Source organism: Lysobacter sp. N42, from assembly GCF_004344885.1.
In genome coordinates this window covers 1-55,968 of the sequence record NZ_SKFB01000020.1, presented here as the reverse complement: position 1 = coordinate 55,968, position 55,968 = coordinate 1, and the positions used below count along the sequence as shown (strand labels likewise).

Here is a 55,968-nt window from a genome sequence, read left to right as displayed (position 1 = left end):
CGATGCGGGTAGCCACGTCGCGCAGCGCCTGGGTCTTGAGCCGCAGCTCGTCGATGTTCGCGAGCAGCCGCTGGCGCCGGCGGTGGCAGCGGGATGCGCATGGCCTTCGGTGCCCTGACCTGCACCGTCAGCGGCCTGCGCTCGCGCAGCACCTCGATCGCGACGCTGGCCCCCTCGGGCTTGCCGCGCAGCTGGTCCATGACCTCGCGTGGGCTGGCCACCGCCTTGCCGTCGACGCGTCGGATCACGTCGCCCGACTGCAGGCCTGCGAGTTCCGCCCCGGCGCTGACGACCAGCACGCCTTCGCTGGTGCCGAAGTAGCGGCCCAGCTGCGCATCCAGCGATGCCAGGTTCAGGCCGTTCCAGCGGAACGCCTCGGCCAGCGCGAAGCTGCGGCAGTCCTGTCCGTCGCCGCAGGCGCCGTCGCGCGCCAGGCGCATCACCTCGCGATGCACTTCCGGCGCAACGCCCGGACCGGCCGCGACTGGTGCGATCACGCGACGGATCACGCGACGACCGCCGCGGCCGTCGTCCTCGCTGCGTTCGATCACGGTCGGCGCATCCGGCGCGGTGCGGATGTCGACGGCCTCGGCTTCGATCTCGACCGCACCGTCCTCGCCGCGCACCAGCCGCACGTCGCCGCGCGGGCGCAGCTCGCTGCCATCGCCGCCGAAGAAGGCGACGGGCGACGCGGCTTCCGGCGTGATCGAAACTTCCGCCCGGCGGCCGTCGCGCTCGTAGCCCACGCGGACCGGCTTGCCTGCCTGCAGGTCGGCCAGCCGCTCCCTCAGGCTGTCGAGCCGGGCCGCGCCGTCGGCACCCGTGAGCGCCCGGCCGTCGATGCTGAGGATCCGGTCGCCCGTGCGCAGGCCTGCCCGCGCCGCGCCGCTGGCGGGCGTCACGCCGGAAACGCGCACGCCGCGGCCGTCGTCCTCCTCCAGAAGGACACCGAGCACCGGCTTGCGCAGCATGCGCTGCTGGAGGACGAAGACGCCGTCCTCGCCGGTACCGAGCTCGCGCGAGAGCGCCGCGACGCGCCTGGCCGCGCGCTCGAGTTCGGCGCGTGCCGTCTCCAGCTCCTTTTCCTTCGCGTCGCGGTTGTCGGACTGTGCCGACGCGCCGAAGGCGAGTGCGCCGGCCAGCGCGGTCGCCAGCAGCATGCGGGTGGGAAGCCTGGCTTGCATGGTCACCTCGTGCTTGATCGGGAAATGGGGTTCAGTCGACGCGTGCCACGGCGTCCATCGACACGCCGTGCGCCGCCATCCAGCGCTGCGTGCCCTCGAGCGAGGCCAGCTCGCGCAGGGCCAGCACGCGCTCGGTCCAGAGCGTCGCGCGCGTGGGCTCGTCGAGCCCCGGCTGCATCAGCGCGGCATCGATCAGGCCGATGCGCTCGTCGAGCGTTGCCGACACCACGGCCGCCGGCGCGCTGGCCATGCGCTCGTCGCGCGCATAGGCGACGAGTGCCTCAAGGCGCGCGGATTCGCGATGCAGCGCGGCGAGATCGGTGGCCGGCTCGTCCTGGGACGACCCCGGCGTGACGGTCGAACGCGCCGCCGGCGAGGGCATCGAGGTGTGCAGCGATGCGGGCCGGGCCGGAACATCGGCGGCCGCGACCGCGGGCATGGCGCGTGGGCGCGATGGACGGGCGGCATCGTGCCGACGTGGCGTGGCCTGCAGCGGAAGTGCCGGTGTCCGCGACGTAGCGGCATCGGCGACGTCGGCGACCGGGCGTTCATCGCCGGGCTCGCTGCCGGTATCGACGCCGCGTGGCACGTGAAGCGCGGCGGTTCCGATGCCCCGGTCGTTCGCCCGCGCCGGAACGCCGCCGGGTGCCGCCACGCGCGCGGGCCGATCGCGGGCAGGCTCCGGCATGGCGAGCCACCAGACGGCCGGCAGCGCCGCGATGACCGATGCGGCGGCCGCCAGCGTCAGGCGTCTGCGCCTGCGCGGTGCCGCGCGCGGCACCGCGTCGCGGGCTGCGATGTTTCCGGGCAGCGCAGCCGACAGGCGTGCCCAGCCGTCCGCCGGCGCGGGTTCCAGTGCAATCGCGGCAAAGGCCTCGTCCCAGTCGCGGGGCGTGGGGCGTGGGGGCAGGTTCGCGTCAGCCACGGCGGGCCTCCTCGGGTGTTTCCAGTAGCGCGCGCAGGCGGCGGCCGCCGCGTGCGAGCTGCGACTTGGAGAAGCTGGTGCTGCGCTGCATGAGGTCGGCGATCTCCTCATGCGTGAAGCCTTCGGCGTGATGGAGCCAGAGCACGGTGCGCGTGGCCGGTGGCAGCTTGAGCAGTGCGCGCGTAAGCGCGGCCGCGTCCGCGGCAGCCGACGGCGGCGGCGCGAGGTCCTCGAAATCCTGCGCGCCGAACGCGCCGTCGATGGGCAGTTCGGCATCCAGCTGGCGCCGCCTGCGCAGCCGCATCAACGCCTCGTTGACTGCCACCTGGCGCAGCCAGCCCCAGAACGGACTGCCGCCGCGGAAGCCCCGCAGGCCGGCGAAGACCTTGAGCATGGTGTCCTGCAACACGTCGGCCGCATCGTCGGGTTGTCCGCACAGCCGCAGGGCCAGGGTGTAGACCGGCCGCTCGAAGCAGCGGTAGATCTGCTCGAAGGCGGCGTGCTCGCCGCTCCGGGCGCGGGCGAGCACCGCCTCCGGCACGTCCACCGCGAAGCTGCTGCGCACCGCGGGGGCGGGGCGGGCGGCGGGCGGGGCGAGGGCGGTGTCGGGCGGCATCAGGCTCATGGATGCGGCGGGGCGGCAAAGCGTCGCAGGCCGCGTCGGCGCCTATACTCGACCCATCCACCCGGGGAGGGGAAAGGACATGTTCGGATTCGGATCGATCCTGGGCGCCGTGCTCGTCTTCGCGGCCGTCGTGCTGGTGTTCAAGGCCGTGCGCATGGTGCCGCAGGGCTACGAGTGGACGGTCGAGCGCTTCGGCAAGTACACGCACACCCTAGACCCCGGCCTGCACTTCCTGGTGCCGGTGGTCTACGGCGTCGGCCGCAAGATCAACATGATGGAGCAGGTGATGGACGTCCCCAGTCAGGACGTCATCACCAAGGACAACGCCGTCGTCAAGGTCGACGGCGTCGTCTACTTCCAGGTGCTCGACGCCGCCAAGGCCGCCTACGAGGTCGCGCAGCTGGAGATCGCGATCCTCAACCTGGTCATGACCAACATCCGCACCGCGATCGGCTCGATGGACCTGGACGAGTCGCTGTCCAAGCGCGACGAGATCAACACGAAGGTGCTGGTGGCGGTGGACCAGGCCACGCATCCCTGGGGCATCAAGGTCAACCGCATCGAGCTCAAGGACATCCAGCCCCCGCGCGACCTCGTCGATTCCATGGCGCGGCAGATGAAGGCCGAGCGCGAGAAGCGCGCGAACATCCTCGAGGCCGAGGGCCACCGGCAGTCGGAGATCCTGCGCGCCGAGGGCGAGAAGCAGGCGGCGATCCTGGAGGCCGAGGGCAAGCGCGAGGCCGCGTTCCGCGAGGCCGAGGCCCGCGAGCGCCTGGCCGAGGCCGAGGCGCAGGCCACGCGCATGGTCTCGCAGGCCATCGCCGAGGGCGACGTGCAGGCCATCAACTACTTCGTCGCGCAGAAGTACATCGAGGCCTTCCGCGCGCTGGCCGAGGCGCCCAACCAGAAGTTCGTGATGATGCCGATGGAGTCGGCCGGCATCATCGGCTCGATCGCGGGCATCGCCGAGCTGGCCAAGGAAGCGCTCGACCGCTCGCCGGCCAAGGCCGTGCCGCCGCTGCCGCCCCGCGAGCGCGCCTGACATGGGCTGGGGCTTGGACACCACCGTCTGGGCCGTGCTGGCCATCGTGCTGGTGGCGGGCGAGGCGCTGCTACCCGGCGCGGCGCTGCTCTGGCTGGGCGTGGCGGCCGGCGCGGTCTGCGTGCTGGTGCTGCTGCTGCCGGACACGCCCTTCGTCGTGCAGGCGCTCGCCTTCGCGGTGCTCAGCTTCCTCGCCATCCGCTACCTGCGCCTGCGAGGCGGTCCGGCCGCCGCGAGCGACCAGCCCGCGCTCAACCGCCGTGCCGAGCAGCTGGTGGGCCGCGTCGTGCCGCTGCTGGACGCCATCCAGGACGGCCACGGCCGCGTGCAGATCGCCGACGCCTTCTGGGACGTGGAAGGCCCCGACCTGCCCGCCGGCACCCGCGTGCGCATCGTTGGCGCGCGCGGCATGACGCTGCTGGTGCGCGAGCAGGCCTGAGCGACCGTGCACCGGGCGCGGCCCGGCGCGTGCGTGGCCGGCGCGTCGATGCGTCCTCCGTTCGTGCCGCCGTCGCGCCGTCGGCTTCGGCGATAATCACGGCCCCTCACGCCGCGACGCCGCCATGACGAACAAGACCGTCCTCAACGATGCCCACCGCGCCCTGGGCGCCAAGATGGTCGACTTCGGCGGCTGGGACATGCCCATCAGCTACGGCTCGCAGATCGAGGAGCACCACCAGGTGCGCCGCGACGCGGGCATGTTCGACGTCTCCCACATGACGGTGGTCGACCTGCGGGGCGAGCGGGTGCGCGACTTCCTGCGCCGGCTGCTCGCCAACTCCGTCGACAAGCTGAAGAAGCCCGGCAAGGCCCTCTACACCTGCATGCTCAATGAGCGCGGCGGGGTGATCGACGACCTCATCGTCTATTTCATGGACGAGGCCTTCTTCCGGCTGGTGGTCAACGCCGCCACCCGCGAGAAGGACCTGGCCTGGATCCGCCAGCACGCGCTGGACTTCGGCGTCGAGGTCACCGAGCGCGACGACTACGGGATGATCGCCGTGCAGGGCCCGAACGCGCGCGAGCGCATGGCCGGCCTGCTTCGGGAGGAGGACCGCGCCGCCGTGCTCAAGCTCGCGCGCTTCGCCGCCGGGACGGCCCGGACCGATGAGGGCATCGAGCTGTTCATCGCCCGCACCGGCTATACCGGCGAGGACGGCTTCGAAGTGCTGGTGCCGGAAGACCGCACCGCCGCGCTGTGGCAGCGCCTGCTCGACGCAGGCGTCAGGCCCGCGGGGCTGGGCGCGCGCGACACGCTGCGCCTGGAGGCCGGCATGAACCTCTACGGCCAGGACATGGACGAGGAGGTCACGCCCTACGAGGCCGGCCTGGCCTGGACGGTATCGATGGATGAAGGCCGCGACTTCATCGGCCGCGCCGCGCTCGAGCAGCAGCTGGCAGCTGGCACCGCGCGGCAGATGGTCGGCCTGGTGATGGACGAGAAGGGCGTGCTGCGCCACGGGCAGAAGGTGCTGACCGCCGCGGGCGAGGGCGAGATCCTGTCCGGCACGTTCTCGCCGACCATCGGCAAGGCCATCGCGCTGGCGCGCGTGCCGGCCGGCGAGCCCGGCGACGTGCGCGTGGACATCCGCGGCCGCGAGGTGCCGGTGCGCGTGGTCAAGTATCCATTCGTGCGCGAGGGCGTCGTCCTCGTGCCCGAGGCCTGAGTGCCTGCGATGCGGACGGACGGCTGTCGCGTCCGCAGCGCTTGGCTACACTAGCGCCGCGTCGAAACCCCACTGCACACCACCGCGCACCGGAGCCCCCATGAGCGAGATCCCTGGCGACCTGAAGTTCCTCAAGACCCACGAATGGGCCCGCGTCGAAGGCGACGGCAAGGTGACCGTCGGCATTTCCGACCACGCACAGGGACTGCTGGGCGACCTCGTCTACGTCGAGCTGCCGAACGTAGGCGACCGTGTCGAGGCGGGCAATGCCTGTGCGGTAGTCGAGTCGGTCAAGGCCGCCTCGGACGTCTATGCGCCGGTGAGCGGCACGGTAGTGGCGGTCAACTCGGCGCTGGCCGACAAGCCCGAGACCATCAACGAGGACGCCTATGGCGAGGGCTGGCTGTTCCAGCTCGAAGTCGAGGACGCCGAGCAGCTCAACGAACTGCTCGAGCCCGACGACTACGCCTCGCAGATCGACGACGCCCACTGAGCGAAAGCTCAGGTCGTACATGTGGAAGGCCGCGGAACTCCGCGGCCTTCTTCGTTTTTCGACATCGGCGAACGGCCGCTGCATCGCATGCGATCGCGGCGGCGCAGACGGGCATCGTCGCTGCGCGCACCCGCGCAGGTACGGCCGCCGGCAACGCGTGCCACGTCCACCGCCACCGCCACCGCCATCGTGACGACCGGGACGGCCTTTCGCGCGGCGCATCCGGCCGCGCGAGCGTTCGCGCAAATCCGCGCAATCGAGCTTGTGCGACGCGCAAGCGGGCTGTTTTCTTCGCATGGCGCACACATGCCCGAGTGCCTGCGTTCGGCTTCCGTTCGGGCTCGCGGGTGCCGTGCCGCGTGCGTCCGCATCGGGAGGTCGTGTAGTCGGCGCATGATCGAAAATGCCTTGAAACAGGCAGTTTTCTCGCGCGACAAAAACTTGTCGACGGCGCGAGGTGGCATGCATGCGACCCGGTGCGGGCATCGCGTGGGCGGCGCCGGGCAGCGAGGTCGGGGCGAGGACGCGAAAAAAAACCGTCCAAGTTGTTGACACACAAAAAAACGCTGATTAGGTTTCGCCGCAGCAGCGAAACCTGCGAAAGCGAGTGACGAAAACAGACGCGACAACGCGCAACACAAAACGGACCTCCGCCCGGCGACTCATGACGGTGGACGCAGGAGCCGTTTCCCTCGCGAAAACGCACGACGCGTTCCGACACGACCCGATCCGCCGCCGGTGGGCCGGGTTTTTTCATGCCGGATGCGTCGCGCGATACCAGACAGGTGCTGTCGATTTCGGCCGTCGCAGACGCAGCGTGCCGTCGCTTCCGTCCAGCCGCGCGAGCGGAGGGGCGGTCAGTCGCCGGGCTGTTCCCGCGACGTTGTCTTGAACTGGGCCACACCCGATAGACCACTAAACGAGGAGCCACCCCATGGCCACGAAGAAAGCCACCAAGAAGTCCGCCTCCAAGGCGACGAAGAAGACCGGCGCTCGCAAGGCGTCCGCCAAGAAGGCCTCGGCCAAGAAGGCGACCGCCAAGAAGGGCGCGGCGAAGAAGGCGACTGCCAAGAAGACCGGCGCCCGCAAGGCCACCGCCAAGAAGGCAACGGCGAAGAAGACCGGCGCCCGCAAGGCGGCTGCGAAGAAGGGCGGCGCCCGCAAGGCCACCGCCAAGAAGGCGACCGCCAAGAAGACCGGCGCCCGCAAGGCGGCTGCGAAGAAGGGCGGCGCGCGCAAGTCGACGGCCAAGAAGGCCGGCGGCGCCCGCAAGGCCACCGCCAAGAAGGCGACCGGCGCGCGCAAGTCGACGGCCAAGAAGGCCGGCGGCGCCCGCAAGTCGACGGCCAAGAAGGCCGGCGGCGCCCGCAAGTCCACGGCACGCCGTTCGCGTCGCTCGGAGATGGCCCCGACGGCCATGCCGGCGACCCCGGCACCGATGATCTAAGAAAACAACACCCCCGATTACCGTAAGACCCGACTCCCTCCCGCGGCCCAGGCGGGGGGAGTTTTTTTTTGCGCCGCACGCGCGCACGGACGGCCGGACTCCTGCAGCTGCACGCGGGCACCGGATGCGGCGGCCGTACCCGAAGGCCATGTCGGATGGGAACGACATCCGCGCGCCCTGGCAACCCGCTGGCGCCGCAGCCGCGCGCTTGGCGCGGGCACGGTGGATCCGCCTTGGCCTGCACATGCCGGCAACCGACGGCGGCGAATGCTCTGTGGTGGGCATGACGGTCGCGCAGCGAACGCCGGCTCGGCCCGGGATCGAGGCCCGGTGCGGGGATCTCCGGCGAAGGCGTCGAGCCGCCCCTGCCGTGGCAGTCGAGCCTGGCGGCGACCCCCGGTGACGCCAACGGCGGCGCACGCCGGCGTGCCCGGGTGCCGCCGCGGCTGCCCGTCTCCTGCCTGTGCCCGTCGCAGCAGGTGTGCGTCCGCGGGTGCACGACGCGCGCGGGCCTGGCCGCACCGGCGCCGGAAGCAGAAGGCCGGCATCACGCCGGCCTTCCGTTCTTACCCCGTTTCCCGCCTCAGAACGGCGCGGCGGTCGACTTGCTCGCGGTGCTGCCGGGCGCGCCGTCGGCGGGCGTCGGGCCCTGCACGTAGAGGGTCGGCTCCTCGAACTCCTCGCGCAGCCAGCGCTGGCCGGTGATGCCCAGCGCGCGGTCGAGGATGGTGGGCACCAGTGCGGAAGGCAGCGAGCTCTCGCTGTTCCACATCAGGGCGATGCCGAAGTCGCGGTCCGGCAGCATGGCCACCGCGCCGCGGTAGCCCTGCACCGCGCCACCGTGGAAGACCAGCTCGTTGCCGGCGTAGTTGTACACGCGCCAGCCCAGGCCATAACCGGCCGAGCCCAGGCGCTCCCGGCGCCAGGCGGAGGCACGCGTCTCGCTGGGCGTGTCCACGCGCGGCTGGTGCAGGGTGGCGAGCAGCGACTCCGGCAGCACGTCGGGGCGATAGCCCGTCTGCGCGATCAGCCACTGCGCCATGTCGGCGGCGGAGGCATTGACTCCCGCGGCCGGCAGCACCTGGTAGTAGGTGGTCTTGGGCGTCACCGACACCCAGCCGCCGCGGCCGTGCACGTGCGGGCGCGCCCAGCGCGGGCTGGACTGGATGCCTTCCAGGCCCACGCTCGCATCGTTCATGCCCAGCGGCTTGAAGATGCGGCGCTGCACTTCCTGGCCGTAGAAATTGCCGGTGGCCGCGAAGACCACGTCGCCCACCAGGCTGAAGGCCACGTTCTGGTAGGCGTAGCAGGTGCCCGGCGCGCACTTGAGCGGCGCGTTCGCCAGGCGGCGGGTCAGCGTCGGGTAGTCAACGTAGGCCTCGAGGTCACGATCGAAGGCGTTGCTCGACAGGCCCACGCGATGGCTGAGCACGTCGGCGACGGTGACCGTCTGGCCACCGGCCGCATCGGCGAGGCGGAAGTCGGGCTTGAAGTCGGCGACGCGGCTGTCCCAGCGGATCACGCCGTCGTTGACCAGCATGCCCGCCAGCGTGCCCGCGAAGCCCTTGGACAGCGAGGCGAGGCGGAACACGGTATGCGCGTCCACCGGCTCGGCCGCGGCAACGTCGGTGATGCCGTAGCCGCGCGCGCTCACCACGCGCCCCTTGTGCACGATCGCCATCGCAAGGCCCGGCACCTTCTGGCCGGCCACCAGCGCCTGCGCCATCGACTCGATGGCACGCACGTCGAAATCGGGCGCGATCGGCAGCGGGTTGCGCGTGACGGTGGGCGCGCGCGACAGCGTCGAGGTGTTGACCGGCTGCTGCGTCTGCGCGCCGGCACCGGAACCCAGCGCCACGGGCAGCAGGAACGCCAGCGCGCCGATGGACCAGGCGCGGCGGAGGGGGCGGCTCGCAGAGGTGATCATCATCGGCGGCGTCCACAGGCTCTTCACGTTTTCCGATCATAGCGCCGTGATGACGGCGTGGAAGAGGAAACGCTTTCAGCTTTCTGATTTCGTTGGAAAAGGTGATGCCATCCCGGCCGCTTTCACGCGCTCACGGCCCAAAAAGGCCCGCCGCCGTGACATCCCTGAAGCCGCATTCAGCGACGACGCGCATTCAATTCCGGTGAAGGCGGCGTCTACACGGCGTGCGTGACCAGGGCGGGCGGCTCGGCTGCACCCTGCAGGACGAAGGCCGCCGCGCGCTCGGCGATCATGATCGTGGGCGCGTTCGTATTGCCGCCGGGCAAGCGCGGCATCACCGAGGCGTCGACCACGCGCAGGCCGTCCACGCCGTGCACGCACAACTGCGGGTCGACGACGCTGGCATCGTCGCTGCCCATGCGGCAGGTGCCGACGGGGTGGTAGACCGATTCGGCCTTGGCGCGGATGAAGGCCTCGAGGCCGGCATCGTCGAGATCGTCGCGCGCAGGTATCACCGGCCCGGCTCGGAACGGGGCGAACGCCGGCTGCAGGAGGATCCCGCGCGCGATCCGCGCGCATTCGAGCATGCCGCGCAGGTCGGCGCCGTCGGGGTCGGAGAGGTAGTTGGCGCGGATGCGCGGCGCATCGCCCGCGCTCGCGCTGGCCAGCTCGATGTGCCCGCGGCTGGCCGGGCGCAGCCAGCAGGCATGGATGGTGTAGCCGTCGCCGGGCAGGCGGTTGCGGCCGTGGTCGTCCAGCTGCGCGGGCACGAAGTGCAGCTGGACGTCCGGCCGCTCGTCGATCGCAAGGGCCGACCGCACGAACGCGCCGGCTTCGGCGACGTTGCTCGTGCCGGCGCCGCGCCGGCCGCGCAGGTAGTAGTCGAAGGCGATGCGGGCGTCGCTGGCGCGGTCGTAGGTGATGCGCTGGCGGCAGGCGTGCAGGGTGCAGATGTCGAGATGGTCCTGCAGGTTCGCGCCGACGCCCGGCGCATCGTGCAGCACCCGGATGCCGTGGCGGCGCAGCATCGCCGCGGGGCCGATGCCCGAGAGCATGAGCAGGTGCGGCGAATTGATCGCGCCGCCGCAGAGCAGGACCTCGCGCGCGGCGAGCTCGTGGAAGGCGCGGCCGCCCTGCACGTAGGCCACGCCCGTGGCGCGGCCGCGTTCGAAGGTGATGCGGCTGGCCTGCGCGCCGGTGCGCACGACGAGGTTGCGGCGGTCGCGTACCGGGTGCAGGTAGGCGACCGCGCTGGAGCAGCGGGCGCCGTTTTTCTGCGTGACCTGGTAGAGCCCGGCGCCTTCCTGCAGCCTGCCGTTGAAATCGTCGTTGCGCGGGATGCCCGCCTGCGCCGCGGCCTCGATGAAGACGTGCGAAAGCGGGTTGGCATGCCGCAGGTCGGACACGTGCAGCGGGCCATCGGCGCCGTGCAGGGCGTCGGCACCTCGTGTATTGCACTCGCTGTGGCGGAACCAGGGCAGCACGTCGTCCCAGGCCCATCCATGGGCGCCGGCGGCGGCCCAGTCGTCGTAGTCGCGTGGATGACCGCGCACGTAGCACATGGCGTTGATCGAGCTGGAGCCGCCCAGCACGCGGCCTCGCGGCCACCACAGGCGGCGTCCCTGCAGCGCGGGCTCGGGGTCGGTGCTGTAGTCCCAGTTGATGTCGCGGCGGGTGACCAGCTTCGCCAGGCCCGCGGGCATGTGGATGAAGGGGTGGCGATCGGCCGGGCCGGCTTCGAGCAGCAGCACGCGCACCGACGGATCGGCGGACAGGCGGTTGGCGAGCACGCAGCCGGCCGAGCCGGCACCCACGATGATGTAGTCGAACATGGCGACCTCCCCCGGCATCGAGCATAGCGCCGCGCTGGCGGGCCGCGCGCGGGCGGAGTACGGTGCGCGTCCATAAAGCGGGTCGATGCGATGGAAGCAGCTTCCGGAGGCGGGCGCGTGCAGCGGGGCGAATGGCCGGCGCTGCTGGTGTCGTTCGCCTATTTCTTCTGCGTGCTCACCGCCTACTACGTGATCCGGCCCGTGCGCGAGCAGCTGGCCGCGGCCGTGGGCTCGACGCAGCTGCCCTGGTTCTACGGCGCCACGTTCCTTGCCACGCTCGCGCTGACGCCGCTGTTCGCCGCGCTGGTCTCGCGCTACCGGCGTCGCGTGATGGTGCCGGTGGTGTACGGCTTCTTCGTGCTGTGCCTGCTGGGCTTCATCCCGTTCTTCGTCGACACCTCCCTGCTGGGCCCGCGCCTGCTGGGCGTGGTGTTCTTCGTCTGGGTGAGCGTCTTCAACCTGTTCGTGGTCTCGGTGTTCTGGATCTTCATGTCCGATGTCTGGACACCGCTGCAGGCCAGGCGGCTGTTCCCGCTGATCGCCATCGCCGGCACGCTGGGTTCGCTCGCCGGCCCGATGCTCACCCGCTCGCTGGTCGATGCGATCGGCGTGGCGCCGCTGCTGATGGTCTCGGCGTCGCTGCTGGGCCTGGCGACGCTGCTGTCGGTCCTGGTGGGCCGCTGGGCGCGCGACCACCGCCTCGCGGCCGCGGCCGACGATGCGCCGCTGGGGGGCGGCATGCTCGATGGCCTTCGCCAGATCGTCGCCGACCCCTTCATGCGCAACATGGCGATCCTGCTGGTGCTGGCCGACGGCATCGGTGGCGTCAACTACGCCCTGCTGGCCGACTACTCCGGCGCGACCTTCGCCAGCGACGAGGCGCGCACGGCGTTCGCCGCCACGGTCGACCTCGCCACCAACAGCCTCATCATCCTGCTGCAGGCCGGCATCACCTGGTGGCTGATGCCCGCGCTCGGGCCGGGGCGGGTGCTGGTGGTCTGGGCGGTGATCGCGATGGCCGCGCTGGGGCTCGTGATCGTCGCCGACGACCCCTACGCGCCGCTGCTCGCCGGCATGCCGGCCGTCGCCCTCGCGACCATCATCAGCCGCGGGCTGGCCTTCGGCATGGCCGAGCCCGCTCGCCACGCGCTGTTCACCCAGGTCCCGCGCAACGAGCGCTACAAGGGGCAGAACGCGGTCGACACCGCGGTATGGCGATTCGGAGACCTGCTGGTGGCGCTATCCATGAATGCGGGACGCGCGCTGGGCGTGGGCATCGCCGGCTTCGCGGCCTTCGGCGCGGGGGCGGCGGCGCTGGCCGCGGCGATCGGCTGGCGCCTGTCCAGGCGCGGGACGCGAACCGACGCATGAGGCCGCTGGTCGCGCTGCTGCGGCGTTGGCCCTGGCTGCGCCGGCTGCTGATCGCGTGGATCGTCGCGGGCCTCGCCGTGGGCGTCTACGGGCTGGCCTGGGAGCCGGGGCGGCTGGTGGAGCGTCCGCACGCGCTGTCGATGGACGCCTGGCCCGCGGCCTGCGACGGCCTGCGCATTGACCACGTCAGCGACATCCACACCGGTTCGCCGCACAACGGCCTGGACAACCTCGACCGCATCGTCGACCGCCTGGTCGCCAGCGACGCGCAGGCCGTGGTCATGACCGGCGACTACGTCATCCTGAGCGTGTTCCTCGGGACCTACGTCGGACCCGAGCCGATCGCCCGGCGCCTGCGGCGCCTGACCGCCCGCAAGCCGGTGTACGCCGTGCTGGGCAACCACGACTGGTGGAAGAACGGCCAGCAGATCCGCGAGACCTTCGCCTCCGCGGGGGTCGTCATGCTGGAGGACGAGGCGCGCCACGTCACGCTCGGCGGCTGCCCGGTGTGGATCGTCGGCATCGGCGACCTGTGGGAGGCGCGCCACGACGTCGCCAAGGCGTTCTCGATGGTGGCCGGCCCCGACCCGGCCATCGCCATCACCCACAACCCCGCGCTGTTTCCGCAGATGCCCTCGCGCGGGCTGCTGATGCTGGCCGGCCACACGCACGGCGGGCAGATCTCGCTGCCCGGCGTGGGCCAGCCCGCGATGTGGGGCAAGGAGGAGGGCCGCTACGTCGTGGGGCACTACGAGGACGACGGCCAGCACCTGTTCGTATCGCCCGGTATCGGGACCAGCATCGTGCCCGTGCGCATCGGCATGCCGCCGGAGATCTCCCGCCTGACGCTGCGCGCGCGCCGCTGAGCCTTCAGCGCTGCGGGCGCGGCGATACCCACATCGCCACGCGGGCGCGGAAGACCACGGTGCCGCGCGGGTCGGCGATCTTCACGTCGACGGGCACCTCGCGCGCCTGCCCATCGCCGGGCGGCGCCGCGACACGGGCGGTCGCCGTCATGCGGCCGCTGGCCTTGTGCAGGTAGTCGACGCGCATGCCCCTGGGGATCCAGCGCATCGACGGCGGCACGGCAGCCTCCGTCGCCAGGCCCGCGGCCAGCTCGGCCGCGTTGCACAGCGCGATGGCGTGCACGGTGCCGAGGTGATTGGTGACGCGTCGCCGGTGCGCGAACGAGACCACGCAGCGGCCGGCCTGCAATGCGTCGACGCGCGGGGCGATGCTGGCGAAGTAGGGCGCCTTGAGGCAGACGGCGCGCGAGAACAGCCAGCGGCCCGCGGGAAGACGGCTCAGGCGTGCGTACAGAGCCAAGAGGTGCACGTGCGATCTCCGCATGCGAAGACGGCGGGCCGGAGCCCGCCGTCGTATGTCGACCGGTGCCGGCCGGCTCAGGCCGCTGCGCGTGGCGCCCGGCCTTCCACGAGCCTGGCGTAGCCGGCCGAGCGAAGCTCCTCCGGGTCGAAGTCGTCCACCGCGATGGTGTCGACCGTCATCGTCCGGAGCTCTTCCAGCTGCTGGCGTTCCTCGGCGGTGATGATGCCGCGCTCCACCGCCAGCGCCAGCTGGCCGGCGTAGTCCAGCGTGCCGAACTCCGCGCCCTTGATGCCCTTCTGGAACTTGCGCTCCACCGGCTCGGCGGCGACCACCGCGGCCAGGTAGCTGTTGATGCGGCCGGCCGGATGGTTCGGGCCCGGCGTCAGGAACGCGCCGCGGCCGAGGCGGTCGCGTGCCTCGTTGGGCGACATGAGGATGTGCGCGACCTTCCGGCTGAGTCGGTCGCTCGGCGCCACCGCGCGGCGCCCCAGCGGGAACACCAGCGCCCACAGCAGCCAGCTGATGCCACGCACCGGGAAGTTGCGCAGCGCGGCCGACAGCGCGAGCTCAAGCTTGTGCATCGCGTTGTGGAACGACCAGGCCAGCAGCGGCTGGTCCGCGGCCGGGCGGCCCTGGTCCTCGTAGCGCTTGAGCATCGCGCTGGCGATGTAGAGCTGGCTCAGCACGTCGCCCAGACGGCCCGAGAGCGACTCCTTGAACTTGAGCTTGCCGCCCAGCAGCAGCATCGAGGTGTCCGCCAGCAGCGAGAGCACCGCCGAGTAGCGGTTGAGCTTGCGGTAGTAGCGCCTGGTGTAGGCATCGCCCGGGGCCGAGCCGATGGTCGCGCCGGTGATGCCGTACCAGAACGAGCGCACGGCGTTGGAGATCGCGAAACCGATGTGGCCGAACAGCGCCGCGTCGAAATCGCGCAGACCCTGCGCGCGGTCGGGGTTGTTCGCGGCCTTCATCTCCTTCAGCACCCAGGGATGGCAGAGGATCGCCCCCTGGCCGAAGATCATCAGCGAGCGCGTCATGATGTTCGCGCCCTCCACGGTGATGCCGATGGGCGAGGCCTGCCACGCGCGGCCGAGGTAGTTGCGCGGGCCGAGGATGATGCCCTTGCCGCCGTGGATGTCCATCGCATCGCGCACGAGCTCGCGGCCCATCTCGGTGCAGTGGTACTTGGCGATCGTCGACGGCACCGCCGGCAGCTCCCCGCGCGCCACCGCGGCGGCCGAGGCCTCGGCGAGCGCGGTGATCGTGTAGGCATTGCCGCCGATGCGCGCGAGTGCTTCCTCGACGCCCTCGAAGCGGCCGACCGAGAGGCCGAACTGCTTGCGGATGCGCGCATAGGCGCCGGTCACCAGCGCGCCGAGGCGCGAGCCGCCCGAGGCGGTGGAGGGCAGGGTGATGGAGCGGCCGATCGACAGGCACTCCACCAGCATCTGCCAGCCCTTGCCCGCGTACGCCTCGCCGCCGATCAGCTGGCTCAGCGGGATGAATACGTCCTTGCCGCGCACCGGGCCGTTCTGGAACGGCGAGTTCAGCGGCATGGCGCGGCGTCCGACCTCGACGCCCGGGGTGTCGCGCGGCAGCAGCGCCAGCGTGATGCCGATGTCCTCCTTCTCGCCGAGCAGGTGGTCCGGGTCGTACATGCGGAAGGCCAGGCCGATCAGCGTGGCCACCGGCGCCAGCGTGATGTAGCGCTTGTCGAAGGTCAGCTTCACGCCGACCACGCGCGCGCCGTTCCACTCGCCCATGCAGACGATGCCGTAGTCGGGAATGGACGTGGCGTCCGACCCCGCCCACGGGCCGGTCAGGCCGAAGCAGGGCACCTCGCGGCCGTCGGCCAGGCGCGGCAGGTAGTAGTCCTTCTGCTCCTGCGTGCCGTAGTGCATCAGCAGCTCGGCCGGGCCCAGCGAGTTGGGCACGCCCACCGTCGAGCTCACCACCGACGAGATCGACGCCAGCTTCTCGATCACCTTGTGGTTGCCCAGCGCGGTGAAGCCCAGGCCGCCGTACTCCTTCGGCACGATCATGCCGAAGAACTTGTTGCGCTTGATGTAGTCCCAGAGCTCGGGCTGCAGGTCGGCGTGGACGTGGGTGATTTCCCAGTCGTTGACCATCCGGCAGAGTTCCTCGACCGGACCGTCGAGGAAGGCCTGCTCGTCCGGGCGCAGCTCGGGCCTGGGCTGCGAGAGCAGCACGTTCCAGTCCGGCTTGCCGGAGAACAGCTGGCCTTCCCAGCCCACCGTGCCGGCTTCCAGCGCGACGCGCTCGGTTTCCGACAGCGGCGGCAGGATCTTCTTGTACACGCCGAACAGCGGCGCGGTGACCAGCGCGCGTCGGATCGCCGGCACCAGCAGCGGCACCGCCACCAGGGCCAGCAGCACCGCCGCCACGAGCGTGGCGGTGGCGTTCGCGCCGAGCAGTGCGCAGGCCACCAGGCCCGCCGCCGAGAGCGCGACCCAGGCGGCCAGTCGCATGCGGTGGTAGGCGGCCACGCCGCCGAGGATCAGCAGGACGAGGAACGGTGCGGCGATGCTCATGGAGCGCTCCAGCGGACGTCGCGTCCGCGCGGGTGATCACGGATGGTGTCGCCGGGCGGATTCAAACGCCAGCATGAAACGCCCGACATACGGGCGAGTATGGTGACGCCCGGGAACCGCTGTCAACGGCTGCGGAAGCGGCCGCGGATCGGATTCCCTGAACGCATACTGTCCCGGTCGGACCCGTACGGTTAAACTTCCCCGATGACGACCGACATGCCGGCCAAGTCCGATCGCACCGGGCGCCTCAGCGCCGACGACTGGGCGCAGGCCGCGCTCGACCTGATCGCCGAGCAGGGCGTGGCCGCGGTGGCGGTGGAACCGCTGGCCCGCCGCCTGGGCGTCACCAAGGGCAGCTTCTACTGGCACTTCCCCTCGCGCGAGTCGCTGCTGGTGGCCGCGCTGGTGCGCTGGGAGAAGACCGAGCAGGAAGCCATCTTCGGCCAGCTCGAGCAGATCGCCGACCCCCGCGAGCGCCTGCGCCGCCTGTTCGACCTGGTCGCGCACGAGTACACCTCGCACATCATCTATTCGGCGCTGCTCAAGGCGCTCGACCATCCCATCGTCGCGCCGGTCATCGGCCGCGTCTCGCAGCGCCGCCTGGAATGGCTGGCCGCTTCCTTCCGCCAGGCGGGCCTCGATCCTACCGCCGCGCTGCACCGCGCGCGCCTGGCCTATGCCGCCTACGTCGGTTTCCTCCAGCTCAACCTGCAGATGGGGCAGCAGCGCCTGCCGCGCGAGGAGTTCGAGGCCTTCGTCGAACACATGATGGCCACGCTGATCCCCTGACGCGGCCGCTCCACCTTTTCCTTTTTCGCAGCAACCGGAGGTCCGCATGAACGCCCAGGTACAGGATGTCGCCAAACCCGCCGTCACGGGCAGCGGAACGTCCCTCCGGAGCCTCGCCGACTGGGTGGAGTCCGTCGCCGCGCTGACGCGCCCGGCCGCCATCCACTGGTGCGACGGCTCGGACGCCGAGAACGCCGCGCTGATTGCGAAGATGGAGGCCGACGGCACGCTGATCCGCCTCAACGAGGAAACCAACCCGGGCAGCTGGCTGCACCGCTCGCATCCGGACGACGTCGCGCGCGTCGAGCACCTCACCTTCGTCTGCACGTCCGAGCAGGACGACGCCGGCCCGAACAACCACTGGATGTCGCCGGCCGATGGCCACGCCCAGATGGACGCGCTGTTCGAGGGCTGCATGGAAGGGCGGACGATGTACGTCATCCCCTACTGCATGGGCCCGATCGAATCAAAGATCGCGCGCTGCGGCGTCGAGATCACCGACAGCCCGTACGTTGTCGCCAACATGCGCATCATGACCCGCATGGGCGCCGCGGCGCTGTCGCGCATCGAGCGCGAGGGCGGCTTCGTCAGGGGCCTGCACTCCACCGGCGAGCTCGATCCGAACCGCCGCTTCATCATGCATTTCCCCGAGGAGCTGACGATCAAGTCGTACGGCTCGGGCTACGGCGGCAACGCGCTGCTGGGCAAGAAGTGCCATGCGCTGCGCATCGCCTCGCACCAGGCCCGCCAGGAAGGCTGGCTGGCCGAGCACATGCTGATCCTGGGCATCGAGAACCCGCAGGGCGAGACGCACTACATCGCCGCCGCGTTCCCGTCTGCCTGCGGCAAGACCAACCTGGCCATGCTGATCCCGCCGGAAGGCTATCGCGAGAAGGGCTGGAAGGTCTGGACCATCGGCGACGACATCTGCTGGATGCGCCCCGGCCCGGACGGCCGCCTGTACGCCATCAACCCGGAAGCCGGCTTCTTCGGCGTTGCCCCCGGCACGTCGGCGAAGTCCAACCCCAACGCGCTCGCCACGATCCGGAAGAACACGATCTTCACCAATGTCGGCCTGACCGCCGACAACCAGCCCTGGTGGGAGGGCCTGGACGAGGGCCAGCCCGTCATTGACTGGCGCGGAAATGACTACGATTGCAGCCGTGGCCCGGCCGCGCATCCGAACGCGCGCTTCACCGTCTCCGCGAAGCAGTGCCCCAGCTACAGCGAGCATGCCGAGGATCCCACCGGCGTGCCGATCTCCGCGATCGTCTTCGGCGGCCGCCGCGCCTCGCTGGTGCCGCTGGTGTTCGAGGCCCGCGACTGGACGCACGGCGTGCTGGTCGGCGCCGCGATGGGTTCGGAGACCACCGCTGCCGCCACCGGCCAGGTCGGCGTGATGCGCCGCGATCCGATGGCGATGAAGCCGTTCTGCGGCTACAACTTCGCCGACTATTTCGCGCACTGGCTCTCGTTCGACCGTCCCGGCATGAAGCTGCCGCCGATCTTCCACGTCAACTGGTTCCGCAAAGGCGCCGACGGCAGGTTCCTGTGGCCCGGCTTCGGCGAGAACCTGCGCGTGCTGGAGTGGATCCTCGACCGCGCCGAAGGCCGCGCCGGGGCGGTCGAAACGCCGATCGGCCACCTGCCGCGCGCGGACGACCTCAACCTCGACGGCCTCGACCTCGACGGTGCGGCACTGCAGACGCTGCTGACGTTCGACCGCGACGGTTGGCGCGCCGAGTTCGACAGCCTCGGCGCCTACCTCGACGAGTTCGGCGCGCGCATGCCGCAGGCGCTGAAGGACGAGCACGGGCGGGTGGTTTCGGCCCTGGGCAGATGAACGAGCCGGGCGCCGCCCTGACGCCTGCCAGGCGCTACGGGGTCGATGGACGTACCGTGGCGGTGTTCGACGGGCTGCTCCCGGAGGTGGGGCAGCACGTCGAAGCCCTCGCGCGCGCACCGTTCACGCGCACCGAGGTCGCGCGCCCGGAAACCGCCCAGTACAAGCATTGGGTCAACGAGATCCGGCTGGAGGTGCTCACCCGCCAGCCGATCCTGCAGACGACGCTGCATGCCGTGGCAAGCCTGGGCGTCGGCGAGTACCGGCCCTACCGCGCGTACACCAATGTCGCCAGCTACGGCGACATGCTGTTCACGCATACCGACTGCCTGCCCGGCCAGCGCGAGCTCACCGCGCTGTGGTACATCTGCACGGACTGGGATCAGGAGTGGGGCGGTGAGACGGTGTTCTACGATCACGCCGGCGAACTCGCCTGCGCAGTGAGGCCGCGTCCCGGCCGGCTGGTGATCTTCGACGGCACCATTGTGCATGCCGGGCGTCCGCCGCACCGCATCTGCTACGCGCCGCGCTACACGCTGGCCATCAAGCTGGAACCGGTGCAGCGGTGAGCGCATGCGACGAGCGCTGGGACGACCCGGGCTGGTTCCCGGTCGACCTCCATGTGCCGCAGCGGACGTTCGGCTTTCTGCAGATCGGTGCCGACGTGCTGGAGCGCTCGGCCTTCCTCGATACGCGCATCGAGGCGCCGCTCGCGGAAGCCCGTCCGGTGGCGGCGGCCGCGGTCGCGACGGGTCGATCGCCCGCTCGTCTCGGCTGGCTGTTCCACACGTTGTTCTGCGGTTCGACGCTGCTGGCGCGCGCGCTGCACGTCGCGCCCGTCCAGATGACGCTGAAGGAGCCGCTGATCCTGCGCCGGCTGGCCGACGCACGCGCGGCCGGCTGGGAGATCGACGGGCTGGTGGACGTCTCGGTGCGCCTGCTGGCGCGGCCGTGGTCGGCGGACGGCTCGGTGATCGTCAAGCCGACCCATGCCGCCCTCAACATCGCGGTCGATCTGATGGAAGCCGCGCCGCAGAGCAGGGGTGTGCTGCTCAGCTCGGACCTCGAGGACTTCGTCGTCTCCAACATCAAGAAGACCCCTGACACGCAGGCGAAAATCCCGCAGTTGGCCGAACGCGCGTTGCGCGCCTGCAGTCTGGGCCCGCGCCTGCCCGCAGCGGCGCTCGCACCGCCGGACCTGCTCGCGGCGGCCACTCTGCAATGGGCGGCGCAACGGGAGTTGGCCATCGACCTGATCGAGCGCGTCGGCGCGGCGCGTCTGCGCCTCGTCGACATGTCGGAGCTGCTGGATGACTTGCCCGCGGCCACCGTCGCGTGTGCAGCGTGGCTGCAGGGCACCGCCGCACCGGCGGCTCTCGCCGAACGCGCCGCACGGGTTGCCTCGATCAACGCCAAGGCGGTGGGCGTGCCGTACGACAGCCACCAACGCGCGCGCGACGCGGCCTTCATCCGGCAACGGTTTGCGCGCGAGGTCGACACCGCGCTCGACTGGTACAGTCGCCACGTGCGCCCATACATGCGCGAACAGGCCGTACAGCCTCCCGCCGGGTGGCGCGTGCCGCGCCTCATCGCCGAAGCGCCCCTGGGCAACGCCGCAACATCGGAGTGACCGGAATGACTGCACACGCTGCATGGCTGGCCGGCGAGCAGGCCTGCGAGCGCAAGGATTTCGCCGCCGCCGAGGCGCACTATCGGCGAGCTCTCGTGCTTGCGCCTGGCCACGCCCCGGCGCTGGTAGGCCTGTCGACCGCCCTGACACAGCGGGGCCGCCACCGCGAGGCGCGCGAAGCAGCAGTCGCCGCGTTCGAGCACCGGCCGCAGCAGATTCCCCCCGTCCTGTATGCCATCGCCCAGCGGCTGCGCTACTTCCACGAATTCGAGCGGCTGGTCGAATGCCTGCGCGCGCCCGCCTTCGTGCAGGGCGCGCCGGTGGACGTGCTGGCGCGCGCTGCGGTCATGCTTAGCTCGATCGGCGCGCACGAGGAGGCGCTGGCGATGGCGCATGCAGGAGTGGCTCGGGAACCTGCGAATGCCGCCACCCTGCACGTGCTCGGCAACTTCCTGCTGTTCCGCGGCGAGATCGATGCTGCCGAAGCGCACTACGAGGCGTCGCTGCGGTCCGATCCGCTGCTGTTCCAGAACTCGCTGACGCTCGCGGGTGTGCGTACGCAGACCACCGAACGCAACCATGTTCCACGTCTGCACGAACAGCTCGCGAAGGCGCGGCGTGGCGGACAGGGCGAGATTTACCTCTACTTCGCGCTGCATCGCGAACTGCACGACCTTCAGCGTTACGACGAGGCCTGGTATGCCCTCGAACGCGGCTGCCAAGCGAAGCGGCGGCTGATCGACTACCGGCTCGAGGATGACGCCGCTCTGGTCGACGCGCTCGGGCGGGTATGCACGCCGGCCTTCGTAGCAGAGTGCAGCGAAGTCCAGCAGCCGAGCGTGCCCATCTTCATCGTCGGCATGCACCGTTCCGGCACCACGCTGCTGGAGCGGATGCTCGCCGGGCACTCGCTGATCGGCGACGCGGGCGAAACTTCGGCGTTCCATGCGGAGATGGAGTTGGCGGTGGATCTCGCGGCGCCGCAGGGGCCCAATGCCGAAACCGTGCGCCGTGCGGGCGAAGCCGATTTCGACGCGGTCGCGCGCGGCTATGCGCGCCGTGCGCGGTGGCTTTCGCGCGGAAAGCCATTCTTCACCGAGAAGCTGCCGCAGAACTTCCTCAATGTGGGGTTCATTGCCAAGGCGCTGCCGCAGGCGCGCTTCCTGCATCTGGTGCGCGACCCGATGGACACGTGCTTCTCGAACCTGCGCCAATTGTTCTCCGGAGCGGCACTGTACTCGTATGACCAGCGGGAGCTCGCCGGGTTCTATCTTCTGTATCGCCGCGCCATGGCGCATTGGCGGTCCGTGCTGCCGGGGCGCGTGCTCGACATCTCGTACGAGCGTCTGGTCGCGGAACCCGACGCCGTCGCACGCGAGGTCGCCCTTCACTGCGGCGTCGAGTTCGAGCCGGGCATGGTGGATTTGGCGCGGCCGGCCGGCGCGGTGGCCACGCCGAGCGCGACGTTGGCACGGCAGGGCTTCCGCCGCGATCGCGGCCAGCTATGGCGTCGTTACGAGGCCCATCTCGGGCCGCTGTGGGAGGCCCTGCAGCCGGCTTACGCGGAGCCGGTGCCGGCCTGAGCGCCCTCCTCGGGCTTCATCGCGAACCAGCAGTTGAATGCGATCGTGATCCGCTCATCGTCGCCATGGAACGGCAGGACATCGTGCGACACCCACGAAGGAAACAGCACGAGCTGCCCTGGTCGCAGACGCACGTTCCAGGTGCCGTGATGGAACGGCGGTGCAAGTCGCAGGTTCCCCGGATCGAGGAACATGTTGCTGTAGTAATGCGGGTTGTGGAAACGCAGCACGCCCGAGTCCGGTCGATCGGCGGGCTGCTGTCCGGGCGCAACACAATAGACGCCGGACCAGGACGCCATCGGATGCGTATGCGCGATGACGAACCCGCCGCGCCGCGTCACATGGAACCACGTGTGCGAGAAGATCTGGATGCGGCGCATCTCCTCGCCGGAGTACCCGTTCAGGGTCTGGATCGTTCGCCCAAGTTCGGTCCAGCAGAACTGTCGCAGCCGCTGGATGCACGGCTCCGGCCAGGCGAACAGGTTGAAGTCGCTTTCGAACACCCCGGGCTGCTGCTGCAGGGACGGGTGAGGATTGGCGTAGCGGGGATCGGCTTCCCTTTCGAGCAGTAAGGACTTCAGCTCAGCGTTGAGCGCCTCGTGATCGGGATGCTGCGCTTGCGCGATTGGCACCGCGAAGAGGCTCGAAATTTCCGCCCGCGGAGGCAGAACGTTGTCGTCATGGTTCATGGCGGGATGGTCGCACCGATCCGCGAGCCCCAACAAGGGCTGCGCTGGTGGCGGAGGTAGGGGGGGCGAGAGTGGCGTGCTGGCCCCTGGTGCGGCTCGTCCTGCGAAAAAACTACGGCCCCTTGCGGGGCCGTAGCTGGACTTCGCGAACGTCGAATCAGAACTTCTGGTTGTACTGGATATAGAAGAACTGGCCCGGCACTTCGTACTGCGGGTCGAAGCTGTTGGCGAAGGTGGTGTAGGACACCGGCGGCTGCTTGTCGAACACGTTGTTCACGCCCAGCGTGACCTTGGCGTTCCACGGTGCCTTCCAGTACACGGAGACGTCGTGGTAGGTGGTCGCGCCGATGTGGTTCTGCGAGCCGGGCTGGACCACGCCATTGGCGTCGACGGTGGCGTCGTTGCAGAGCTCGCCGAAGCCGTAGTCGTTGTAGTTGAACGGGCAGGCTTCTTCCTGGCGCGAGTAGTAGCGGGTGAACCAGGTGGCACCGAAGTCGCCCTTCTCCCAGCGCGTCATCAGGTTGCTGCGGATGCGCCAGTTGTTGTCCCGGTCCTGGTACTCGCCGACGATGCTGCCGCCATCGTCCGCATCGATGTCGCCATCGCCGTCGTTGTCGTACTCGGCCAGCGACTGGTAGGTGGTATCCCACGAGAACGACAGCTTGCCCCAGCTCTGCTCGGGCAGGCGGTAGTTCATCGTCAGGTCCCAGCCCTCGACGTTGCCCGCACCGATGTTCACGCCGCTCGAGAGCAGGTTATTGACCGCACCGCCCGAGAAGCGCGTGTACTGGTTGCAGAACGCCTGGATGCCCTGCTCGATGCACTGGTCGAGGATGAACTGGCCGCCGAACGTCGTGATGACGTTCTCGAGCTCGATGCGCCACCAGTCCAGCGAGACGTCGAACGTGCCCGGCACGAACCTCGGGCTCCACACCATGCCGAGGGTCTTGGTGGTCGAGGTCTCCGGGCCGAGGTTCGGGTTGCCGCCGACGCTGATGCGGATCTGCGAGTTGCCCTGGTCGTAGCCGCCGACCGGCACGCCCTGCGCATGGCAGCGAGCCTGCTGTTCCGGCGTGAGGCCGTTGTAGCCGCCACCGAAGGTGGTGGAGCAGGGATCGGCGATCTGCGGGAACGAGTCGGCCACGCCGGCGAACAGCTCGTCGATGGACGGGGCGCGGAAGCCCTCGGCCCAGTTACCGCGGACCATCAGGTCGTCGATCGGGCGCCACTTGAAGCCGAACGCCGAGTTGGTGGTGTCGCCGAAGTTCGAGTAGTCCGAGTAGCGGCTCGACAGCGAGAGCTCGAGCTGCTTGGCGAACGGAACGTCCTTGAGCAGCGGGATGGACAGCTCGCCGTAGGCTTCCTGCAGCGAGTAGGCGCCGTTGGTGGCGGTACGCGCGTTGCCCGTGGTGTTGCCCGAGCTGATCAGCGCGTCCGGCTGGTCGAAGCCCGACTCGGTGCGGCGCTCGACGCCGGCCGCGAAGGCCAGCATGCCGCCCGGCAGCTCGAACAGTTCGCCGGTCAGGTTGGCGAAGTACTGCTTCATCTTGTAGCCGAACTCGTCGTGGGCGACGAAGCTCGAGTAGTTCAGCATTTCCGGCGTGATCGAGCCCGGAGCGCCGAGCAGGTTCAGCGGGACGCAGCCGGTGATGACCGTGCCACCCGGCTGGGTGACGCAGACCGGCACGCCATTGCGGATCTCCGACGGGCCCAGCGCGTTGCGCAGCGCCAGAATGTTGAAGAGGCCGTAGGTGGTGTCGTTCTGGTCGTTGCGGCCATACACCATGCCCGCATCCCAGGTGAAGTAACGGTTCCAGCGTTCGAACGAGCCTTCCAGCCCGCCCGAGAAGCCGAACGTATCGACGTTCTGGTTGAACGAACGGCCGCCGGTCTCCACGGCGCGGCGCTGGATGCGCGACACCGGGGCGCCGAACGGGTTGTAGATGCTGAACTGGCTGATCGAGATGGTGCGGGCCTGCACGCCGGCGCCGGGGCCGGAGCCCAGCACGATCGGCATCGCGGCGAGCAGCTGCTCGGAACGACGGTTGTTGTAGGTCGCCTGGATGAAGGCGCTGACGTCGTCGGTCAGGTTGAGCGTCGCGCGGCCGAAGATCGACTTGCGCTCCTGCGGGGTCAGCAGGTAGTTGTCCGGGGCGTAGTTGTACAGGTCGCCCGGGATGGCGAAGTTGCGCCAGTTGTTGCCGGTCTGGCCGGGGTTGTAGGTGAACTGGCCGCCGGTGCCGTTCGGGCGGGTCTCAGCGATGGAGCAGCGGCCACTGATCGGGTTGACCGTGCCGCGGCAGAGCGCGAAGCGACCGAACGGCGTGGTCGAGCTACCGAAGGAAACGCCGGTGCCGAAGACCGGCTCGGCCGAGATCTCGCGGTCGCCCGCCATGACCGGCTCTTCCTTGACGTAGCCCGCGCCGAACATGGCGCTGAAGCGGTCGTCGGAGGTGCCGATGGTCAGGTCGTAGGACTGGCGGAAGCCGTCGCCCTTGTCGAAGGCGCCGAGGTAGGCATTGGCTTCGGCACCCTGGTAGTCGGTGCGCAGGATGACGTTGACCACGCCTGCGATCGCGTCGGAGCCGTAGATTGACGAGGCGCCGGCCTTCAGCACTTCGATGCGCTCGACCGCGGCGGTCGGGATCGTGTTGAGGTCGACCGCGCCGCCCAGGCCGGTGCCACCGACCCAACGACGGCCATTGACCAGAACCAGCGTGCGGTTGGAGCCGAGATTGCGCAGGCTGACGCGCGTTTCGCCGTTACCACCGTTGTTGAAGGTGGAGTTCAGCGCCGAACCGTTGGCGCTGATGTTCTGGATCACGTCGCCGACGGAGGTCAGGCCCTGGGCCTGGATCTCTTCGCGGTTGAGCTGGAAGATCGGCTGCGAGGTCTCGACTTCCGCGCGGCGGATGCGCGAGCCGGTGACGGTGACGCGGTCCAGCTCGCTGGCGCCTTCCTGATCGGCGGCAGTCGAGTCCTGGGCGAACACTGCGCCGCTGCCGGCGAGCGTGCCCACGGCGATCGCGAAGGAAATCGCGTCGCGGAGCTTGGTGGTCTTAAGGGTCATCTCTTTCTCTCTCGAAGTGAGTCTGGCTTTCCCATGGGAACCCGCCCAAAGCCGAACCTGAACAGGCGCTAGCCAAGTGGGGGCGTGCCCGATGGTAGCCGCCCTCCGAGAGAAATTAAAGGGTCGTTAAGAGCGCCCGTTGAGGCAAAAAACTTGGCGGAGTCCAAACCCCAAGTGCATCGTCGATGGTGAACGTGACCGGGCGGCCGTGGAGGCGGCTCAGGGACACTTCCGCCGGCATGCGCCAGCCCAGGTCTTCCGGGGGCGCATGGTCAGGCGCATGGCGATGCGGTCCAGATCCCGCTGGCTGTGGATCGACAGGTCCGTCCCCTTGGGCAGGTACTGGCGCAGCAGGCCGCGGTGGTTGCCGGCACTATCGGCTGGGTGATGGGCGGTTAAAGTGCCGAGCATGTGGTCGGCGCTTCAGCTGGACCTCGGTGTGGGACTCGGTGCGCTTGCCGGAGACAACGAAACTGCGCCTGTTGGAGCTGTTCGTGCTGGGCGTGCCCTCTTATCGGCAACGGTTCCTGTCCGACACCAGCGCCGCCTCGAGAGAGCGCTTCTACCGCCTGCTGCGGGCCTGCTGTGCCCAGGTGGAGCAGCTGCGCGAACCCTTCGAAGGACCCGTCGAGCTCGACGAAACCACGTTCGGTGGCGCGAGAAAAGGCAAACGCGGCTGGGGTGCGGCGGGCAAGGTGATCGTGTTCGGGCTCGTCAAGCGCAACGGTCCGGAGTTCACCAGCCGGGCCTTCATCGCATGGACGCAGCAACACGGCATCCAGCACCTGTTGATCGAGCCCGGCCGACCCATGCAGAACGGCTACATCGAGAGCTTCAATGGGAAGTTCCGCGACGAGTGCTTGAACGAGCACTGGTTCACGTCGCTCGCACAGGCCCGCGACGTCATCACCGAGTGGCGGCGGGATTACAACGAGGTCAGGCCGCACAGCAGTTGTGGTCGCATCCCGCCCGCCCAGTTCGCTGCCAACCACCGCACCCAAACCCATCAACCCAAAATACCCTTCAACCCCGGGCTCTCCCAGTAACTGGTGGTACGGCGACTGGGGGCAGGTCACATGGCCGACGAGCGGTTGTCGTGAACAAGAACGGACGGCGGCGCATCCGGAACGCATTGGCTCCAAGTCGGATTGCGACGTTCCCATGCGAGGGCAATACGGTCAGCGGCGGCTGCGCGTTGATGTTTCGCAGCATCGGCGCTTCTGTCGGCGGCTAGGGACGTCGCGGGAAATGCGGTTTCCATCAAACGGCGGACGCCGGCGACGAGCCGCAATGGCAGGCCAGGACCGACGCATCGGCACGTAGCGCAGCGGGCGCCCGCCACAAGCGTCGAATTCATCAGGCTGAGGGCATCACGTCCACACGGCCGGCAGCGAAGCCAGACGCGACGCGCGGGGTCAGAGGTCCTGCTGGTAGCGGACGTAGGGCACCGTGCCCTCGTCGTCCTTGCCGGCGCCCGGTGCGAACGGGTTGCGGCCGCGCGTGACCACGTTCTCCGCACCGACGCTGAGCTGGCCGCTCCAGGGCGTGCGCCAGGTCAGGCCGAGGTCCAGGCCGCGCCAGCGTTCGGCACTTTCGGGCGAGTCGACCACGCGGCCGACGATGTTGGCGCCGAAGCGGCCGACGTTCGCGCCCACGCTCACGCTGCGCACGTCCCAGCGGTCGCTGAGCGCGGGCACCGCGTTGGGGCTGACCAGCCGGGCGCGGGCGAGCGTGCCGCCGATCGAGACGGTGGCCTCGCGGCCCAGGTTGCGCTCGCCCTTCAGGGTGAGGGTGTTCTCGTTGACCCGCGCGGTGCCGCGGCCGGAAGGCAGCAGCCAGGACGGCAGCGTCTCCCGGCTGGAGCCGATGCTCAGGCCGACGCGGCCGCCCGGGCGCGCGAGGCTGGCGCCGGCGGCCGACTGGCGGGCGTTGCGTGGATTCGAGAAGCTGGCCACCAGGCAGTTGTCGACGAGGTTGCCGATCGCCGACGTCAGCCCGGCAGTGCGGTCGCAGACCAGGCCCAGCTGGCTGCCCGAGCCGGCGCCGAAGCCCGCATCGACGCGGGTATTGCCAACCTGCCAGGCCTTGCGCGAGAGCGGTTCCAGCAGCAGCACCGCTTCGACGCGGCCGCTGGCCTTGTCGACCACCGGAAGCGCCTCGGACCGCGTCGGCGCCATCTGCGCGTGCGCGGCCGGCGCCAGCAGGAGGCTGGCGAGCAGGGCGCTGCGGAGGAGGCGGGTGCGATTCACGACGGCTGGGACCGGGTCGGGCTCGGAAAGTTCCGGGGGTCTTACGGGCCGAGTCTAACGCTTTTACCCTTATTTAACAATCGCCCGCTATTGCAGGCGGGTTGGGGCGTCGACACCGGCCGGTGTCGTGAACAGCCGGTCGATGCCGGCCATGTCGAATCGGTAGGTCTGCCCGCAGAACTCGCAGCGGATCGTCGCCTCGCCATCCTGCACCGCGAGCCGCGCTTCCTCCTGGCCGATCGCCACGAGCATGGACTCCACGCGTTCGCGCGAGCAGGAGCAGGCGAAGGACAGCGCCTTGCCGCCGAGCACGTCCGCGCCGTCCTCGTGGAAGAGCCGCTGCAGCAGCGTGGTCGCGTCCAGGGCGAGCAGTTCGTCCTCGCCCAGCGTGTCGAACAGCAGGCCGATGCGGTTCCAGCCGTCGGCATCGCCTTCGTCGCCGGGCAGCTTCTGCAGCATCAGCCCCGCGGCGGCATCGGCCGAAGCGGCCAGCAGCAGGCGCGTGGGGAGCTGTTCGGACTGGCGGAAATAGTCCTCGAAGGCGTGGTCGAGGCGGTGCGCCTCGAGCGGAACGAGGCCCTGGTAGCGGATGGGCTCGCGACCGTCGCCGCCGTGGTTCTCGATGGTGATGGCCAGGATCCCGCCGGGACCCAGCTCGGACAGGTCGACGGCGATGTCGGCCGGCGCGTCCTCCGGAAGCTGCACGATGCCGCGCAGCGTGCCCGCGGCGGTGCACTCGGCGAACAGGGTGCGGATGGGGCCCTGCGTGCGCATCTGCACGGAAAGGCGTCCGTCGACCTTGGCATGCCCGGTGAACAGCGCGGCCGCCGCCGCCGCCTGGCCCAGCAGGGCCGCGACGCCCGCGGGATAGGCCTCGCGCTCGCGGATCTGGCGCCAGGTCTCGTCCAGGCGGACGTGCACGCCACGCACGCCGGCGTCGCGGATGAGGAAGCGCGCGAGCTGGTCGCGCCCGGTATCGGTATCGGTCATGGGCAGTCGGAAGGCGGGGTTGGCGGATAATGCCGCCGCGCGCGCCGGTGCGGCGCGATGGAACAGCGAAACTGGGGGCGTGGTGGGATCGAAACAAGGGACCAGGACGCGCCGCGGGTGGCGCCGGCTTCGCTGGCTCGTGCTGGTGCCGGTGCTGCTGGCCGCGGCGACGATCGCGCAGGTCGCGGCCATGCGTTTCATCGACCCGTGGTTCACGAGCTTCATGGCCATCCGGCAGGTGGAGGCGCTGGGCGAGGGCGACTTCGGCTTCCGCATCGCCTACGACTGGCGCGACCTCGAGGACATCTCGCCGAGCCTGCCCGTGGCGCTGGTGGCTGCGGAGGACCAGCGCTTCGCCGAGCATTTCGGCTTCGACCTGAAGGCGATCGAGAAGGCGCAGCGCAGCAATGCGCGGGGACGCCGGGTCCGCGGCGGCAGCACGATCAGCCAGCAGCTGGCCAAGAATCTCTTCCTCTGCAGCGGACGCAGCTGGCTCCGCAAGGGCGTCGAGGCCTGGTACACCCTGCTCATCGAGGCGATGTGGCCCAAGCGGCGCATCCTCGAGGTCTATGCCAACGTGGTGGAATTCGGCGACGGCGTCTACGGCGCGCAGGCCGCCGCGCGCACGTACTACCGCAAGGACGCCCGCCAGCTCTCGGCGGCCGAGAGTGCGCGCCTGGCGGCGGTGCTGCCCAGCCCCAAGCGCTACAGCGTCGTACGGCCCGGCCCCTACGTGCAGCGGCGCACCCGCGCGATCCAGCGCCAGATGCGCCTGATCGGCGGGCCGTCCTACCTGCGCACGCTCGACTGAGCGGCCGCGTGCCCGCGCCGCGCTAGGATCGCGCCATGTCCTCCGATCGCCTGACCGTGCTGGTGGCCGCCTACAACGAGGCGGACGCGCTGCCGCTGCTGCATCCGCGCATCGTCGCCGCGCTGGAGGCGGTGCCGGGGCTGGACGGCCGCGTGCTCTACGTCGACGACGGCAGCACCGACGGCACCTGGGAGGCGCTGCAGCGCATCGCGCAGGGCGATGCGCGCGTGGCGCTGCTGCGGCTCTCGCGCAACTTCGGCAAGGAGGCCGCGCTCACCGCGGGGCTGGACCGCATCGAGCAGGGCGCGGCGCTGATCCTGGACGCCGACGGGCAGGACCCCCCGGAGCTGATCGGCGCGTTCGTCGCCAAGTGGCGCGAAGGTTTCGACGACGTGCACGGGACGCGCGTGGCGCGCGCGGGCGACGGCATCGTCAAGCGCTCCACGGCGCATGCGTTCTACCGCGTGATGGGACGCCTGTCGCGCACGCCGATCCCGGCCGACACGGGCGACTTCCGCCTGCTCTCGCCGCGCGCGGTCGCCGCGCTGCGCCAGCTGCGTGAGCGGCACCGCTTCATGAAGGGCCTGTTCGGCTGGGTCGGCTTCCGGCAGGTCGCGATTCCCTACGAGCGCGACGCGCGCATCGCCGGCGGCAGCAAGTTCAACCTGTGGAAGCTGTGGAACTTCGCGCTGGAGGGCATCACCAGCTTCTCCACCGCGCCCTTGCGCTTTGCCACCTACCTCGGCCTGGCCACCGCGTTCCTCGCCTTCGCCTATGGCATGTGGATCGTCGTGAAGGCGCTGCGCTGGGGCGACCCGGTGGCAGGCTGGCCGACGATGATGGCGGTGATCCTGTTCCTGGGTGGCGTGCAGCTCATCGCGCTGGGCCTGATCGGCGAATACCTGGGGCGGCTCTACATGGAGTCCAAGCAGCGCCCGCTCTACCTGGTCGACGAATGGCGGCCGGGCGATGCGCCGGCGTCCGCGCCCGATCAGGCGGCGACGACCTGCCGCATCACCGCCACGTAGTGACAGACGCTGCCGGCGACGCAGAACAGGTGCCAGATGGCATGCGCGAAGCGGGACTCGCGCAGGTAGAACACGGTGCCCAGCGTGTAGGCGACGCCACCGGCGAGCAGCCAGCCCAGCGTTGCGCCGTCCAGCGCGCGCAGCAGCGGGCCGATGGCGACGAGCGCGACCCAGCCCATCGCCACGTACAGCGCGGTGGACAGGCGCTTGAAGCGCCCGGTGAAGAACAGCTTGAACACGATGCCGGCGATCGCCAGCGTCCAGATGGTGGCGAACAGGCTCCAGCCCCAGGCGCCGCGCAGGGCGATGAGGGTGAACGGCGTGTACGTCCCCGCGATGAGCAGGTAGATCGCGCAGTGGTCGAAGACCTTGAGCCGGGCCTTGGCCACCGGGTGCGCGATGGCGTGGTAGAGCGTGGACGCCAGGTAGAGCAGCAGCAGGCAGGCGCCGAAGACGATCGCGCCGGCCAGCTGCCAGCCATCGCCGTACACGGCGGCCAGGGTGATCAGGACGGAGCCGCCCGCCAGTGCCGCGATGGCGCCGAGGCCGTGCGTCAGGGCATTGGCGAGCTCATGGGTGGCATGGCGCAGCGGGCCTTCGGCCCGCTCGGCGGGCAGGGTGGAGGAGGCGTCCATGCGCCGATGCTAGCGTACGCAGGCGTAGGGTGCGTGTCGCTGCCGAAAACTGCCTGACGGCGTCGGGCGCCCGTGGCGTCCTGGCCGCCCGCGCGGCCGCCGGTGGCGGGGGGCGCGGTCGGTCCGGCCTTCAGTCGATCGCCACCGCATGCGCGTGCTCGCGCGTGGCGAGGAAGCGGACGGCGGGCGCGCGCTCCTGCGCCAGCTGCAGGTTGACCCGCGTGGGAGCCAGATAGACGAGCTCGCCCGCGGCGTCGATGGCGAGGTTCATCGCGTTCTTCTCGCGGAACTCCTCGAGCGTCTTCGCGTCGTCGCAGCGGATCCAGCGCGCGGTGGCGACCTGCACCGGCTCGAAGCTCGCGTCCACGCCGTACTCGTCCTTCAGGCGATAAGCGACGACGTCGAACTGCAGCATGCCGACCGCGCCGAGGATCAGGTCGTTGCTCATCAGCGGGCGGAAGAACTGCGTCGCGCCTTCCTCCGACAGCTGCGCCAGGCCCTTCTGCAGCTGCTTGAGCTTGAGCGGGTCGCGCAGGCGCGCGCGGCGGAACAGTTCGGGGGCGAAGTTGGGGATGCCGGTGAAGGACAGCGACTCGCCTTCGGTGAAGGTGTCGCCGATGGAGATGGTGCCGTGGTTGTGGATGCCGATGACGTCGCCCGGGTAGGCGGCTTCGGCGATCTCGCGGTCGCTGGCCATGAAGGTCAGCGCGTTGGCCAGCTTGATCTCCTTGCCGCTGCGCACGTGGAAGGCCTTCATGCCGGCCCTGAACTCGCCGGAGCAGACACGCATGAACGCGACGCGGTCGCGGTGCTGCGGGTCCATGTTCGCCTGGATCTTGAACACGAAACCCGTGAGCTTCTCCTCCACCGGCTGCACCTCGCGCCCGGTGGTCGCGCGCGGCTTCGGCGCCGGCGCGTGTTCGACGAAGAAGTCCAGCAACAGCTGCACGCCGAAGTTGTTGACCGCCGAGCCGAAGAACACCGGCGTCTGCTCGCCGCGCAGGTAGGCGTCCTTGTCGAACGGGTTGGACGCGCCTTCCACCAGTTCGAGCTCGTCGCGCAGTTCCTGCAGCATCTGGCTGCCGATGCGCTCTTCCAGGCCCGGATCGTCGATCGACGGGAAGATCGTCGAGTCCTGCCGGGTGAAGTTGCGGCCCTGCTCGTAGAGGTGCACCTCGCCGGTCAGAAGGTGGACGACGCCCTTCAGGCGCTGGCCCATGCCGATCGGCCAGGTGATCGGCGCACACTGGATCTTCAGCACGCTCTCGACCTCGTCCAGCAGGTCGATGGGGCTCTTGCCCTCGCGGTCGAGCTTGTTGATGAAGGTCATGATCGGCGTGTCGCGCAGGCGGCAGACCTCCATGAGCTTGATCGTGCGCTCCTCGACGCCCTTGGCGACGTCGATCACCATCAGCGCGGAGTCGACCGCGGTGAGCACGCGGTAGGTGTCCTCGCCGAAGTCGGCGTGGCCGGGCGTGTCGAGCAGGTTGACGATGCGGCCCTCGTAGGGGAACTGCATCACCGAGCTGGTCACCGAGATGCCGCGCTCCTTTTCCAGCGCCATCCAGTCGGAGGTTGCATGTCGCGCGGCCTTGCGGCCCTTCACCGAGCCGGCCATCTGGATCGCGCCGCCGAACAGCAGCAGCTTCTCGGTTAGCGTGGTCTTGCCGGCGTCGGGATGGGAAATGATGGCGAACGTGCGGCGGCGCAGCGCCTGCATGGAGACGTCGGACATGGCGGTGCGCGCGCACGGAGGCGCGGCGGACGGTCGGGAGGATCGCCGATTATAGCGGCCGCGCCGGGCCAGGCCGCGCACCAAAGTTTCGGCTGGCGTGGCCGATACCGACCCGGGGGCGCCCGGAGCGCCGGGGAGACCAGGTGTTCATCGTCATCGTGGGGGAAGAGGGCGGGCGCGCCGGCGAGCTGCAGCTCGCGCTCAACGATTTCGGCCTGGACTGGTCCGTGCGCTGGCTGACCGATGCCGGTGGTGCGCTCACCATTCCGCGGGAGCAGCCGATCGACGTGATGGTGGCCGAGTTGCGTATCGGCGCACTCGCCGGAACCACGCTTCTCGAACAGGTGCGGACACTGCATCCGGAGGCCGCGCGGATCCTGCTGCTGGACCGGGGCCACGGCACCGATGCGCTGCAGGCGCTGGACGTCGCCCACCGGCTGCTGAGCAAGCCGCTGGACGCGGGCGAGCTGGTGGACGCGGTGGAGAGCGTGGCCGAGGTGCGCGACCTGCTCACCAACCCGGCGCTGGTGCAGGCCATCGGCCGCATCGGCTCGCTGCCGCCGCCGCCGAAGCTGTTCCTCGAACTCGGGCGGCTGATGCAGGACCCCGACGTGGGCACGGCGAAGGTGGCCGCGCTCGTCTCGCAGGACCCCGCCGTGGTGGCGAAGGTGCTGCGGCTGTGCAACTCGGCCTACTTCTCCCGCGGCCGCGCCATCACCGACATCCGCGGCGCGATCATGCGGCTGGGCCTGCAGACGCTGCAGCGCATGGTGCTGGCGAGCGAAGCCTACGCGGGGGGCGACCTGCCCGGCGTGGACCGCGAGGCCATGCAGGAGCGCGCCATGCGCACCTCGCGCCTGGCGGGGAAACTGCTGCCGGGCCCCAGCGGGGAACTGGCGGCGACGGCGGGCCTGCTGGCCGAGGTCGGCAAGCTGCTGCCGGGCGTGAACCGGGGTGGCGAGCACGACAGCGGGCCGCATTACGCCGAAGCGGGAGCGTACCTGCTCGGGCTGTGGGGGCTGCCCATGCCCATCGTCGAGGCGGTCGCCCATCACCACCGCCCGGCACGCGTCCGCATGTCCGGCTTCTGGGTTCCCGGCGCCGTGCACGTGGCGTCCGCGCTGGTTGGCGGATTCCCCGTCGATGAGGACTATCTGCGCGCGGTTTGCCAGATCCAGAATCTGCCGCAGTGGCGGCAAATGCTGGAAGAGACCGACGTCTAGCCGGAATCAGTTGCCGCTCAGGCGCAGCGGCCCGTCGGGCCCGCGCATGCGGAAAGGAATCGACTCGAGCCGCATTCCACGGTTGGCCTGCACGGAGAAGTGCAGATGGGGGCCACTGGCGAAGCCGGTGTTGCCGGAGAGGCCAATCACTTCTCCCGCACGCACCCGCTGGCCCGGCCGTACCAGCGCGCCGTCGGGCTTGAGGTGCGCGTAGACCGACATCGCCCCGTCATCGTGCAGCAGGCGCACCATGTTCGCGCGGCCGCCGTAGCGCTCGGCATCGAGCCCGCCGCGCGCGAAATCCGACTCGACCTCCATCACCACGCCCTCCCGCGCGGCCAGCACCGGCGTGCCGATGGGCGCGGCGAAGTCGATGGCGTAGCGGTTCTGCGCGTCGGCATGGCTGAAGCTGCCGCCAAAGCCCTGCTCGATGCGCAGCGGCACGCCACGCAGGGGCAACAGGTACTCGACGTCGCGGGGACGGGCACGCGGATCGCCGCGCTCGGCATCCATGTCCAGTTCGAAATCGGCGCCCATGGAGGGGTCGACGACCGACAGCGTGGCGACGACCACGCTCGAGCGCGCCGGCACCACGGCGCGCGCCGGCAGCAGCGGATCCGCGCGGAAGTTGCGTGCGTGCACGAAACGCAGGCGCACCTCCACGGGGCCGGCCAGGCGATTGTCGGCCAACGCCTGGTAGCCGCCGGCCACGGCGCGCGTACGCAGGCCGGCGATCGCCGAGGGCTCGGCGTCCACGGGCAGGGACTGGACATCGCGCGTGACGGCCTGCTGCGGCACGTGGTCGCCGTAGTGGCGCACGCCTTCGGGCCCCGTCCAGCGCAGCACGCGCGTGGCTTCGGCCATGCGCGGTCCGAAACCCACGGCCGCAACGAACGCGGCCAGCAGGGGCAGGGCGTGGCGCGCGCGCATGCTCAGCCGGTGCAGCCGCGCGGCAGGCCGAGGGCGCGCGCGACGTCGCGCAGGTCGAAGGCGGTGACGGCGCGATCGTCGTGGACGGCGTACAGCACGCCACCGGGGAAACTCGGGGTGGAGGCCGCATGCAGGGCGACGCCGTCGGTATGCGCGGTCACGCTGCCGCGGAAGCTGCCGCGTGGCGCGAGGCTGACCCGGTCGAAGAGGTGGAAGACGGTGAGCGGCGCGAGCTGGTCCACGGCGATCCAGTAGCCCTCGCCGTCGGCGCAGGCCCACAGCGCAACGCCCTCGGCCTGCGCGGCGAACGCGTGCTGGGGCAGGCTGCGACCGGTGTAGCGGCCGGAGAAGGTGTACTCGCGCAGGGTCGACGGACGCTTCTCGTCCTCCTCGGCGATGAGCAGCCGGTCGTTCTCGGGATCGCCGGCAATGGACTCGACCACGTGCAGCGCCGCCGCCTCGCTGGTGTCGCCGAAGGTGCCGGCATGCGCGACGCGCAGGCGCCCGTCGCCACCGCCCACCTGCACGCGGTAGCGGCGCACGCGCTGCGACAGCTCGGCCAGCGGCGGCAGCTGGTCGAAGCGCGCGCCGTACATGAAGCTGTCGGTGACGTACACGTCGAGCTCGCCCGGTTCGGTCTCGGTGAGCCAGATCCCGTACGGGCTGCGCAATTCGCTTTCGCCGAAGGTGGCCAGGGGTTGGAACGAGGGCAGCGCGAGCACCTGCACGCGGCGGTTGTCGCGCTCGACCACGAACAGCATGTCGCCGTGCACGGCGATGCCGTTGGGGCGGCGGAACTGCCCGGGCGCGCTGCCTTCGCCACCCAGGTCGCGCAGGCGTGCGCCGCTGTCGCCGTCGAACACCACCAGCCGGTGCGTGGACTTGGCGGTCGCGATCAGCCAGGTGCGGCCGTCCTCGGTGGTCCAGGTGGCCAGGGAATCGAGTTCGTCGGCCGCGGTGTCCTCGGAGACGTAGCGCTCGCGCACGGTCGCCACTTCGACGGCCGGCGGGGCGACGACCGCGGCAGGCGGAGCCGGCTTAACGGATGGGGTGCGCGTGGCGCAGCCGGCGGCGAACAGCGCGGCCGCGAGCAGGAAAAGGCGGGGGCTCATCGCCAAAGTGTAAGGCGTCGGTGGCGCGCGGCGACCGCATGCCCGACGGGCCGTAAGGCGGGCGTTCCGGTTATTCCATCGCTTTATAAGGATGAAGAGATTGACAGGCCGCGGCGTCATGCGCAGACTCCGCCCATCCATCGAGACCGGCTGAGGGACAGGCCCTTTGACGCCGGGGCAACCAGCACGCGAGTGCCAGGTGCCAATTCCTGCGGCGTCATGCCGGAAGATGGTCGTGCCCTCCTGCCGCAAGGCGGGAGCGTCGCAGGCTCGATGGCCCCGTCACCTTCGCCGGAGCCCCGCCATGAGCCTCGCCCCCGTTTCCTGTATCGACCCGACGCCCGCCGGGCCCTGCCTCGACGACGCGCGCCCGCCCGCCGCGCGACGCGGCGAGTTCGACCTCGACCTGGCCTTGCGCCATGCCGGCCGTCGCCGCCTGCGCCTGCGCTACGAGGACGTGGGCGACGTGCGCGCGCCGGCGGTGCTCGTCGCCGGGGGCATCTCGGCGCATCGCCACCTCGCCGCCCATGCCGCCGACGCCGCGCCCGGCTGGTGGGACGCGCAGGTGGGCGCCGGCCGGGTGCTGGACCCGGCCCGCTGGCGCCTGCTTTCGATCGACTGGCTGGGCGCCGACGGCAGCCTGGACGCGCCGATCGACCCGGCCGACCAGGCGGCCGCCATCGCGGCCCTGCTCGACCACCTCGGCGTCGGCGTGCTGCACGGCTTTGTGGGGAGTTCCTACGGTGCGATGGTGGGCCTGCAGTTCGCCGCGAACTTCCCGGCGCGGCTCGATCGCCTGGTCGCGATCAGCGGCACGCATCGCGCGCATCCCTATGCCAGCGCGTGGCGCGCGCTGCAGCGGCGGGCGGTGGCGCTGGGCGCGCTGCAGTGCGACGACGTCGACGGCCTCGTGCTCGCGCGCCAGCTCGCGCTGCTGAGCTACCGCACGCCGGAGGAGTTCGGCGAGCGCTTCGGACCGGCGCGCGTGGTCGAGGGCCGCGTGCGCGTGGCCGCGGAGGACTATCTGGACCACTGCGGCAACGCGTACGCGCAACGCACGCCGCCGGTGGCGTTCCTGCGGCTGTCGGAGTCGATCGACCTGCAGGACGTGGACCCGGCGCGCATCGCCATTCCGGTGACGCTGGTGGCGGTCGAACAGGACCGGCTGGTGCCCCTGGCCGAGGTGTATGCGCTGGCCCAGCATCTGCGCGGGGAGACACGCCTGCGCGTGCTGCGTTCGCGCTACGGGCACGACGCCTTCCTCAAGGAGCCCGGGGCCATCGCCGCCGTGCTGGCCGAGGCGCTCGACGCCGGGGTGCCGGCATGAGCCGCGCAGGCTTCCGGCCCGCCACCGCCGCGGTGCGCGCCGGCATCGACCGCGATGCCGCCTTCGGCGCGGTGACGCCGCCGCTGGTGCTCTCGTCCAACTTCAGCTTCGCCGGCTTCAACGACAAGCGCGCCTACGACTACACGCGCAGCGGCAACCCCACGCGCGACCTGCTGGGCGAGGCGCTGGCGGAGCTCGAGGGCGGCGCGGGTGGGGTTGTCACGGCCACCGGCATGGCGGCGATCAGCCTGGTGCTGCACGCCCTGGCATCGCCCGGCCAGCGCGTGGTGGTGCCGCACGACGCCTACGGCGGCAGCTGGCGCCTGTTCAACGCGCTGGCCGCGAAGGGCGCATTCGAGCTGGTGACCGTCGACCTCACCTGCCCCCCCGCGCGCGATGCGGCACTGGCCGATGGCGCGGCCCTGGTCTGGATCGAGACGCCGTCGAACCCGCTGCTGCGCATCACCGACATCGAGGCGACCGTGCGCGCGGCCCATTCCGTCGGTGCGCTGGCGGTGGTCGACAACACCTTCCTCTCGCCGGCGCTGCAGCAACCGCTCGCCCTGGGCGCGGACGTGGTGCTGCATTCGACGACCAAGTACATCAACGGCCACAGCGACGTGGTGGGCGGCGCGGTGGTCGCGCGCGAGGCAGCGCTGCACGAGCGGCTGGCATGGTGGGCGAACGCGCTGGGCCTGACCGGCGCGCCCTTCGACAGCTTCCTGACCCTGCGCGGCCTGCGCACGCTCGACGCGCGCCTGCGCGTCCACCAAGACAACACGCAGGCGCTGGTCGAGCTGCTCGTCGCGCACCCGGCCGTGCTCGCCGTGCACTATCCCGGCCTGGCCACGCATCCGGGCCATGCGGTCGCGGCGCGGCAGCAGTCGGGCTTCGGCGCGATGCTCGGTCTCGAGGTCGCCCACGGCGAGGCGGGCGTGCGTGCCTTCCTCGACGGGCTGCGCTGCTTCACGCTGGCCGAGTCGCTGGGCGGCGTGGAGAGCCTGGTGGCGCATCCGGCCACGATGACGCACGCGGCCATGTCGCCGCAGGCCCGCCATGCGGCCGGCATCGGCGATGGGCTGCTGCGGCTGTCGGTGGGCATCGAGCACGCGGACGACCTGCGCGCCGACCTGGACAACGCGCTGGCGCGGGTCGATGCGCTCGGCGCGCGCGCGCGAACGCGAACGGCCGGGGCGGTGGCCTGATGGCGACGCCGGTCACGGCTGGCGCGCCGCGCGGCGCGGTGGCATCGCGGCCGCGGCAGGCCGATGTCGCACTGCTCGGCATCGGAACCGTCGGCGGCGAGTTCCTGCGCCGCCTTGCGCGGCTGCAGCGGGCGGGCGCGCCGCTGCGGCTGGTGCACGTGGCGAACTCGAGGCATGCGCTGGCGCGCGGCAGCGGGGTGGACCCTTCGATCGCGGCCGGGCTGGTGCGTGCGGGGGCCGGGGCCGGGGCCTTCGTGGATCCCGCCGCCGCCTTGAGTGGCGCGGCCTGCGGCATCGTGGTGGATGCCAGCGGAAGCGAGCGGGTCGCGGCATCGCACGCGCGCTGGCTGGACGCCGGGCTGCACGTGGTCACCGCGAGCAAGCTCGGGCAGGGTGCCTCGCTCGCGCGCTGGCGCGCGATCGACGCGGCCTCGCGCCGCACGGGCGCGCGCTATGGCGACAGCGCAACGGTGGGCGCAGGGCTGCCGCTTCTGCGCAGCCTGCGCGAGCTGCGCGAAGGCGGCGACGCGGTGCATGGCATCGCCGGCGTGCTGTCGGGCTCCATGGCCTGGCTGTTCGGTGCCTTCGACGGGCTGCGGCCCTTCTCCGGCTTCGTCCGGCAGGCACGCGAGGCCGGCTATACCGAGCCGGATCCACGTGAGGATCTTTCCGGAGAGGACGTGCGCCGCAAGCTGTTGATCCTCGCGCGCGCGGCGGGCTTCGCACTGGATGTAGACGACGTTCAGGTCGAGTCGGTGGTGCCGCCGGCGCTCGCGGGGCTTGCGCTCGCGCAGGTCGATGGCGCGCTCGGCGTGCTCGACGCGCCGCTGCGCGAACGTTTCGCCGAGGCCTACAAGCGCGGCGAGCGCCTGCGCCACGTGGCGCGGCTGGACGTCCGCGCCGGCCGCGTGCGGGCACGCGTCGGCATCGAATCGCTGCCGCCGGACGATCCCCTCTGCGCCGGCACCGGCACCGACAACCGCGTGGCGATCCGCTGCGACCGCTACCCCACGCAGCCGCTGGTGATCCAGGGGCCCGGCGCGGGCGCCGGCGTCACCGCCGCCGCGCTGCTCGACGACGTGCTGCGCATCGTGCGCCGGGGTTGATCAGGCGCCGGTGGGGCGCGTCACGATGGACTCGCCGGCGATCTCCCCGATCACTTCCAGCCGGCCCGCGTCGAGCATGCCCTGCAGGTCCTCGTGCACGTCGGCCACCAGGCGCTCGAGCACGGTGGTGCCCGTCGGCCGGAACGAAGCCCAGCCGTTGCGGCCGTGCGTCTTGACGTAGTACAGCGCCTCGTCGGCCAGCTCGATCATCGACTCCCAGCCCAGCTGCGCACCGTCGTCGCGGCTGAGCGGGTACTGCGAGAGGCCGATCGAGCAGGTCAGCGGAAGCACCAGCCCGTTGCCGAGGTCGAAGGCGTGCGCCACCACCGCCGACTGGATGCGCTCGCCGATCGTGGCGACGTTGCGCTGCGGCATGGGGCGGAACACCAGCAGGAACTCCTCGCCGCCCCAGCGCGCCACGTAGTCGCCGGTGCGGACGAGCCGGGACAGCACCTGCGCGAACTGCTGCAGCACGAGGTCGCCGGCGCGGTGGCCGTAGCGGTCGTTGACCTGCTTGAAGTGGTCGATGTCCACGAGCGCGAACAGCATCGCCTTGTCGTCCTCGCGGCGTGCGCTGGCCTGGCGGTCGTAGAAGGAGAGGTCGGCCGGCAGCTGCGAGCCGATGTAGCGGCGGTTGCGCAGCCCCGTGAGCGGGTCGGTGTGGCTGGCGTCCTCCAGCTGGCGGTTGGCCAGCGCCAGCGCCTCGGTGCGCTGCTCGACCAGGCTTTCCAGCTCGGCCTGCCGGCGCTGGTAGCGGATGCGCTGCCAGCGGTAGCCCGCGTACACCAGGCCGGCGACGGCGAGTACGGCCAGGAGCGCGAACCATCCGGTTTCGTGGAACCTCGGCGTCACGCTGAACCGCAGTTGCGCCGGCGCCTTCGCCGCGACCCCGGCATTGTTGCGGCCGCGAACCTCGAAGACGTAGTCGCCCGGCGGCAGGTTGGTGTAGCGCGCCTGCCGGCTTCCGCCCTCGGGCTGCACCCAGTCGGCGTCGTAGCCGCGCAGCCGGTACTCCACGCTCACGCTGCGCGGGTCCTGGAAGCTGATGACCGCGAAGTCGATGGACAGGTCGCGCAGGTCGCCCGGCAGCGGCTTTCCGTCCAGGCGCCAGGCCGGCAGCGCGTCGCCGCCCATGCGAACCCGCTCGATCGCGACACCGGGCGGCGTGGTGTTCTTGCGGATCGACTGCGTGTCCAGCGCGACCACGCCGTCGCGCGTGGGCAGCCACAGCGTCGATCCCCGCAGCACGCCCTTCGACGTGCCCGCGCCGTTGCAGCAGTACCCCTGCTGCCCGCTCATGGGGTCGCCCCGCTCGTTGAGCAGCATCTCCCCGCGCAGTCTGTCGCGACGGCCGGTGGCCGCAGCGGCGATGTCGGCCAGCGGCACGCGCGAGATGCCGCGGATGCCTGCGATCCACAGGTAGCCGTCGTGCTCGGCGAGGAAGAATGGTGCGTTGGCGGGCACGCCGCGCGTCGGATCCAGCGTGATCCAGCGGCGCGCATCGCCGACATACGTGCGCTCGTTCAGCGTGCCGACTGCCAGGCGGCCGTCCCGCAGCCGGTGGATCGCGGTGACGTCCAGTGTCTTCGGGAGACCTTCGCCGCGCACCGCGACGAAGCGGCCGGCACGGAACTCGAACAGCCCGTTCTCCGTTCCGGCCAGCAGGGTGCCGTCGGGTTCGACCAGCAGGTAGCGCACGCGCGGGTCCGCCAGGCCCTCGGCCACGGCGTAGCGGCGCACGCTGCCCTCGTGCAGGCGGAACAGGCCCTCGGGCGTGCCGATCCACAGGGCACCATCGGGCGCGCGGCGCAGCGCGTTCACCTGCGCGCCGCCGATCGCCGCCAGCTCGGGCAGCGCGCGGGGCGCCGTCGCGCCGGCGCCGTGGTCCAGCACGCGCAGTCCGCCCCGCGTGCCGATCCAGAGGCGGCCGGGCTCGGCGAGCAGGTTGTAGGCATGCGGATGCGGCAGCGCCGCGCCGGGCACGACGCGCCGGAACCGGCCGCCTTCGAACACGCTCAGGCCGTCGTTGCTGCCCACCCACAGGCGGCGCCCGTCGGGATCGGCCGCGACGGACCAGACGATGCGCTCATGCAGGCCTTCGGCCGTGCTGTAGCGGCGCGTCCACGAATTCCAGAGGCGGACCAGGCCCTCCCATTGACTGCCCAGCCACAGGTTGCCTTCGCGATCCTCGAAGGCCGAGCGCAGGCCGGGGATGCCGCCCGGTTCGCGCACGCCGACGAACTCGGCGAGCACGCCCCCGCGCAGCCGGGCCAGGCCCGTGTCGCCGCCGGCCCAGACATTGCCGTCGCGGTCGGCGAAAAGCACGTCGACGGGCGCATCGCGCAGCTGCGGGACATCATCGGCGTGCTCCCACCCGCCAGCGCCGAGCCGGTACAGGCCCATCGACGTCGCCGCCCAGAGCCGGCCCTGTGCCGAGAGCAGGTGGTTGACCGTGGCGTCCGTCGCCTGCGGGGGCAGCGGCAGCGTTTCCCAGCGGCCGGTCAGAAGGCGCCGGTGCACCGCGCCCCGACCGCCCAGCCAGAGTCCGTCCGGCCGGGGCAGCGGGGCCTGGACGCGCGTCGGACTGCCTTCCACCGGAACCAGGCGGTCGTCGACGACGCAGAACAGGCCGGAGGCGGAGGCGATCCACAGGCCGCCCTGCGGATCCTCGGCGATGCCGGTGATGTCCAGCGCGGGCCAGCGTCGCGCGTCGTGCGCAGGGACCGGCCGGATCAGGCGGCCGTCGTGGACTGCCAGCCCCTTGTAGGTGCCGATCCACAGCCGCCCGTCGCGCGCGGTGTGCAGCGCACGGATCCACGTGCCAGGCAGTGCCGGCTCCGTGTCGGGGGTGAAGGTTTCGAAGCGCAGCCCATCGAAGCGCGCCAGACCGGCCTGAGTGCCTACCCACAGGTAGCCGGTGCGGTCTTGCGCGATCGCCAGCACGCTGATCTGCGGCAGGCCCTGCTGGATGGACCAGACGTTGCGCACGTGATGGTGCAGGGCCTTGCCCGGGTCCAGTGCATGCGCGGCGGGCAGGGCAAGCAGGGCGAGCGATGCCAGTGCGGCCATGATCCTGCGCATGGGTCGCTCTCCTGTCCTCGGCCCGTCCACGGTCGTTATCGGCCATTCTCCACGCAACTGAAAGCAGGCGGTCCCCAGGCGCTATGCCCATCGTGAGGGCCCGTGGCGTGCGCCGGGCGCCAGGCTCCCTCGCGATGCCCGCTCAGCACTCGATGACGTTCACCGCGAGCCCGCCGCGGCTGGTTTCCTTGTACTTGTCCTGCATGTCGCGCCCCGTATCGCGCATGGTCCTGATGACCTTGTCGAGGCTGACCTTGTGCTTGCCGTCTCCGCGCATGGCCATGCGGCTGGCATTGATCGCCTTCACTGCGCCCATCGCATTGCGCTCGATGCAGGGGATCTGCACCAGGCCGCCGATGGGATCGCAGGTGAGCCCGAGGTTGTGCTCCATGCCGATCTCGGCGGCGTTCTCGACCTGGCCCGGCGTGCCGCCAATCGCGGCGGTGAGCCCCGCGGCGGCCATCGAGCAGGCCACGCCCACCTCGCCCTGGCAGCCGACCTCGGCGCCGGAGATGGAGGCGTTCTCCTTGTAGAGGATGCCCACGGCCGCGGCGGTGAGCAGGAACGTGCGCACGCCCTCGATGCTCGCGCCGGGAATGAAGCGGTCGTAGTAGTGCAGCACCGACGGGATGATGCCGGCCGCGCCGTTGGTGGGCGCCGTCACCACGCGCCCGCCCGCGGCGTTCTCCTCGTTCACCGCGAGGGCGTAGAGGTTGACCCAGTCCAGCGTGGTGAGCGGATCGCGCATCGCGGCCTCGGGGCGCGAGGACAGCTCGGCATGCAGCTGCGGCGCACGCCGCGTCACGCGCAGCCCGCCCGGCAGCGTGCCCGCCTCGCGGATGCCGCGCGCCACGCAGGCCTGCATCGCGCCCCAGATCTCGTCCAGGCCCGCCTCGATCTCCTGCGGCGCGCGCCAGACCTGCTCGTTGGCGAACATCAGCTGCGCGATGGACAGGCCCGTGCGCTCGCATTGCGCGAGCAGCGCGTCGCCGGTGAGGAACGGATAGGGCAGCTCGGTCTCGTCGGCCACGATGCGGTCCTCGGCCGCCTCGTCCTGGTTGACCACGAAGCCGCCGCCGACGGAGTAGTAGTCGCGGGTGGCGATGACCTCGCCGTTGGCGTCGTAGGCCGTGAAGCGCATGCCGTTGGTGTGGAACGGCAGCTTCTGGCGCTTGTTCATGATGAGGTCGTGCTTCTCGTCGAAGCCGATCTCGTGCGCACCGAACAGGCGGATGCGCTTGCTGGCGCGGATGCGCTCGAGCGCGGGCGGGATCACGTCCGGGTCGATCAGGTTCGGCCAATGGCCTTCCAGGCCCATCAGCACGGCCTTGTCGGTGCCGTGGCCGCGGCCGGTGAGCGCGAGCGAGCCGAATACCTCGGCGCGCACGCGGGCGGTGCGTGGCAGGTCGCCGTTCTCCACCAGCCAGCGCTCGACGAAGCGCGCGGCCGCGCGCATCGGGCCCACGGTGTGCGAGGAGCTCGGGCCGATGCCGATCTTGAACAGGTCGAAGGTGCTGACGGCCACCGCGGCTCCAGCCAGGGACGATGAGGGAAGGCGGCTATTCTAAGCCCGTACCGACCGCCGCGTTTCCGTACTGCACCGCATCCCCATGAGCCGGTTCATCTTGTTCCAGCGCGACGACTGCCACCTCTGCGACCTCGCGCTGGAGGTGCTGGCGGGCGCGTCGTTCCCGGAGTTCGAGAGCGTGTTCGTCGACGACGATCCCGCGCTGGAAGCCGCCTACGGGCACCGCGTGCCGGTGCTGCGCGACCGGACGACCGGGGTGGAACTCGACTGGCCGTTCGATCCGGCGGCCGTCGTGGCGCTGCGCGCCGGGTGACTTAGCCGGCGTCGCCCGGGATGCGGCGGCTGCACAGCACGAGGCGCGGTCGCGCGTGGCCGGATTCACCCGCGTCGCGCCACTGCAGGCGCCCCTGCTCCAGACGCAGCTCGCTGACGGTGGGCGGCTCCTGCGGGTCCGGCTCGCCGTCGATGCCTACGCGGCTTTCGATGCGCCACCACCCCGCGCCGAGTGGCACCACCGACGTCGGGATGTAGAACGCGCCTTCTCCGTAGTCGGAAACGTGGTGCGCCACGTCCCCGCCGATCATGATCGCGCCGACGATGCGGCCCCAGTCGTGTTCGTTGCGCGGCGTCGGTCGACGGCGGTGCGCGGCGCATCCGGCACGGCCTTCGGCGTCGTCGGTGAACCACGCGCCCCGCAGCTCGGGCGGGTACACGACCGCCGGCGCGGGCGGCGCGCCGATGGCGACGTCGGCAAGCGCGCAGGCCAGGAGCAGCCACGCGAGGCCCAGACGGCGCACGCGCCGCGCACCGCCCGTTCGGAATGCGCCGACACGCGTGCGCCGTGGAGCACACGCGGCGCGGCGGTCGAGGCAGGCGCTCACCTGCCGACCGCCGCGACCGGCCTGAACACCACCTTCGTACTCACCGCCACCTCGTTCGGGATCAGCGAGGTATCGGCCCAGTCGCCGGCGCCGACGCCGAAGTCGAGCCGCTTCACCGTTGCGCGCCCGGTGAGCACGGGTGCGGCCCCCGGGGTCCAGGTGAAGCCGAGGGTGACCGGGCGCGAGACGCCGCGAAGCGTGAGTTGGCCATCGGCGGCATAGCGGTTGCCGCCGAGCGCGCGAAAGCGCGTGGCGACGAAGCGCGCCTGCGGAAACTTCGCGACGTTGAAGAAGTCCGCGTCCTTGAGCGTGGAATCGCGCTCGTCGTTGCCGGTGGCCGCGCCGGCCAGCGGGATGACGACATCCAGCCGCGCGCCTTGCAGCCTGGCGGGATCGAAGCTCAGCCGCGTCGTGAACGCCGGGAAGCGCCCGGTGAAGACCTCGCCCTGGTATTTCGTCGCGAACGTCAGCGTGGACCCCGGCGCCTGCACGTAGTCGGCGGCCTGGGCGGCCGGAACGAGGGTGGCGAGCGTGGCGAGCAGCAGGGCGAGCGCGGGGCGCGTCATGGCGTGGACTCCGGCGGACGGCGGCGGCCGGGCAGCATGCGCTGCAGCGTGCCGTCGCGAAGGAAGACGTGGTGGTAGAGCGCGGCGAAGACGTGGCCGGCGGCCAGCAGCACGAGCAGCCAGAAGCCGTTCTCGTGCAGCTCGTGGGCGAGATCGGCCACCGGCTCGCTCTCGGCGGCCAGCGCGGGCAGGTTGAACAGGCCGAACCACTGCAGCGGGAAGCCCTCGGCCGAGTTGAGCAGCCAGCCCGTCAGCGGCATGGCCAGCATGAGCGCGTACAGGCCCCAGTGCACGCCGCTGGCGGCGCGGCGCATCCAGGGCGCGATGCCGGGCAGGTCGGCCGGCACGGGCCGCGTCCAGCGCCAGAGCAGGCGCAGCACGACGATCGCGAGCAGCGTGAGCCCGAGCGACTTGTGCAGTGCGTACAGGCGGATCTTGTCCGGCGAAGTGGGCAGATCCTCCATGGTCAGGCCGATCGCGGCGATCGCCACGAGCAGCAGCACGCTGATCCAGTGGAAGGCCTGGCTGACGGGGCCCCAGCGGTCGGGGCGTACGGTGGAGCGCTTCATCGGCGCGGGTCCTCGGTGGATGGGGCGGGCGTGGCCGCGGGGGCACCGAGGCCGCGCGAGGCTTCGAGCTCGATGCGCAGCTCCACCTCGCGCCCGACCATCGAGGCCCAGCGGTCGAGGCCGAACTCCATGCGGTCGAGCCGGGCGGTCGCCGAGAAGCCGACGGTGCGGCGGAACGGCGGCAGCGGGTGGCGCTTGAGCGCGTTGAACGTCACGTCCATACACAGGGGGCGCGTGGTGCCGGCAAGCGCGAGGTCGCCACAGACCTCGGCGCGGGTCGCGTCGCGAGGCGTCACGCGGGTGGACACGAAGCGCGCCCGCGGATGGCGGCCGGTGCCCAGCAGCTCCTGCACCGCGGCGTTCCAGCGCGCGTCGCCGAAATCCAGCGCATCCAGCGGAACGGTGACGTCGACCTCCGCGCCGGCCCAGCCCTCGGCGAAGCGCACGCGCCCGGTGCTGCCCGAGGCCGTGCCGAGCGAACGCGAGAAACCCGCATGGTCGACGGCCACGAGTACGCGCGTATGCACGGGGTCGACGGCGAAGTCGGCTGGCTCGTCCGCGGCGGCGGGCGCTGCCAGCAGCAGGCCGGCCAGCAGGGCGAGGGCGGGGCGGGGCGTGCGCGGCATCGGCGGGTCCCGGCGGGTGTCGACCGATTCTAGGCCGCCGGGCCACACTGGCCGCATGAGGGCGCGCAACGGGCCGTTGCCGACGGGCGCGCTATTGCCCCGCCGCCCCGCATGGCCCAGCCTTGCGCGCGGGGAGCGGCCGCCGGGATGTGCCGCCCGGGGGACCTGCTGGATGCGTGCACTCATCGTCGCGGCGCTCGCCGCCCTCATCGCCTTTGCGCCCGCGGCCTCCGCCGGCCTCCCGGAGACGCCGCGCCCGCGCCAGTTCACCGTGGCCGACGGCCTGCCGTCCAACCGCATCAACGCCATCGCGCAGGACCGCCGGGGCTACCTGTGGATCGCCACCAGCGACGGCCTGGCGCGCTTCGACGGCGTGGGCTTCCGGGTCTGGCGCGCCGAGCAGGGCCTGCGCGACAACTTCGTGTGGTCGGTGCACGTGGATGCGCAGGACCGCGTCTGGATCGGCACCCGCACGGCCGGGCTGGCCATGCTCGACGTCGACCGCAGGCGCTTCGTCTGGATCGACCGCGGCACGCCGGGCGTGGGCGGCAACGAAGTGTGGTCGATCGCCTCCACGCGCGACGGCGCGCTCTGGTTCGGCACCGCCGACGCCGGGCTGCACCGCCTGGTGCGCGGACGGGTACGGCGCTACGTGCCGATGCCGGGGAACGAGCGAAGCCTTCCCGACCCGGGCGTGCGGCAACTGGCCGTCGCGCCGGACGGCAGCCTGTGGGTGGGCACGGGCCACGGCGTCGCCCGGTTCGACGGACAGGGCTTCGAACGCATGCCGTCCGAAAGCCTGGCGTCCCCGCTCATCAACGGCCTGAGCGTGGAGCGCGACGGCACGCTGTGGATCGGCACGCCGCGTGGCGTGGCGGTCCGCCGCCCCGACGGGCGCGGGGAGCCGGCGCCGTGGGCGCATACCGGGCGCCCGGTCCTGCACGTGCTCATGCGCGACCGCGCCGGCAGCTACTGGTTCGACATTCCCGAGGGGCTCGGCATCGACGTTGAGGACCGCGTCACCACCGTGCCGCTCTACAGCGAGCTCGCCCAGGGACTGGTGCGCCCGTCATGGGTGGACGCGCACGAGGACCGTGAGGGCGGCCTGTGGTTCGCCAGCAACAGCAGCGGTCTCTGGTACCTGCCGCCGCGCTGGCGCCAGTTCTCCGTGCTGGCGCGACGGCTCGGCGACAGCTCGACGCTGGCCAACGCGCAGGTGCGCGGCATCGCGCCCTCGCGCGACGGCACCGTCTGGCTGGTGGGCAGCGGCGGCGTGCTCGACCGGCTCGACAGCGAATCCGGTGAGGTCGAGCACGTGGTGGAGGACGTGGGCGACGGGTTCATCCTGCACGCCGCGCTCGAGGACCGCCGTGGCCAGGTCTGGGTGACGTTCACCGAGGGCCTGGCGCGCGTGGACCCGCGCACCGGCGAGGTGCGCCGATGGTGGCCGGGCCAGCACAACGGCGCCATGCCCGGTGACGCCTCCCGGCTCGTCCAGGCGGCGGATGGCTCGATCTGGATCGCCGGCGAGTACGGAGTGCAGGTGCGCGACGAGGACGGCCGCGTGATCGCCCGCTACATGCGCGGCGACGGCCGCGGGCTCGACCGTGCGACCAGCGTGCACGACATCGCCCCGTCGCTGGACGGCGGCATGTGGATCGCCACCTCCGACGGCCTGCTCGCCCCCGATGCGCGCGGCGAACGCCTGGTGCGCGTGCCCGGCGTGGACGCGGGCCCCGTGCACGGCATTGCCGTCGACACGCGCGGCGGGCTGTGGCTCGCGCGTTTCGGCGCGGTGGAGGGCTACGACCTGCGCCGCGGGCGCCCGGTGCGGCGCGAGCGGCTCGGCCCGGAGGCCGGTTTCCCGCGGCTGGCCCCGACCGGCCTCACGGTGGACGACCGCGGCATCGTGTGGGTCACCAGCGTGCGTGGCCTCGTGCGCGTCGACCCGGCGGCGCGCAGCAGCCGCGTGTACGGCGTACGCGACGGGCTGCCCAGCCAGGAGTTCGCCGATCCGCCCGTGGCGCGGCCATCGGATGGTCGCATCCTCGCCGGCACCCCCGAGGGGCTGGTGCTGTTCGACCCGGCAGTCGTGCGGCCGGCCACCGAGGCGCCCGGGCTCGTGCTGGAGACGGTCGACGTGCTGCGCAACGGCGTCCGCGTGCCACTGGATCCTGCCCGCCCGTTCTCGCTCGCACCGGGCGATCGCGACCTGCGTATCCGCGCCCGCATGCTGGCCTTCGCCGACCCGTCGGCCCACGTCTACCGCACGCGCCTGCTCGGCTACGACGCCGCCTGGGTGGACGGCGGCACCCAGGGCGAGCGCGTGTTCTCGCAGCTTCCCCCGGGCGACTACCGCCTGCAGCTCACCGCCCGCACGGCCGACCACGTCTGGGCCCCGGTGCGGGAGCTGCGCTTCTCCGTCAGCCCGCCGTGGTGGCGCGCGTGGTGGTCGATCACGGGGTTCGCGCTCACGGGGCTGGCCGCGCTGGCCTTGCTGGCCGCCTACTACCGGGGCCGGCTGCGACGTCGCCACGCCTGGGAGCAGGCCGAGCACGAGCGCCGCCTCGCGCAGGAGGCGTCCGTCGCCAAAACGCGCTTTCTGGCCACCTTCGGCCACGAGGTGCGCACGCCCATGACCGGCGTGCTGGGCATGAGCGAGCTGCTGCTGGACACCCCGCTGGACGCGCGCCAGCGCAGCCACGTCGCCGCCATCCGCAGCGCCGGCGAGCACCTCCTGCGCCTGCTCAACGACGCGCTCGACCTGGCCCGCATCGAGTCCGGTCGCCTGGAACTGGTCGACGAGGTGTTCGACCTGCGCGCGCTTCTGGCCGACCTGTCCGCGCTGCTCGGCCCGCTGGCCGAGCGTCGTGGCCTGCGTTTCGAGCTCGACCTCGGCCCCGACCTGCCCGCCGGGGTGCGCGGCGATGCCAGCCGCCTCAAGCAGGTCCTGCTCAATCTGCTCAACAACGCGCTCAAGTTCACCGAGCAGGGCCACGTCTCCCTGCATGTGCGGCGCGTCGGCGACCGCGTGCGCTTCGTCGTGCAGGACACCGGGCCGGGCCTGTCGGCCGAGCAGCGTGCGCGCCTGTTCCGGCGCTTCGAGCAGGGCGACGGTGCGCGCACGGCGGCACGCCATGGCGGCAGCGGGCTGGGCCTGGCGATCAGTCATGAACTGGTGGACGCGATGGGCGGGCGCATCGACGTCGACAGTACGCCCGGCGTGGGTACGCGCTTCGAGGTCGAGGTGCCCTTGCCGGCGGCGGCGCTGCCGGCGCGCGCGCCGCAGGCGGACGTCGCCGCGCGGCCGCCGGCCGCGCTCTCGATCCTGCTGGTCGAGGACGACGCGACCGTTGCCGAGGTCATCACCGGCCTGCTGCGCGCACAGGGGCACGAGGTGCGCCACGCGCCCCACGGCCTGGCGGCGCTCGCCGAGGCACAGATGCGGCCCTTCGACGTGGGCTTGCTCGACCTCGACCTGCCCGGCATGGACGGCTTCGCGCTGGCGCGGCAGCTGCGCGCGGGCGGTTGCACGGTGCCGCTGGTGGCGGTGACCGCGCGGGCGGATGCGGAGTCCGAGCCGCAGGCGCGCGCGGCCGGCTTCGACCGCTTCATGCGCAAGCCGGTCACCGGGGCGATGCTCGCGAACGTGCTGCAGGATGTGCTGCACGGGGAACCCGCCTGAGCACCGCCTCGCGGGCGGGTGCCCGCGCGGGGGTCAGTCGATGCGACGCAGCGCAGCCACGCCGAGGCCGGTGTCGTAGTAGATCCAGTCGCTGGTGTAGTCGCGGATCCAGTCGATGCGTGCGCGGACATCGGCCGGCACGCGGCAGATCACCGCCGTGACGCCGCCGGGCAGCGGTCGCGAGAACGGCCCGGGCTCATCGGCCCAGCCGACGCAGCGCACGGCCGGCGCGGTCCCTGCAGGCCAGTCGAGATGGTCCCAGAGCCCTGCGCGCGCTGCCGCGTCGAGCTCGCGAACGGGCAGCTCGTGGCCATCGTGCCTGCGCATGCGCAGGCCGTTGCCGGTGTCCTGAAGCGTCCAGACCGGGTCGGGCGCGTCACCCGTTCCCCAGTCGTACCGGCCCTCGAAGGCGTCGCCGGCGCGCGCCGCCGGCGCCAGCAGGAGGGCGAGCGACAGCAGCGCCGCGAACCTCATCGCGCGCTGTGCGCGTGCACCGCCTCGACCAGCACGGCCACGTGCTCGGGGTTCATGTCCGGCGACATGCCATGGCCGAGGTTGAAGACGTGCCCTTCGCGCGAGCCGCCGTTCCCGTCGCGGTAGCTGTCGAGCGCGCGGCCGACCTCGCGGCGGATGGCCTCGGGCGAGGCGTACAGCGTCACCGGATCCAGGTTGCCCTGCAGGGCCACGCGGCCGCCCGTGCGGCGCGCGGCATCGCCCAGGTCCACCGTCCAGTCGATGCCCACGCCTTCGGCGCCAGTGGCGGCGAGGTCCTCAAGGTAGGCGCCGTTGCCCTTGCCGAACAGGATCAGCGGCGCGGCCGCGGCGCCTTCGCCGCGCGGCAGCTCGCGCGCGATGCGCTGGAGGTAGCGCAGCGAGAACTCGCGGTACATGGCCGGCGAGAGCACGCCGCCCCAGGTGTCGAAGACCTGCAGCGCCTGCGCGCCGGCGATGCGCTGAGCGTTCAGGTACGCGATGACGGCGTCGGTGACGACGGCCAGCAGGCGGTGCATGGCCTGCGGGTCGTTGAGCGCCAGCGCCTTGACGCGCGAGAAGTCCTTGCTGCCGCCGCCCTCGACCATGTAGCAGGCCAGCGTCCATGGACTACCCGAGAAGCCGATCAGCGGCACGCGGCCGCGCAGTTCCCGGCGGATCAGCGAGACGGCGTCGGTGACGTAGCCGAGTTCGGCCGCCATGTCGGGCACGGCGAGCCTGGCGATGTCGGCGGCGGTGCGCACCGGGCGTTCGAACTTCGGGCCCTCGCCCTCGACGAAGTACAGGCCCAGACCCATCGCGTCGGGCACGGTCAGGATGTCGGAGAACAGGATCGCCGCGTCGAGCGGAAAGCGTTCCAGCGGCTGCAGCGTGACCTCGCAGGCCAGCTCCGGATTCTTGGCCATGCCGAGGAAACTGCCGGCGCGCGCGCGGCTGGCGCGGTATTCGGGCAGGTAGCGGCCGGCCTGGCGCATCAGCCAGACGGGGGTGCGGTCGACGGGCTCGCGGCGCAGCGCGCGGAGGAAGCGGTCGTTCTGGAGGGGGGCGTGGGTCATGGGAACGTCGCTTCGCTTGGGCGTAAAGGGCAGGGTGGGCGTCGACATTGTGGCGCAGCGGCGGCGGCTGTCGGTCCGGTGCCACCGAGTCGCCGGGCGGCTTCGGGACGCAGCGCCGGTTCGTGGAGGTGAGGTGTCGGCAACACGCGGGTGGCCATCCATGGCGCCGGATCAGGGGCTTCGGCTGGTCCGGCCCGGGCATCCATGCCCGGGCGTGCGACTCCGCGCGGACTGCCTTTGGGCAGTCCGCTAGCGCGGAGTCGCACCCTCCGCGAACATCAGCTGGAAGCCGCGCTTGAGCTGCGCGTCGCGCGCGCTCTCCAGTGCGGCCACCGCGGACTGCTGGTCGAGGAACTGCTCGCGCCGCACCGTGCTCTTGCCGCCGATCTGGCCGGACTCGCGCACGAGCGTCCAGCCGCCCAGCAGGTCGGGCTGGAGCATGAGCTGGACGAAGCGCGGCGCTTCGCGGCCTTCCGGGCGTTGTTGCAGGAGCAGTCGCATCCGCGGGATTGTAGCCGCAGGCGCCGTCGCGGCCGGTGCAGTGGCGCGCAGGGCGGTGCTCGGCCTGCCTCGCGCAGCGTCCTGATACCCGCGCACAGGCCCGGGCAGCGTGTCCGCGACCCGGGCTACCGGCTTCGCCCGCGGCCCGGGCACAGCCGGGCCACGCGCAGCGCACCCCGGGATGGCGACCGCCGCGGGTCCCGCACGGACGCGCTGCGCCTATGCGTCCGCCCCGACCGATGCGGTGGATGCCCGCATCACGTCCAGCACCGCGTCGTCGGGAACGTCGCGCACGATGCGGCCGCGGCCGGCGCCCTCCCACAGGACGAAGCGCAGCCCCGCGGCGTCGGCCTTCTTGTCCAGGCGCATGCGCGCGAGCAGGCGCTCGGGCGCGAGCCCCGCGGGAATGCGGACGGGCAGGCCCAGCCGGTCGAGCAGTGCCTCCAGCCGGTCCGCATCGGCCGATGGCGCACGCCCGAGCGCCGCCGAAAGCCGCGCCGCCAGCACCATGCCCACCGCCACCGCCTCGCCGTGCACCAGGCCATCGGCCGCACCGGCATAGCCCTGCTCGGCCTCGATCGCATGGCCGAAGGTGTGGCCGAAGTTGAGCAGGGCGCGCTCGCCGTGCTCGAAGGGATCGCGTGCCACCACCTCGGCCTTGTAGCGGCAGGAGCGCAGCACGGCCTCGGCCAGGCGTGCGTCGTCGCCGCCGAGCAGGGCATCGGCCTGCGCGTCCAGCCAGTCGAGGAAACCGGCGTCGAAGACCGCCCCGTACTTGACCACCTCCGCCAGCCCGGCGCGCAACTCGCGCGGCGGCAGCGTGCGCAGCGTGCCGGTGTCGGCGACGACCGCGGCGGGTGGGTGGAAGGCGCCGACCAGGTTCTTGCCTGCGGGCAGGTCCACCGCCGTCTTGCCGCCCACCGACGAATCGACCATCGCCAGCAGCGTGGTCGGCACCTGCACCACGTCGATGCCGCGCATCCAGCTGGCGGCGGCGAAACCTGCAAGATCGCCCACCACGCCGCCGCCCAGCGCCACCACCGTCGCGTCGCGCGTGGCGCCGAGCGCGGCCAGCGCGTCGACGACCTCGCGCCAGCGATCCAGCGTCTTCTCGTGTTCGCCGGGCGGCAGCACGTGCAGGGCGATGCGCACATCCGGCCGCAGGCGACGCAGGCTCGCGTCGAGCACGGCCAGATGAAGGCGCGCCACGTGGCGGTCGCAGACGATGAGTGCGTGGCGGCCGCGGACGGCCTCGGCGACCGCGGAGCCCTCGCGCAGCAGCCCGGCACCGGCCAGGATGGGGTAGGGCGCGCGGGGGCTTTCCACGCGCAGGCGCTGCGGCCGCGCGCCGCCTCCGGCTTCCAGCAGCGCCAGTGCACCGGCGGCGATGTCGACCACCTCGTCGATGGGATGCGCGGTCGTCTCGATGCGCGCATCGGCCACTTCCGCGTACAGCGGCCCGCGGGCGATCGCCATCGCGTGCAGCACGGCCTCGCGGTCGCCGGCCAGCAGGGGCCGATCCGACGAGGCCTGCAGGCGTTCGAGCTGCGCGGGGACGTTCGCATCCAGGTGCAGCACGTTGGCCGCGGCGCGGATCGCCGCGCGGTTGCCGCCGTCGAGCACCACGCCCGCGCCGGTGGCGAGCACGATGCCCTCCGACGCCAGCGCCTCGCCCAGCGCGCGCGACTCGAGCGCGCGGAACGCGGCCTCGCCGTCGGCGGCGAAGATGTCGGCGACGCGGCGGCCGGCCAGCGCCTCGACGCGCGCATCCAGGTCGACGAAGACGCGGCCCAGCCGCCGCGCGAGCATGGCGCCCACGGTGGACTTGCCGGCGCCGGTCGGGCCGACGAGGACGAGCGGCCTGGCCGCATGCGCGGCGTTCGCGTGCAGTGGCATGGACATGCGGACACAATACCGCGATGGACACGCCCGCCCTGCTCGCCGAAGCCCTCGCCACCTTCGACCGCCTGTTCGCGCAGGCCACCGATGCCGGCGAGCCCGACCCCACCGCGATGGCGCTGGCCACGGCCGGCCTCGACGCGCGCCCTTCGGTGCGCATGGTGCTGCTCAAGTCGCACGATGCGCGCGGCTTCGTCTTCTACACCCACCTCGACGGCCGCAAGGGGCGCGAGCTGCAGGCCAATCCGCATGCCTCGCTGCTGTTCCACTGGCCGCGCGTGGCCAATGGCGTGCAGGTGCGGATCGAAGGCGCGGTGGAAATCGTTTCCGAGGCCGAGGCCGACGCCTACTTCGCCACCCGCCCGCGGGTGAGCCAAGTGGGCGCATGGGCCTCGAAGCAGTCCGAAACGCTGGACTCCGTGGAGACCTTCGAGGCGCGGCTGCAGCAGGTCGAGCGCGAGTTCGCCGGCCGCGACATCCCGCGCCCGCCGCGCTGGACCGGCCTTCGCGTCGTCCCGGCGCGCATCGAGTTCTGGTACGGCGCGCAGTTCCGCCTGCACGAGCGCTGGATGTACGAGCTCGACGCCGCGGGGGACTGGGGCAAGCGGATGCTGTATCCGTGATTCGGGATTCGGGATTCGGGATTCGGGATTAGGGATTAGGGAAGGTCTGAACAACTCCGCCCGATTGCGCGACAATGCCTCACCGTGATCGGGGTGAGTGCGATGCAGCTGTCGTT

The 55,968-nt window shown here is 71.3% G+C and carries 48 protein-coding genes, 3 pseudogenes and 1 riboswitch; of the genes and pseudogenes, 24 read left to right on the top strand and 27 right to left on the bottom strand.

What is annotated here, in order from left to right:
• The 3 genes from EYQ95_RS18820 to EYQ95_RS18810 all read right to left on the bottom strand — a co-directional run.
• The coding region (locus EYQ95_RS18820) for a PDZ domain-containing protein (protein ID WP_207916527.1) at positions 1-1,160 on the bottom strand (1,160 nt) is incomplete at its 3' end.
• A gap of 55 nt (positions 1,161-1,215) precedes the next feature.
• Entirely contained in the window at positions 1,216-2,109 is an 894-nt protein-coding gene (locus EYQ95_RS18815) for a hypothetical protein (RefSeq protein WP_132329179.1), read from the bottom strand.
• Positions 2,102-2,734, bottom strand: coding sequence for an RNA polymerase sigma factor (locus EYQ95_RS18810; RefSeq protein ID WP_243699983.1), 633 nt, complete (start codon positions 2,732-2,734; stop codon positions 2,102-2,104). Before EYQ95_RS18810 ends, EYQ95_RS18815 begins: the two co-directional genes overlap by 8 nt.
• 79 nt (positions 2,735-2,813) lie before the next feature.
• Here EYQ95_RS18810 and EYQ95_RS18805 point away from each other — a divergent pair, with 79 nt between their 5' ends.
• The 5 genes from EYQ95_RS18805 (at position 2,814) to EYQ95_RS18785 (ending at position 7,383) form a co-directional block, all read left to right on the top strand.
• Positions 2,814-3,776 (top strand): SPFH domain-containing protein, encoded by a 963-nt coding sequence (locus EYQ95_RS18805; protein WP_132329177.1) that lies wholly within the window; start codon positions 2,814-2,816, stop codon positions 3,774-3,776.
• A gap of 13 nt (positions 3,777-3,789) precedes the next feature.
• Positions 3,790-4,215, top strand: coding sequence for an NfeD family protein (locus tag EYQ95_RS18800; protein WP_370451298.1), 426 nt, complete (start codon positions 3,790-3,792; stop codon positions 4,213-4,215).
• Between the two features lie 124 nt (positions 4,216-4,339).
• Entirely contained in the window at positions 4,340-5,443 is a 1,104-nt protein-coding gene (gene gcvT / locus EYQ95_RS18795) for a glycine cleavage system aminomethyltransferase GcvT (RefSeq protein WP_132329173.1), read from the top strand.
• 100 nt (positions 5,444-5,543) lie between these two features.
• Positions 5,544-5,936 carry a glycine cleavage system protein GcvH gene (gene gcvH, locus EYQ95_RS18790; protein ID WP_132329171.1) on the top strand — a complete coding sequence of 131 codons (393 nt, stop codon included), beginning with the start codon at positions 5,544-5,546 and terminating at the stop codon, positions 5,934-5,936.
• Between the two features lie 934 nt (positions 5,937-6,870).
• Entirely contained in the window at positions 6,871-7,383 is a 513-nt protein-coding gene (locus EYQ95_RS18785) for a histone H1-like repetitive region-containing protein (RefSeq protein WP_132329169.1), read from the top strand.
• Positions 7,384-7,966: 583 nt separating this feature from the next.
• On the opposite strand, the gene EYQ95_RS18780 is transcribed toward EYQ95_RS18785, so the two are convergent.
• On the bottom strand, positions 7,967-9,310 hold the full coding sequence (locus EYQ95_RS18780) for a serine hydrolase (protein WP_132329189.1): 1,344 nt from the start codon (positions 9,308-9,310) through the stop codon (positions 7,967-7,969).
• Between EYQ95_RS18780 and EYQ95_RS18775 the strand changes: the two genes are divergently transcribed.
• Positions 9,303-9,542, top strand: a complete 240-nt coding sequence (locus EYQ95_RS18775; protein ID WP_132329167.1) for a hypothetical protein — start codon at positions 9,303-9,305, stop codon at positions 9,540-9,542. The genes EYQ95_RS18780 and EYQ95_RS18775 overlap by 8 nt on opposite strands.
• Here the strand turns inward: EYQ95_RS18775 and EYQ95_RS18770 are convergent.
• On the bottom strand, positions 9,526-11,142 hold the full coding sequence (locus tag EYQ95_RS18770) for a GMC family oxidoreductase (protein WP_132329165.1): 1,617 nt from the start codon (positions 11,140-11,142) through the stop codon (positions 9,526-9,528). The two genes, EYQ95_RS18775 and EYQ95_RS18770, sit on opposite strands and share 17 nt — an antisense overlap.
• Before the next feature lie 90 nt (positions 11,143-11,232).
• On the opposite strand from EYQ95_RS18770, the gene EYQ95_RS18765 reads away from it, so the two are divergent.
• Both EYQ95_RS18765 and EYQ95_RS18760 read left to right on the top strand, forming a co-directional pair.
• Positions 11,233-12,513 (top strand): NTP/NDP exchange transporter, encoded by a 1,281-nt coding sequence (locus tag EYQ95_RS18765; RefSeq protein WP_132329163.1) that lies wholly within the window; start codon positions 11,233-11,235, stop codon positions 12,511-12,513.
• A complete protein-coding gene (locus EYQ95_RS18760; RefSeq protein WP_132329161.1) occupies positions 12,510-13,379 on the top strand; it encodes a metallophosphoesterase in 870 nt (289 codons plus the stop codon). The genes EYQ95_RS18765 and EYQ95_RS18760 overlap by 4 nt, the downstream gene beginning before the upstream one ends.
• Before the next feature lie 4 nt (positions 13,380-13,383).
• Here the strand turns inward: EYQ95_RS18760 and EYQ95_RS18755 are convergent, their stop codons facing one another.
• Together EYQ95_RS18755 and EYQ95_RS18750 are read right to left on the bottom strand one after the other, a co-directional pair.
• Positions 13,384-13,863, bottom strand: coding sequence for a hotdog fold domain-containing protein (locus EYQ95_RS18755; protein WP_132329159.1), 480 nt, complete (start codon positions 13,861-13,863; stop codon positions 13,384-13,386).
• A 53-nt stretch (positions 13,864-13,916) separates the two neighbouring features.
• A complete protein-coding gene (locus EYQ95_RS18750; protein ID WP_132329157.1) occupies positions 13,917-16,391 on the bottom strand; it encodes an acyl-CoA dehydrogenase in 2,475 nt (824 codons plus the stop codon).
• A gap of 204 nt (positions 16,392-16,595) precedes the next feature.
• Here EYQ95_RS18750 and EYQ95_RS18745 point away from each other — a divergent pair, with 204 nt between their 5' ends.
• From EYQ95_RS18745 to EYQ95_RS18725, 5 genes are read left to right on the top strand one after another with little or no spacing between them, the layout of a single operon-like run.
• The gene (locus EYQ95_RS18745) at positions 16,596-17,180 is read left to right on the top strand and encodes a TetR/AcrR family transcriptional regulator (RefSeq protein ID WP_132329155.1); all 585 of its coding nucleotides are present in this window, start codon (positions 16,596-16,598) and stop codon (positions 17,178-17,180) included.
• Positions 17,181-17,226: 46 nt separating this feature from the next.
• Positions 17,227-19,023, top strand: coding sequence for a phosphoenolpyruvate carboxykinase (GTP) (locus EYQ95_RS18740; RefSeq protein ID WP_132329153.1), 1,797 nt, complete (start codon positions 17,227-17,229; stop codon positions 19,021-19,023).
• Positions 19,020-19,592 carry a 2OG-Fe(II) oxygenase gene (locus EYQ95_RS18735; RefSeq protein ID WP_132329151.1) on the top strand — a complete coding sequence of 191 codons (573 nt, stop codon included), beginning with the start codon at positions 19,020-19,022 and terminating at the stop codon, positions 19,590-19,592. Before EYQ95_RS18740 ends, EYQ95_RS18735 begins: the two co-directional genes overlap by 4 nt.
• Positions 19,589-20,653: a hypothetical protein gene (locus tag EYQ95_RS18730; RefSeq protein ID WP_132329149.1), complete on the top strand. Its 1,065-nt coding sequence runs from the start codon at positions 19,589-19,591 to the stop codon at positions 20,651-20,653. The genes EYQ95_RS18735 and EYQ95_RS18730 overlap by 4 nt, the downstream gene beginning before the upstream one ends.
• A 5-nt stretch (positions 20,654-20,658) precedes the next feature.
• Positions 20,659-22,236, top strand: a complete 1,578-nt coding sequence (locus EYQ95_RS18725; RefSeq protein ID WP_132329147.1) for a sulfotransferase — start codon at positions 20,659-20,661, stop codon at positions 22,234-22,236.
• Here the strand turns inward: EYQ95_RS18725 and EYQ95_RS18720 are convergent.
• From EYQ95_RS18720 to EYQ95_RS27240, 3 genes are all read right to left on the bottom strand, one after another.
• Complete coding sequence (locus EYQ95_RS18720; RefSeq protein WP_132329145.1) at positions 22,212-22,925, bottom strand: putative 2OG-Fe(II) oxygenase; 714 nt, start codon at positions 22,923-22,925, stop codon at positions 22,212-22,214. The two genes, EYQ95_RS18725 and EYQ95_RS18720, sit on opposite strands and share 25 nt — an antisense overlap.
• Positions 22,926-23,082: 157 nt before the next feature.
• Positions 23,083-25,995, bottom strand: a complete 2,913-nt coding sequence (locus EYQ95_RS18715) for a TonB-dependent siderophore receptor (protein WP_132329143.1) — start codon at positions 25,993-25,995, stop codon at positions 23,083-23,085.
• 219 nt (positions 25,996-26,214) lie between these two features.
• Positions 26,215-26,406 carry a hypothetical protein gene (locus tag EYQ95_RS27240; protein WP_207916530.1) on the bottom strand — a complete coding sequence of 64 codons (192 nt, stop codon included), beginning with the start codon at positions 26,404-26,406 and terminating at the stop codon, positions 26,215-26,217.
• Between the two features lie 197 nt (positions 26,407-26,603).
• Between EYQ95_RS27240 and EYQ95_RS27235 the strand changes: the two are divergent.
• Positions 26,604-26,738 (top strand): annotated as a pseudogene (locus EYQ95_RS27235) (IS1595 family transposase); the annotation flags it as partial.
• Positions 26,721-27,041, top strand: a pseudogene (locus EYQ95_RS26610) (integrase core domain-containing protein); the annotation flags it as partial. The pseudogenes EYQ95_RS27235 and EYQ95_RS26610, both read left to right, overlap by 18 nt.
• Before the next feature lie 369 nt (positions 27,042-27,410).
• Here the strand turns inward: EYQ95_RS26610 and EYQ95_RS18705 are convergent.
• Complete coding sequence (locus tag EYQ95_RS18705) at positions 27,411-28,172, bottom strand: hypothetical protein (RefSeq protein ID WP_132329185.1); 762 nt, start codon at positions 28,170-28,172, stop codon at positions 27,411-27,413.
• 159 nt (positions 28,173-28,331) lie between these two features.
• Positions 28,332-29,234 carry an Hsp33 family molecular chaperone HslO gene (locus EYQ95_RS18700; RefSeq protein ID WP_132329141.1) on the bottom strand — a complete coding sequence of 301 codons (903 nt, stop codon included), beginning with the start codon at positions 29,232-29,234 and terminating at the stop codon, positions 28,332-28,334.
• Here EYQ95_RS18700 and mtgA point away from each other — a divergent pair.
• Positions 29,233-30,045, top strand: a complete 813-nt coding sequence (gene mtgA / locus EYQ95_RS18695; RefSeq protein WP_132329139.1) for a monofunctional biosynthetic peptidoglycan transglycosylase — start codon at positions 29,233-29,235, stop codon at positions 30,043-30,045. The genes EYQ95_RS18700 and mtgA overlap by 2 nt on opposite strands.
• Before the next feature lie 35 nt (positions 30,046-30,080).
• Positions 30,081-31,073 carry a glycosyltransferase family 2 protein gene (locus EYQ95_RS18690; protein WP_132329137.1) on the top strand — a complete coding sequence of 331 codons (993 nt, stop codon included), beginning with the start codon at positions 30,081-30,083 and terminating at the stop codon, positions 31,071-31,073.
• Here the strand turns inward: EYQ95_RS18690 and EYQ95_RS18685 are convergent.
• Positions 31,037-31,708, bottom strand: a complete 672-nt coding sequence (locus tag EYQ95_RS18685; protein ID WP_132329135.1) for a hemolysin III family protein — start codon at positions 31,706-31,708, stop codon at positions 31,037-31,039. The genes EYQ95_RS18690 and EYQ95_RS18685 overlap by 37 nt on opposite strands.
• Positions 31,709-31,838: 130 nt before the next feature.
• Positions 31,839-33,443 carry a peptide chain release factor 3 gene (locus tag EYQ95_RS18680; protein WP_132329133.1) on the bottom strand — a complete coding sequence of 535 codons (1,605 nt, stop codon included), beginning with the start codon at positions 33,441-33,443 and terminating at the stop codon, positions 31,839-31,841.
• A 143-nt stretch (positions 33,444-33,586) separates the two neighbouring features.
• On the opposite strand from EYQ95_RS18680, the gene EYQ95_RS18675 reads away from it, so the two are divergent.
• Positions 33,587-34,666 (top strand): HDOD domain-containing protein, encoded by a 1,080-nt coding sequence (locus EYQ95_RS18675; RefSeq protein WP_132329131.1) that lies wholly within the window; start codon positions 33,587-33,589, stop codon positions 34,664-34,666.
• 6 nt (positions 34,667-34,672) lie between these two features.
• On the opposite strand, the gene EYQ95_RS18670 is transcribed toward EYQ95_RS18675, so the two are convergent.
• On the bottom strand, positions 34,673-35,530 hold the full coding sequence (locus tag EYQ95_RS18670) for a M23 family metallopeptidase (RefSeq protein WP_132329183.1): 858 nt from the start codon (positions 35,528-35,530) through the stop codon (positions 34,673-34,675).
• A 68-nt stretch (positions 35,531-35,598) separates the two neighbouring features.
• A complete protein-coding gene (locus EYQ95_RS18665; RefSeq protein WP_132329129.1) occupies positions 35,599-36,708 on the bottom strand; it encodes a phytase in 1,110 nt (369 codons plus the stop codon).
• 134 nt (positions 36,709-36,842) lie between these two features.
• A riboswitch (SAM riboswitch) is annotated at positions 36,843-36,944 on the top strand.
• A gap of 68 nt (positions 36,945-37,012) precedes the next feature.
• Here EYQ95_RS18665 and EYQ95_RS18660 point away from each other — a divergent pair.
• From EYQ95_RS18660 to EYQ95_RS18650, 3 genes are read left to right on the top strand one after another with little or no spacing between them, the layout of a single operon-like run.
• On the top strand, positions 37,013-38,035 hold the full coding sequence (locus EYQ95_RS18660; RefSeq protein ID WP_132329127.1) for a homoserine O-succinyltransferase: 1,023 nt from the start codon (positions 37,013-37,015) through the stop codon (positions 38,033-38,035).
• Complete coding sequence (metB, locus tag EYQ95_RS18655; protein WP_132329125.1) at positions 38,032-39,240, top strand: cystathionine gamma-synthase; 1,209 nt, start codon at positions 38,032-38,034, stop codon at positions 39,238-39,240. Before EYQ95_RS18660 ends, metB begins: the two co-directional genes overlap by 4 nt.
• A complete protein-coding gene (locus EYQ95_RS18650; RefSeq protein ID WP_132329123.1) occupies positions 39,240-40,346 on the top strand; it encodes a homoserine dehydrogenase in 1,107 nt (368 codons plus the stop codon). Before metB ends, EYQ95_RS18650 begins: the two co-directional genes overlap by 1 nt.
• On the opposite strand, the gene EYQ95_RS18645 is transcribed toward EYQ95_RS18650, so the two are convergent.
• Positions 40,347-43,427 carry a ligand-binding sensor domain-containing diguanylate cyclase gene (locus EYQ95_RS18645; RefSeq protein WP_132329121.1) on the bottom strand — a complete coding sequence of 1,027 codons (3,081 nt, stop codon included), beginning with the start codon at positions 43,425-43,427 and terminating at the stop codon, positions 40,347-40,349.
• A gap of 142 nt (positions 43,428-43,569) precedes the next feature.
• A complete protein-coding gene (locus EYQ95_RS18640; RefSeq protein ID WP_132329119.1) occupies positions 43,570-44,952 on the bottom strand; it encodes an L-serine ammonia-lyase in 1,383 nt (460 codons plus the stop codon).
• Between the two features lie 85 nt (positions 44,953-45,037).
• Between EYQ95_RS18640 and EYQ95_RS18635 the strand changes: the two genes are divergently transcribed.
• Positions 45,038-45,268: a glutaredoxin family protein gene (locus EYQ95_RS18635; RefSeq protein ID WP_132329117.1), complete on the top strand. Its 231-nt coding sequence runs from the start codon at positions 45,038-45,040 to the stop codon at positions 45,266-45,268.
• Between the two features lies 1 nt (position 45,269).
• Here EYQ95_RS18635 and EYQ95_RS18630 read toward each other — a convergent pair whose 3' ends face one another.
• From EYQ95_RS18630 to EYQ95_RS18615, 4 genes are all read right to left on the bottom strand, one after another.
• Positions 45,270-45,752, bottom strand: a complete 483-nt coding sequence (locus EYQ95_RS18630) for a hypothetical protein (RefSeq protein ID WP_132329115.1) — start codon at positions 45,750-45,752, stop codon at positions 45,270-45,272.
• 80 nt (positions 45,753-45,832) lie between these two features.
• A complete protein-coding gene (locus tag EYQ95_RS18625; protein WP_132329113.1) occupies positions 45,833-46,402 on the bottom strand; it encodes a YceI family protein in 570 nt (189 codons plus the stop codon).
• Complete coding sequence (locus EYQ95_RS18620) at positions 46,399-46,971, bottom strand: cytochrome b (protein WP_132329111.1); 573 nt, start codon at positions 46,969-46,971, stop codon at positions 46,399-46,401. The genes EYQ95_RS18625 and EYQ95_RS18620 overlap by 4 nt, the downstream gene beginning before the upstream one ends.
• Positions 46,968-47,597, bottom strand: coding sequence for a YceI family protein (locus EYQ95_RS18615; protein WP_132329109.1), 630 nt, complete (start codon positions 47,595-47,597; stop codon positions 46,968-46,970). Before EYQ95_RS18615 ends, EYQ95_RS18620 begins: the two co-directional genes overlap by 4 nt.
• A 172-nt stretch (positions 47,598-47,769) precedes the next feature.
• Between EYQ95_RS18615 and EYQ95_RS18610 the strand changes: the two genes are divergently transcribed.
• Positions 47,770-51,282 carry a two-component regulator propeller domain-containing protein gene (locus tag EYQ95_RS18610; protein ID WP_132329107.1) on the top strand — a complete coding sequence of 1,171 codons (3,513 nt, stop codon included), beginning with the start codon at positions 47,770-47,772 and terminating at the stop codon, positions 51,280-51,282.
• Between the two features lie 33 nt (positions 51,283-51,315).
• Here EYQ95_RS18610 and EYQ95_RS18605 read toward each other — a convergent pair whose 3' ends face one another.
• The 5 genes and pseudogenes from EYQ95_RS18605 to EYQ95_RS26855 all read right to left on the bottom strand — a co-directional run.
• A complete protein-coding gene (locus EYQ95_RS18605) occupies positions 51,316-51,756 on the bottom strand; it encodes a hypothetical protein (protein ID WP_132329105.1) in 441 nt (146 codons plus the stop codon).
• On the bottom strand, positions 51,753-52,829 hold the full coding sequence (gene hemE / locus EYQ95_RS18600; RefSeq protein WP_132329103.1) for a uroporphyrinogen decarboxylase: 1,077 nt from the start codon (positions 52,827-52,829) through the stop codon (positions 51,753-51,755). The genes EYQ95_RS18605 and hemE overlap by 4 nt, the downstream gene beginning before the upstream one ends.
• A gap of 249 nt (positions 52,830-53,078) precedes the next feature.
• Positions 53,079-53,330, bottom strand: a complete 252-nt coding sequence (locus EYQ95_RS18595) for a WGR domain-containing protein (RefSeq protein ID WP_132329101.1) — start codon at positions 53,328-53,330, stop codon at positions 53,079-53,081.
• Positions 53,331-53,549: 219 nt separating this feature from the next.
• Complete coding sequence (gene aroB, locus EYQ95_RS18590; protein WP_243699984.1) at positions 53,550-54,662, bottom strand: 3-dehydroquinate synthase; 1,113 nt, start codon at positions 54,660-54,662, stop codon at positions 53,550-53,552.
• Between the two features lie 69 nt (positions 54,663-54,731).
• A pseudogene (locus EYQ95_RS26855) lies at positions 54,732-55,226 on the bottom strand (shikimate kinase); the annotation flags it as partial.
• Between the two features lie 23 nt (positions 55,227-55,249).
• On the opposite strand from EYQ95_RS26855, the gene pdxH reads away from it, so the two are divergent.
• Positions 55,250-55,852 carry a pyridoxamine 5'-phosphate oxidase gene (gene pdxH / locus EYQ95_RS18585; protein WP_132329097.1) on the top strand — a complete coding sequence of 201 codons (603 nt, stop codon included), beginning with the start codon at positions 55,250-55,252 and terminating at the stop codon, positions 55,850-55,852.
• The last annotated feature ends 116 nt before the right edge of the window (positions 55,853-55,968 follow it).

What these genes read in the sequence shown, in the direction of transcription:
- EYQ95_RS18810 (WP_243699983.1), bottom strand. Translation starts at nt 2,734, where the DNA reads ATGAGCCTGATGCCGCCCGACACCGCCCTCGCCCCGCCCGCCGCCCGC.
- EYQ95_RS18805 (WP_132329177.1), top strand. Translation starts at nt 2,814, where the DNA reads ATGTTCGGATTCGGATCGATCCTGGGCGCCGTGCTCGTCTTCGCGGCC.
- gcvT (WP_132329173.1), top strand. Translation starts at nt 4,340, where the DNA reads ATGACGAACAAGACCGTCCTCAACGATGCCCACCGCGCCCTGGGCGCC.
- gcvH (WP_132329171.1), top strand. Translation starts at nt 5,544, where the DNA reads ATGAGCGAGATCCCTGGCGACCTGAAGTTCCTCAAGACCCACGAATGG.
- EYQ95_RS18785 (WP_132329169.1), top strand. Translation starts at nt 6,871, where the DNA reads ATGGCCACGAAGAAAGCCACCAAGAAGTCCGCCTCCAAGGCGACGAAG.
- EYQ95_RS18780 (WP_132329189.1), bottom strand. Translation starts at nt 9,310, where the DNA reads ATGATCACCTCTGCGAGCCGCCCCCTCCGCCGCGCCTGGTCCATCGGC.
- EYQ95_RS18770 (WP_132329165.1), bottom strand. Translation starts at nt 11,142, where the DNA reads ATGTTCGACTACATCATCGTGGGTGCCGGCTCGGCCGGCTGCGTGCTC.
- EYQ95_RS18765 (WP_132329163.1), top strand. Translation starts at nt 11,233, where the DNA reads ATGGAAGCAGCTTCCGGAGGCGGGCGCGTGCAGCGGGGCGAATGGCCG.
- EYQ95_RS18760 (WP_132329161.1), top strand. Translation starts at nt 12,510, where the DNA reads ATGAGGCCGCTGGTCGCGCTGCTGCGGCGTTGGCCCTGGCTGCGCCGG.
- EYQ95_RS18755 (WP_132329159.1), bottom strand. Translation starts at nt 13,863, where the DNA reads ATGCGGAGATCGCACGTGCACCTCTTGGCTCTGTACGCACGCCTGAGC.
- EYQ95_RS18750 (WP_132329157.1), bottom strand. Translation starts at nt 16,391, where the DNA reads ATGAGCATCGCCGCACCGTTCCTCGTCCTGCTGATCCTCGGCGGCGTG.
- EYQ95_RS18745 (WP_132329155.1), top strand. Translation starts at nt 16,596, where the DNA reads ATGACGACCGACATGCCGGCCAAGTCCGATCGCACCGGGCGCCTCAGC.
- EYQ95_RS18740 (WP_132329153.1), top strand. Translation starts at nt 17,227, where the DNA reads ATGAACGCCCAGGTACAGGATGTCGCCAAACCCGCCGTCACGGGCAGC.
- EYQ95_RS18735 (WP_132329151.1), top strand. Translation starts at nt 19,020, where the DNA reads ATGAACGAGCCGGGCGCCGCCCTGACGCCTGCCAGGCGCTACGGGGTC.
- EYQ95_RS18725 (WP_132329147.1), top strand. Translation starts at nt 20,659, where the DNA reads ATGACTGCACACGCTGCATGGCTGGCCGGCGAGCAGGCCTGCGAGCGC.
- EYQ95_RS18720 (WP_132329145.1), bottom strand. Translation starts at nt 22,925, where the DNA reads ATGAACCATGACGACAACGTTCTGCCTCCGCGGGCGGAAATTTCGAGC.
- EYQ95_RS18715 (WP_132329143.1), bottom strand. Translation starts at nt 25,995, where the DNA reads ATGACCCTTAAGACCACCAAGCTCCGCGACGCGATTTCCTTCGCGATC.
- EYQ95_RS27240 (WP_207916530.1), bottom strand. Translation starts at nt 26,406, where the DNA reads ATGCTCGGCACTTTAACCGCCCATCACCCAGCCGATAGTGCCGGCAAC.
- EYQ95_RS18705 (WP_132329185.1), bottom strand. Translation starts at nt 28,172, where the DNA reads ATGGCGCCGACGCGGTCCGAGGCGCTTCCGGTGGTCGACAAGGCCAGC.
- mtgA (WP_132329139.1), top strand. Translation starts at nt 29,233, where the DNA reads ATGGGCAGTCGGAAGGCGGGGTTGGCGGATAATGCCGCCGCGCGCGCC.
- EYQ95_RS18700 (WP_132329141.1), bottom strand. Translation starts at nt 29,234, where the DNA reads ATGACCGATACCGATACCGGGCGCGACCAGCTCGCGCGCTTCCTCATC.
- EYQ95_RS18690 (WP_132329137.1), top strand. Translation starts at nt 30,081, where the DNA reads ATGTCCTCCGATCGCCTGACCGTGCTGGTGGCCGCCTACAACGAGGCG.
- EYQ95_RS18685 (WP_132329135.1), bottom strand. Translation starts at nt 31,708, where the DNA reads ATGGACGCCTCCTCCACCCTGCCCGCCGAGCGGGCCGAAGGCCCGCTG.
- EYQ95_RS18680 (WP_132329133.1), bottom strand. Translation starts at nt 33,443, where the DNA reads ATGTCCGACGTCTCCATGCAGGCGCTGCGCCGCCGCACGTTCGCCATC.
- EYQ95_RS18670 (WP_132329183.1), bottom strand. Translation starts at nt 35,530, where the DNA reads ATGGCCGAAGCCACGCGCGTGCTGCGCTGGACGGGGCCCGAAGGCGTG.
- EYQ95_RS18665 (WP_132329129.1), bottom strand. Translation starts at nt 36,708, where the DNA reads ATGAGCCCCCGCCTTTTCCTGCTCGCGGCCGCGCTGTTCGCCGCCGGC.
- EYQ95_RS18660 (WP_132329127.1), top strand. Translation starts at nt 37,013, where the DNA reads ATGAGCCTCGCCCCCGTTTCCTGTATCGACCCGACGCCCGCCGGGCCC.
- metB (WP_132329125.1), top strand. Translation starts at nt 38,032, where the DNA reads ATGAGCCGCGCAGGCTTCCGGCCCGCCACCGCCGCGGTGCGCGCCGGC.
- EYQ95_RS18650 (WP_132329123.1), top strand. Translation starts at nt 39,240, where the DNA reads ATGGCGACGCCGGTCACGGCTGGCGCGCCGCGCGGCGCGGTGGCATCG.
- EYQ95_RS18645 (WP_132329121.1), bottom strand. Translation starts at nt 43,427, where the DNA reads ATGCGCAGGATCATGGCCGCACTGGCATCGCTCGCCCTGCTTGCCCTG.
- EYQ95_RS18635 (WP_132329117.1), top strand. Translation starts at nt 45,038, where the DNA reads ATGAGCCGGTTCATCTTGTTCCAGCGCGACGACTGCCACCTCTGCGAC.
- EYQ95_RS18625 (WP_132329113.1), bottom strand. Translation starts at nt 46,402, where the DNA reads ATGACGCGCCCCGCGCTCGCCCTGCTGCTCGCCACGCTCGCCACCCTC.
- EYQ95_RS18620 (WP_132329111.1), bottom strand. Translation starts at nt 46,971, where the DNA reads ATGAAGCGCTCCACCGTACGCCCCGACCGCTGGGGCCCCGTCAGCCAG.
- EYQ95_RS18615 (WP_132329109.1), bottom strand. Translation starts at nt 47,597, where the DNA reads ATGCCGCGCACGCCCCGCCCCGCCCTCGCCCTGCTGGCCGGCCTGCTG.
- EYQ95_RS18610 (WP_132329107.1), top strand. Translation starts at nt 47,770, where the DNA reads ATGCGTGCACTCATCGTCGCGGCGCTCGCCGCCCTCATCGCCTTTGCG.
- EYQ95_RS18605 (WP_132329105.1), bottom strand. Translation starts at nt 51,756, where the DNA reads ATGAGGTTCGCGGCGCTGCTGTCGCTCGCCCTCCTGCTGGCGCCGGCG.
- hemE (WP_132329103.1), bottom strand. Translation starts at nt 52,829, where the DNA reads ATGACCCACGCCCCCCTCCAGAACGACCGCTTCCTCCGCGCGCTGCGC.
- EYQ95_RS18595 (WP_132329101.1), bottom strand. Translation starts at nt 53,330, where the DNA reads ATGCGACTGCTCCTGCAACAACGCCCGGAAGGCCGCGAAGCGCCGCGC.
- pdxH (WP_132329097.1), top strand. Translation starts at nt 55,250, where the DNA reads ATGGACACGCCCGCCCTGCTCGCCGAAGCCCTCGCCACCTTCGACCGC.